General features: G+C 72.2%; 39 protein-coding genes, 6 tRNA genes and 1 riboswitch (1 of these 46 running past the window's edge). Of the genes, 24 read left to right on the top strand and 21 right to left on the bottom strand.

Annotated elements, in window-relative coordinates; translation table 11 throughout:
• The 7 genes from purL to purM all read left to right on the top strand — a co-directional run.
• Positions 1-988, top strand: the 3' end of a protein-coding gene (gene purL / locus ACIQR3_RS15245; RefSeq protein WP_403538538.1) for a phosphoribosylformylglycinamidine synthase subunit PurL. Its footprint begins 1,271 nt before the window's first position; the window shows 988 of its 2,259 coding nt (coding positions 1,272-2,259); the start codon falls outside the window, past its left edge; it ends in the stop codon at positions 986-988.
• 162 nt (positions 989-1,150) lie between these two features.
• Positions 1,151-1,513 (top strand): hypothetical protein, encoded by a 363-nt coding sequence (locus tag ACIQR3_RS15240; protein ID WP_403538536.1) that lies wholly within the window; start codon positions 1,151-1,153, stop codon positions 1,511-1,513.
• Complete coding sequence (locus ACIQR3_RS15235; RefSeq protein ID WP_403538533.1) at positions 1,510-3,531, top strand: esterase-like activity of phytase family protein; 2,022 nt, start codon at positions 1,510-1,512, stop codon at positions 3,529-3,531. The genes ACIQR3_RS15240 and ACIQR3_RS15235 overlap by 4 nt, the downstream gene beginning before the upstream one ends.
• Positions 3,532-3,587: 56 nt before the next feature.
• Positions 3,588-4,388, top strand: coding sequence for a sterol carrier family protein (locus ACIQR3_RS15230; RefSeq protein WP_403538530.1), 801 nt, complete (start codon positions 3,588-3,590; stop codon positions 4,386-4,388).
• A 36-nt stretch (positions 4,389-4,424) separates the two neighbouring features.
• Positions 4,425-5,216, top strand: a complete 792-nt coding sequence (locus ACIQR3_RS15225) for an META domain-containing protein (RefSeq protein WP_403538528.1) — start codon at positions 4,425-4,427, stop codon at positions 5,214-5,216.
• A 62-nt stretch (positions 5,217-5,278) separates the two neighbouring features.
• Entirely contained in the window at positions 5,279-6,805 is a 1,527-nt protein-coding gene (purF, locus tag ACIQR3_RS15220) for an amidophosphoribosyltransferase (protein ID WP_403538526.1), read from the top strand.
• A gap of 54 nt (positions 6,806-6,859) precedes the next feature.
• Positions 6,860-7,927, top strand: coding sequence for a phosphoribosylformylglycinamidine cyclo-ligase (gene purM / locus ACIQR3_RS15215; protein ID WP_403538524.1), 1,068 nt, complete (start codon positions 6,860-6,862; stop codon positions 7,925-7,927).
• A gap of 113 nt (positions 7,928-8,040) precedes the next feature.
• Here purM and ACIQR3_RS15210 read toward each other — a convergent pair whose 3' ends face one another.
• Together ACIQR3_RS15210 and ACIQR3_RS15205 are read right to left on the bottom strand one after the other, a co-directional pair.
• Complete coding sequence (locus tag ACIQR3_RS15210; RefSeq protein ID WP_215172349.1) at positions 8,041-8,298, bottom strand: DUF3073 domain-containing protein; 258 nt, start codon at positions 8,296-8,298, stop codon at positions 8,041-8,043.
• Between the two features lie 320 nt (positions 8,299-8,618).
• Complete coding sequence (locus tag ACIQR3_RS15205) at positions 8,619-9,713, bottom strand: Leu/Phe/Val dehydrogenase (RefSeq protein ID WP_403538521.1); 1,095 nt, start codon at positions 9,711-9,713, stop codon at positions 8,619-8,621.
• Positions 9,714-9,931: 218 nt separating this feature from the next.
• Between ACIQR3_RS15205 and ACIQR3_RS15200 the strand changes: the two genes are divergently transcribed.
• Positions 9,932-10,783, top strand: coding sequence for a hypothetical protein (locus ACIQR3_RS15200; protein WP_215172344.1), 852 nt, complete (start codon positions 9,932-9,934; stop codon positions 10,781-10,783).
• Positions 10,784-11,317: 534 nt separating this feature from the next.
• Positions 11,318-11,524 (top strand): developmental transcriptional regulator BldC, encoded by a 207-nt coding sequence (gene bldC, locus ACIQR3_RS15195; RefSeq protein WP_003949541.1) that lies wholly within the window; start codon positions 11,318-11,320, stop codon positions 11,522-11,524.
• A gap of 441 nt (positions 11,525-11,965) precedes the next feature.
• Here the strand turns inward: bldC and ACIQR3_RS15190 are convergent, their stop codons facing one another.
• The 5 genes from ACIQR3_RS15190 to ACIQR3_RS15170 all read right to left on the bottom strand — a co-directional run bounded on the left by ACIQR3_RS15190 (position 11,966) and on the right by ACIQR3_RS15170 (position 17,995).
• Entirely contained in the window at positions 11,966-12,160 is a 195-nt protein-coding gene (locus tag ACIQR3_RS15190) for a DUF6274 family protein (RefSeq protein WP_251075976.1), read from the bottom strand.
• A gap of 144 nt (positions 12,161-12,304) precedes the next feature.
• Positions 12,305-12,379 (bottom strand) — tRNA-Asp (locus ACIQR3_RS15185).
• A 104-nt stretch (positions 12,380-12,483) separates the two neighbouring features.
• Positions 12,484-16,428 (bottom strand): ATP-dependent RNA helicase HrpA, encoded by a 3,945-nt coding sequence (gene hrpA, locus ACIQR3_RS15180; RefSeq protein ID WP_403538518.1) that lies wholly within the window; start codon positions 16,426-16,428, stop codon positions 12,484-12,486.
• 53 nt (positions 16,429-16,481) lie between these two features.
• On the bottom strand, positions 16,482-17,159 hold the full coding sequence (locus ACIQR3_RS15175) for a histone deacetylase (RefSeq protein WP_403538516.1): 678 nt from the start codon (positions 17,157-17,159) through the stop codon (positions 16,482-16,484).
• A 38-nt stretch (positions 17,160-17,197) separates the two neighbouring features.
• Entirely contained in the window at positions 17,198-17,995 is a 798-nt protein-coding gene (locus ACIQR3_RS15170) for an SDR family NAD(P)-dependent oxidoreductase (protein ID WP_403538514.1), read from the bottom strand.
• Positions 17,996-18,081: 86 nt separating this feature from the next.
• On the opposite strand from ACIQR3_RS15170, the gene ACIQR3_RS15165 reads away from it, so the two are divergent.
• Positions 18,082-18,933 carry a helix-turn-helix transcriptional regulator gene (locus ACIQR3_RS15165; protein ID WP_403538512.1) on the top strand — a complete coding sequence of 284 codons (852 nt, stop codon included), beginning with the start codon at positions 18,082-18,084 and terminating at the stop codon, positions 18,931-18,933.
• A 1,045-nt stretch (positions 18,934-19,978) separates the two neighbouring features.
• On the opposite strand, the gene ACIQR3_RS15160 is transcribed toward ACIQR3_RS15165, so the two are convergent.
• From ACIQR3_RS15160 to ACIQR3_RS15145, 4 genes are all read right to left on the bottom strand, one after another.
• A tRNA-Phe gene (locus ACIQR3_RS15160) sits at positions 19,979-20,052 on the bottom strand.
• Between the two features lie 36 nt (positions 20,053-20,088).
• A tRNA-Asp gene (locus ACIQR3_RS15155) sits at positions 20,089-20,163 on the bottom strand.
• Between the two features lie 36 nt (positions 20,164-20,199).
• A tRNA-Glu gene (locus ACIQR3_RS15150) sits at positions 20,200-20,272 on the bottom strand.
• An 80-nt stretch (positions 20,273-20,352) separates the two neighbouring features.
• Entirely contained in the window at positions 20,353-21,903 is a 1,551-nt protein-coding gene (locus tag ACIQR3_RS15145; RefSeq protein ID WP_403538509.1) for a metallophosphoesterase, read from the bottom strand.
• Between the two features lie 97 nt (positions 21,904-22,000).
• Here ACIQR3_RS15145 and ACIQR3_RS15140 point away from each other — a divergent pair, with 97 nt between their 5' ends.
• From ACIQR3_RS15140 to ACIQR3_RS15120, 5 genes are all read left to right on the top strand, one after another.
• Positions 22,001-22,351 (top strand): metallopeptidase family protein, encoded by a 351-nt coding sequence (locus ACIQR3_RS15140; protein ID WP_110629035.1) that lies wholly within the window; start codon positions 22,001-22,003, stop codon positions 22,349-22,351.
• 225 nt (positions 22,352-22,576) lie between these two features.
• Entirely contained in the window at positions 22,577-23,125 is a 549-nt protein-coding gene (locus ACIQR3_RS15135; protein ID WP_403538507.1) for a hypothetical protein, read from the top strand.
• Between the two features lie 252 nt (positions 23,126-23,377).
• Entirely contained in the window at positions 23,378-25,711 is a 2,334-nt protein-coding gene (locus tag ACIQR3_RS15130) for a DEAD/DEAH box helicase (protein ID WP_403538504.1), read from the top strand.
• Between the two features lie 111 nt (positions 25,712-25,822).
• Positions 25,823-27,358, top strand: a complete 1,536-nt coding sequence (locus ACIQR3_RS15125; protein ID WP_403538502.1) for an amino acid permease — start codon at positions 25,823-25,825, stop codon at positions 27,356-27,358.
• 98 nt (positions 27,359-27,456) lie between these two features.
• A tRNA-Lys gene (locus ACIQR3_RS15120) sits at positions 27,457-27,529 on the top strand.
• 373 nt (positions 27,530-27,902) lie between these two features.
• On the opposite strand, the gene ACIQR3_RS15115 is transcribed toward ACIQR3_RS15120, so the two are convergent.
• The 4 genes from ACIQR3_RS15115 to ACIQR3_RS15100 all read right to left on the bottom strand — a co-directional run bounded on the left by ACIQR3_RS15115 (position 27,903) and on the right by ACIQR3_RS15100 (position 35,895).
• Positions 27,903-28,436, bottom strand: coding sequence for an SMI1/KNR4 family protein (locus ACIQR3_RS15115; RefSeq protein WP_403538500.1), 534 nt, complete (start codon positions 28,434-28,436; stop codon positions 27,903-27,905).
• 66 nt (positions 28,437-28,502) lie between these two features.
• Positions 28,503-33,242 (bottom strand): DUF6531 domain-containing protein, encoded by a 4,740-nt coding sequence (locus tag ACIQR3_RS15110; protein WP_403538497.1) that lies wholly within the window; start codon positions 33,240-33,242, stop codon positions 28,503-28,505.
• A gap of 1,152 nt (positions 33,243-34,394) precedes the next feature.
• Positions 34,395-34,658 (bottom strand): GntR family transcriptional regulator, encoded by a 264-nt coding sequence (locus ACIQR3_RS15105; protein ID WP_403539262.1) that lies wholly within the window; start codon positions 34,656-34,658, stop codon positions 34,395-34,397.
• A 709-nt stretch (positions 34,659-35,367) separates the two neighbouring features.
• Positions 35,368-35,895, bottom strand: a complete 528-nt coding sequence (locus tag ACIQR3_RS15100; protein ID WP_403538494.1) for a hypothetical protein — start codon at positions 35,893-35,895, stop codon at positions 35,368-35,370.
• A 365-nt stretch (positions 35,896-36,260) separates the two neighbouring features.
• Between ACIQR3_RS15100 and ACIQR3_RS15095 the strand changes: the two genes are divergently transcribed.
• The 5 genes from ACIQR3_RS15095 (at position 36,261) to ACIQR3_RS15075 (ending at position 41,743) form a co-directional block, all read left to right on the top strand.
• The gene (locus ACIQR3_RS15095; protein ID WP_403538492.1) at positions 36,261-37,391 is read left to right on the top strand and encodes a dihydrofolate reductase family protein; all 1,131 of its coding nucleotides are present in this window, start codon (positions 36,261-36,263) and stop codon (positions 37,389-37,391) included.
• Positions 37,392-37,475: 84 nt separating this feature from the next.
• Positions 37,476-38,696: an alginate lyase family protein gene (locus tag ACIQR3_RS15090; RefSeq protein WP_403538490.1), complete on the top strand. Its 1,221-nt coding sequence runs from the start codon at positions 37,476-37,478 to the stop codon at positions 38,694-38,696.
• 51 nt (positions 38,697-38,747) lie between these two features.
• Positions 38,748-38,821, top strand: a tRNA-Met gene (locus ACIQR3_RS15085).
• A gap of 198 nt (positions 38,822-39,019) precedes the next feature.
• Positions 39,020-40,291: a PP2C family protein-serine/threonine phosphatase gene (locus tag ACIQR3_RS15080; protein WP_403538487.1), complete on the top strand. Its 1,272-nt coding sequence runs from the start codon at positions 39,020-39,022 to the stop codon at positions 40,289-40,291.
• A 235-nt stretch (positions 40,292-40,526) separates the two neighbouring features.
• Positions 40,527-40,684, top strand: a riboswitch (cyclic di-AMP (ydaO/yuaA leader).
• 12 nt (positions 40,685-40,696) lie between these two features.
• Positions 40,697-41,743 carry a M23 family metallopeptidase gene (locus ACIQR3_RS15075; RefSeq protein ID WP_403538486.1) on the top strand — a complete coding sequence of 349 codons (1,047 nt, stop codon included), beginning with the start codon at positions 40,697-40,699 and terminating at the stop codon, positions 41,741-41,743.
• Positions 41,744-41,815: 72 nt separating this feature from the next.
• Here ACIQR3_RS15075 and ACIQR3_RS15070 read toward each other — a convergent pair whose 3' ends face one another.
• The 4 genes from ACIQR3_RS15070 to ACIQR3_RS15055 all read right to left on the bottom strand — a co-directional run bounded on the left by ACIQR3_RS15070 (position 41,816) and on the right by ACIQR3_RS15055 (position 46,895).
• Positions 41,816-43,144, bottom strand: coding sequence for a PrsW family intramembrane metalloprotease (locus ACIQR3_RS15070; protein ID WP_403538484.1), 1,329 nt, complete (start codon positions 43,142-43,144; stop codon positions 41,816-41,818).
• Between the two features lie 37 nt (positions 43,145-43,181).
• Positions 43,182-43,988: a tRNA (guanosine(46)-N7)-methyltransferase TrmB gene (gene trmB, locus ACIQR3_RS15065; protein WP_403538481.1), complete on the bottom strand. Its 807-nt coding sequence runs from the start codon at positions 43,986-43,988 to the stop codon at positions 43,182-43,184.
• 189 nt (positions 43,989-44,177) lie between these two features.
• Positions 44,178-45,404 (bottom strand): L-2-hydroxyglutarate oxidase, encoded by a 1,227-nt coding sequence (gene lhgO / locus ACIQR3_RS15060; RefSeq protein WP_403539259.1) that lies wholly within the window; start codon positions 45,402-45,404, stop codon positions 44,178-44,180.
• A gap of 66 nt (positions 45,405-45,470) precedes the next feature.
• Positions 45,471-46,895, bottom strand: coding sequence for an MFS transporter (locus ACIQR3_RS15055; RefSeq protein WP_403538478.1), 1,425 nt, complete (start codon positions 46,893-46,895; stop codon positions 45,471-45,473).
• A gap of 760 nt (positions 46,896-47,655) precedes the next feature.
• Between ACIQR3_RS15055 and ACIQR3_RS15050 the strand changes: the two genes are divergently transcribed.
• On the top strand, positions 47,656-49,800 hold the full coding sequence (locus ACIQR3_RS15050) for an asparagine synthase-related protein (RefSeq protein WP_403538477.1): 2,145 nt from the start codon (positions 47,656-47,658) through the stop codon (positions 49,798-49,800).
• A gap of 1,078 nt (positions 49,801-50,878) precedes the next feature.
• Here ACIQR3_RS15050 and ACIQR3_RS15045 read toward each other — a convergent pair.
• On the bottom strand, positions 50,879-51,685 hold the full coding sequence (locus ACIQR3_RS15045; protein WP_403538475.1) for a TetR/AcrR family transcriptional regulator: 807 nt from the start codon (positions 51,683-51,685) through the stop codon (positions 50,879-50,881).
• A 376-nt stretch (positions 51,686-52,061) separates the two neighbouring features.
• Between ACIQR3_RS15045 and ACIQR3_RS15040 the strand changes: the two genes are divergently transcribed.
• Together ACIQR3_RS15040 and ACIQR3_RS15035 are read left to right on the top strand one after the other, a co-directional pair.
• Complete coding sequence (locus ACIQR3_RS15040; protein ID WP_403538473.1) at positions 52,062-53,432, top strand: NAD(P)/FAD-dependent oxidoreductase; 1,371 nt, start codon at positions 52,062-52,064, stop codon at positions 53,430-53,432.
• Positions 53,433-53,611: 179 nt separating this feature from the next.
• Positions 53,612-55,264 carry a SpoIIE family protein phosphatase gene (locus tag ACIQR3_RS15035; RefSeq protein ID WP_403538471.1) on the top strand — a complete coding sequence of 551 codons (1,653 nt, stop codon included), beginning with the start codon at positions 53,612-53,614 and terminating at the stop codon, positions 55,262-55,264.
• A gap of 3 nt (positions 55,265-55,267) precedes the next feature.
• Here the strand turns inward: ACIQR3_RS15035 and ACIQR3_RS15030 are convergent, their stop codons facing one another.
• Entirely contained in the window at positions 55,268-56,533 is a 1,266-nt protein-coding gene (locus ACIQR3_RS15030) for an MFS transporter (RefSeq protein ID WP_403538469.1), read from the bottom strand.
• Positions 56,534-56,668: 135 nt separating this feature from the next.
• On the opposite strand from ACIQR3_RS15030, the gene ACIQR3_RS15025 reads away from it, so the two are divergent.
• Positions 56,669-57,217, top strand: coding sequence for a MarR family winged helix-turn-helix transcriptional regulator (locus ACIQR3_RS15025; protein WP_215174112.1), 549 nt, complete (start codon positions 56,669-56,671; stop codon positions 57,215-57,217).
• Positions 57,218-57,671 lie beyond the last annotated feature (454 nt).

Here is a 57,671-nt window from a genome sequence, read left to right as displayed (position 1 = left end):
CAAGCTGGTCTCCTCCCCGAACCAGGCAAGCAAGAAGTGGATCACCCAGCAGTACGACCACTTCGTGCAGGGCAACACCGTCCTCGCCCAGCCCGAGGACTCCGGCATGATCCGGATCGACGAGGAGACCGGCCTCGGCGTCGCCATCGCCACCGACGGCAACGGCCGCTACGCCAAGCTGGATCCGTACCACGGCGCCCAGCTCGCCCTGGCGGAGGCGTACCGCAACGTCGCCACCACCGGCGCCAAGCCGCTCGCCGTCTCCGACTGCCTGAACTTCGGCTCGCCCGAGGACCCGGCGGTGATGTGGCAGTTCGCGGAGGCCGTGCGCGGCCTGGCCGACGGCTGCCTCCAGCTCGGCACCCCGGTGACCGGCGGCAACGTCTCGCTCTACAACCAGACCGGCGAGGCCGCCATCCACCCGACGCCGGTCGTCGCCGTCCTCGGCGTCATCGACGACGTCGCCCGCCGCACCCCGGTCGCCTTCCAGGAGGAGGGCCAGCTGCTCTACCTCCTCGGCGACACGGCGGAGGAGTTCGGCGGCTCGGCCTGGTCCCAGGTCATCCACGACCACCTCGGCGGCCTGCCCCCGAAGGTCGACCTGGAGCGCGAGCGGCTGCTCGCCGAGATCCTGATCTCCGCCTCCCGCGACGGCATGATCGACTCCGCGCACGACCTGTCCGACGGCGGTCTGGTCCAGGCGGTCGTCGAGTCGGCGCTGCTGGGGGAGAAGGGCGCGCGGCTGGTCGTACCGGACGGGCTGGACGCCTTCACCTTCCTGTTCTCGGAGTCGGCGGGCCGCGCGGTCGTCGCCGTCCCGCGCTCGGAGGAGATCCGCTTCACCGACATGTGCGGCGCGCGCGGCCTGCCCGCCACCCGTATCGGTGTCGTGGACGGGGACACGGTCGAGGTGCAGGGCGAGTTCACGCTCACCCTGACCGAGCTGCGCGAGGCGCACGAGGGCACGATCCCGGCGCTGCTGGCGTAACGGCCCCGGCCGTCCGGGCCGTCGCCGCGGGCACCCACGCGTGCCCGGGGCGACGGCCCGCTGTCGTCTGTGCCGCCCGGGTTTCCTGAACCGTCCTGACGGGCACGGTGGTTGTGCCAACCTGAAGGCGTACGTGCGACGGGGACACCTGGGTGGGGACCGATGGGTGAGCAGTTGCGGATCAGGTTCGAGGCGGACGGGCCGGGGCGGGAAGAGGAACTCCGTTCGCTGCTCGGCTGGCTCACGGACGACAGGGCACTGCGCGGGCACGTAGAACTGGAACCGGTCGTCGCCGACCGCCCCGGACGGATGAGCCCGGAACTCGAGGTGATCCTCGCGGCGGTCTCCACCGCGGCCGGCGTCCTGCAACTGCCCCTGTCGTACCTGGCCTGGCGGCAGAGCCGGCGCGGCCGGACGCCCCAGGTCACGGTCCAGGTCGTCGGCGCGGACCCCGCCGAGGCCGAGGAACTGCTGCGCAGGCTGCGCGGCGAGACCCCGGACGACGCGGGGGAGACGCCGGCATGACCGTGCACGGCGGCACCGAGGCCACCGTCGCCTCCCCGGCCCGGATCGACCCCGCCCGTTCCGCCTGCGTGCTGATCGGCGTGGACGACTACACCCACCTCGACCCCCTGCGCAGCGTCCGCCACAACCTCGTCGAACTGCGGGCCGCGCTCGCCGACCCCGAGATCTGGGGCATCCCCGAGGAGCGGATCTTCACGGTCGCCAACCCGACGACGCCGGCCGGCCTGGTCGGCCCGATCCGCGAGGCGGCGGACCTCACCGAGGACACGCTGATCGTGTACTACGCGGGCCACGGCCTGCTCGACCGGCACGACGGGCAGCAGCTCCTGCTCACCCTGCCCGGGTCGCTGGAGGACTGGCCGGACACCTGCGTGCGCTCCGGCGACGTACGCCGGGCCATCCACGGCACCGGGCCCGCGCGGCGCCGCGTACTGATCCTCGACTGCTGCTTCAGCGGCCGGGTGCTCACCGAGATGGCCGGCACCGACCGCGGCGAACAGGGCGGCGAGATGGCGCTGCGGACGCTGCGCGGCGTCGAGGGCTCGTACGTCATGACCTCGGCCGCCAAGGACCGCCCCTCGCACGCCCCCGACCCCAAGCGCTGCACGGTCTTCACCGGCGCGCTCGTGGACGTCCTGCGGAAGGGACTGCCGGACGGCCCCGAGATGCTGGGCCTGCACGCGCTCTTCGAGGCGGTCAGGCAGCGCATCGCGGACATGAAGCCCGTGGTCCCGCAGGAACCGCAGGACGAGGACCGCAACGGCGTCGGCGGGCTGGCCTTCGTCCGCAACGTGGCGGTGCTGCCGCCCCTGACCCCGCCGCCCGGCCCCGCCGCCGCGCCGCCCCGCAGCCGCACCGGCATCACCGTCCTGGCGCTGGCCGCCGCGGCGGCCGGTCTGGCCGCCGGCCTCGCCCTGCCCGGTGCCGTCGACTGGTGGCACGCCGCGCACCCCGCGCCCGCGACCGGCGTCTGCGGCGGCCACCCCGCCGACGCCGAGGCGCCCCGCGCGGTCCTCCTGGACCACTCCGACGCACTGGACAAGAAGAACGTCGACTACGAGGAGATCAAGGGCCTCTCCGCCCTCTCCCTCGTCTCCGAGGGGGAGAACGGCGTCGAGGCGCTCGCGCTCGCCGACAACATGCCCGGCCTGCTCTTCCCGCTCCGCCTCGGCACCCCCTTCGACCTGAACCCCGTCGCCGACACCGCGCGCACCCTGCGCCACGCGGACGGCACGGAGTTCCCCGGCTGGTACGACGGCGAGGGCCTCGTCATCGAAGAGGGCGGCCGGACGGTGCTGATCGCCGCCGAGACCGGCCCGGCGATCCGCCGCTTCGACATCGCCACCGGACGACAGCTCGGCGAGGACTTCCCCATCCCCGGGCACCTGCGGTACTGGCCCAAGGGCAGCGCCCAGACCGGCCGCAGCATCGAGTCCCTCGCCCTCTCCCCGGACGGCCGCCACCTCTACGCCGGCTGGGAGGCACCCCTGGCCGCCGACGGCGACCAGCGCGGCCGGCCCCTGATCCGCATCCAGCGCTACACGGGCGAACCCGGCGGCAGCTACGAGCCGGACGAGCAGTACGTCTACCTCGCCGGCGACGGCATGAACCTGGTGGAGCTGGTGGCCCTCGACAACGAGGGCGGACTCCTCGCCCTGGAACGCGAGTACACCTCCGGCCTCGGCACCTCCATCCGCGTCGTCCAGGTCTCCCTCGACGGCGCCCGCGACGTCAGCGAGACGGACTCCCTCTACGACGTCCCTGCGGACGTCTTCGCCGAGGAGACCCCGGTCCTGTCCCTGGCCGCCTGCCCGGCCGGCGGCCCCGGAGCGGTCGCCACCCCCGGCTCCAACACCGCCAATCCGCTGGTCGACAACGTCGAGGGCATGGCCGTGGGCAAGGAGTGGTCCAGCGGCGAGTACAAGGGCTGGCGCCCGCTGTACCTGGTCTCCGACGACAACGGCAGCGGCGACCAGATCACCCGCCTCTACTCGCTCGCCCTGCGCCTGAAGCCCTAGGACCCCGTACGGACGCGCACAGGCCACCCCGTACGGGCGCGCATAGGCTCACCCCCATGCCGACGCCCCCCAGGAAACGCCCCCGCGCCTACGACCCCGCCAAGACCCGCGACGCCGTCCTCGCCCAGCTGGGCCATGTACGGGAAGCCGTCCACGCCCTCACCCCCGAGCAGCTCGCCCTGCCGACCCGGCTCGGGGACTGGACCGTACGGGAGCTGGTCGCGCACATCGGCATGGCGGTCACCGCCGTGCACCGCGCCCTGGACCGCCCGGCCCCGCCCCGGCAGGACGTCCAGGTGACCCAGTGGGCGTTCGCCACCGGCGGCAACGCGGCCGCGATCGCCGACTTCACCCGGAAGCTCGCCGCCGACCACCCCGACCTCGACGCCTACCTCGCCGGCGTCGAGGGCAGCCTGCGCACCCTGCTCGCGGAGCACCCCGGCGGCCGGCTCCTGGAGACCAACGCGGGCGCCCTGCCGCTCGACGACTACCTGGTCACCCGCACCGTCGAACTGGTCGTCCACACCGACGACCTCAACGCCGCCGTGCCCGGCCTCGACGTCCCCCGCGACCGGCAGGCGCTGGCCGCCGCCACCCGGCTGCTGGTCGACGCGCTCGCCGTGAAGGCGCCCGGCGGCGCCACCGAGGTGCGGATCCCGCCGTACGCCGTCGTGCAGTGCGTCGAGGGGCCCCGGCACACCCGCGGCACCCCGCCCAACGTCGTCGAGACCGACCCGCTCACCTGGCTCCGGCTCGCCACCGGGCGGCTGAGCTGGGCGGACGCGGTCGCCGGTGCCAAGGTCAGCGCCAGCGGGGAGCGGGCCGACCTCGGCGGTCTGCTGCCGATCCTCAGCTGACGGGAACCGGTTCCTCCGCACGCCCGTCGAATCGGCATGTACAGGCAGAAGCGCACGATCATGACGGTGGCCGCCGCCGCGCTCGTCCCGCTCGCGGCGGCCTGCGGCACCGAACGGACCGACGGCGGCGACAGCGGCTCGGCGGCCGGTGACGCCCGGCCCGTGACCGGCGTCCACTGGAGCGTCGACAGCGTCACCGCCGACGGCGAGGAACACACCGTCCCGGACGGCGCCCACCTGACCATCACCGCCGACGGCACGGCGGAGGGCAGCTACGGCTGCAACGACTTCCACGCCAAGGCGTCCGTCGACGGCGACCGGGTCCGGCTCAGCGACGCCCGGTCGACCGAGATCGCCTGCGTGGACCGGCCCGTGGACGTGGAGAAGTCCCTCGCCCGCACCCTCACCGCCGGTCCCCTCACCACCGAGGTCGACGGCGACCGGCTGACCCTCACCACCGCCGACGGCGACACCGTCCGGCTCACCGAGGAGCAGGACGCCGCGCTGTACGGCACCACGTGGAAGGTCACCGACCCCGACACGGACGGCCGCGCGCACCTCACCTTCGACCGGAAGTCCGAGGACGCCCTCACCGTCGCCGGCAGCCTCGGCTGCAACCGCGTCCAGGCGCGGGCCACGGTCCGCGACGGACATATCACCGTGGGCGCGCCCACGACCACCCGAATGATGTGCGAAGACTCACTCATGGACACCGAGAAGCGCCTGACGCGCTTTCTCGACCAGCGGATCGACTATCGCATCGAACAGCAGACCCTCACGCTGACCAGCGCAAACGGCACGACCGTCCGGGCCGTCGCCGACCGGTGACCCGGTGAGTGGGCCACATCCCCCATTCGGATCAGCCGCCGACCTCGCCTACACTCGGAGACGTGCCACGTGGTGACGGTCGACTCAATCACGATCTGCTTCCCGGCGAGAAGGGCCCCCAGGACGCATGCGGCGTCTTCGGGGTCTGGGCCCCCGGTGAAGAGGTCGCCAAGCTCACGTACTTCGGGCTCTACGCCCTCCAGCATCGGGGCCAGGAATCCGCGGGAATCGCGGTCAGCAACGGCTCCCAGATTCTCGTATTCAAGGACATGGGCCTGGTCTCCCAGGTCTTCGACGAGACCTCGCTCGGTTCGCTCCAGGGTCACATCGCGGTCGGACACGCCCGCTACTCGACCACCGGCGCCTCCGTGTGGGAGAACGCCCAGCCGACGTTCCGGGCCACGGCCCACGGCTCGATCGCGCTCGGCCACAACGGCAACCTGGTCAACACCGCCCAGCTCGCCGAGATGGTCGCCGACCTGCCCAAGCAGGAGGGCCGCACCCCGCGCGTCGCGGCGACCAACGACACCGACCTGCTCACCGCGCTCCTCGCGGCCCAGGCCGACGAGGACGGCAAGCCCCTGACCATCGAGGAGGCCGCCCACGCGATCCTCCCCCAGGTCCGCGGCGCCTTCTCCCTCGTCTTCATGGACGAGCACACCCTCTACGCCGCCCGCGACCCGCAGGGCATCCGCCCGCTGGTCCTCGGCCGCCTGGAGCGCGGCTGGGTCGTCGCCTCCGAGTCCGCCGCCCTGGACATCTGCGGCGCCTCCTACGTCCGCGAGATCGAGCCCGGCGAGTTCGTCGCCATCGACGAGAAGGGCCTGCGCTCCTCGCGATTCGCGGAAGCGAAGCCCAAGGGCTGTGTCTTCGAGTACGTCTACCTGGCCCGCCCGGACACCGACATCGCCGGCCGGAACGTGTACCTCTCCCGTGTGGAGATGGGCCGCAAGCTGGCCGAGGAAGCCCCGGCCGACGCCGACCTGGTCATAGCGACCCCGGAATCCGGCACCCCGGCCGCGATCGGCTACGCCGAGGCATCCGGCATCCCCTTCGGCGCCGGTCTGGTGAAGAACGCCTACGTCGGCCGTACGTTCATCCAGCCCTCCCAGACCATCCGCCAGCTCGGCATCCGGCTGAAGCTGAACCCCCTGAAGGAAGTCATCAAGGGCAAGCGGCTGGTCGTCGTCGACGACTCCATCGTCCGCGGCAACACCCAGCGGGCCCTGGTCCGCATGCTCCGCGAGGCCGGCGCCGCCGAGGTCCACGTCCGGATCTCCTCCCCGCCGGTGAAGTGGCCCTGCTTCTTCGGCATCGACTTCGCCACCCGCGCCGAGCTGATCGCCAACGGCATGACCATCGAGGAGATCGGCACCTCCATGGGCGCCGACTCCCTGGCGTACATCTCCATCGACGGCATGATCGAGGCGACCACCATCGCCAAGCCGAACCTGTGCCGCGCCTGCTTCGACGGCGAGTACCCGATGGAGCTGCCCGACCCCGAGCTGCTCGGCAAGCAGCTCCTGGAGACCGAGCTGGCCGCCGGGCCCGCCGGTACGGCCGCCACCGACGCCATCCGTCGCCCGTAGCCGTCCGTCCGCACTACCTGCCGTACGACACAAAGGTCAGAGGTTCTCATCGTCATGTCTGACACAACCGGTGCCAGCTACGCGGCCGCGGGCGTAGACATCGAGGCGGGCGACCGCGCCGTCGAACTCATGAAGGAGTGGGTGAAGAAGACCCAGCGCCCCGAGGTCCTCGGCGGCCTCGGCGGTTTCGCCGGCCTCTTCGACGCCTCCGCCCTCAAGAAGTACGAGCGCCCCCTGCTCGCCTCCGCCACCGACGGCGTCGGCACCAAGGTCGACATCGCCCGCCGGCTGGGCGTCTACGACACCATCGGCCACGACCTGGTCGCCATGGTCATGGACGACATCGTGGTCTGCGGCGCCGAGCCGCTGTTCATGACCGACTACATCTGCGTCGGCAAGGTCCACCCCGAGCGGGTCGCCGCGATCGTCAAGGGCATCGCCGAGGGCTGTGTGCTGGCCGGCTGCGCCCTGGTCGGCGGCGAGACCGCCGAGCACCCCGGCCTGCTGGGCGCGGACGACTTCGACGTCGCCGGCGCCGGTACGGGCGTCGTGGAGGCCGACCGGCTGCTCGGTCCGGACCGTATCCGCACGGGTGACGCGGTCGTCGCCCTCGCGGCCTCCGGGCTTCACTCGAACGGGTACTCCCTCGTCCGGCACGTCCTGCTGAACGAGGCCGGTCTCGCGCTCGACGCGCACCACGACGACCTCGGCCGCACCCTCGGCGAGGAACTCCTGGAGCCGACCAAGATCTACTCGCTGGACTGCCTGGCCCTCACCCGCACCACCGAGGTGCACGCCTTCAGCCACATCACCGGCGGCGGACTCGCCGCCAACCTGGCCCGCGTGATCCCCGACGGCCTGCACGCCACCGTCGACCGCGCCACCTGGACCCCGGCCCCGATCTTCGACCTGGTCGGCCGGACCGGCCGGGTCGAGCGGCTGGAGCTGGAGAAGACGCTGAACATGGGCGTCGGCATGATGGCGATCGTGCCCCAGGAGTCCGTGGACGTGGCCCTGGCGACCCTGGCCGACCGCGGCGTGGAGGCCTGGGTGGCCGGCGAGATCACCGAGCGCGGCGACCACGACAGCGGCGCCGCCCTGGTGGGCGACTACGCCGTCTGAGACGGCCCGCGGTCCCGGTGACTCCGCGTCCCCGGGACCGCGAGAACCGTACGGACAGCACAGAAGCCGGTCGGTGACACAGGTCACCGACCGGGCAAATGTTCAGTACAACGTCAAGCGCCGCGACGCTGCGGTGAGGACTGTCCGTCCTCGTCTCCCTCGTCGTCGTCCTCATAGAGGTCGGCGTACTTGGAGTACAGATCGTCGTCGTCCTGCTCATCGTCCTCGAACCGCTCGCCGTTAGGCGGTTGCGGACTCGACGTCGATGCGCCCAGCTCCTCGGCCAGGCGGGAGAGATCAGTCCCACCGCTGTTGTACTTCAGCTGGCGGGCGACCTTCGTCTGCTTGGCCTTGGCCCGGCCGCGCCCCATGGCTCGACCCCCTCAACGACGGGGCTCGACGGCCCCAGAGTCTTGACACGCGTTCATGGTCCGGAACGGGCTCTCCGCAGAGAGACCGGTCCGTAGGGCTTCCACGGTACCTGAGCCCACGCCCATACGGTACGTCGCCCGCAGGACGTGCCCATGCCCGCCACCGTCGAGGCGCCCCGTCCTCGCTGGTCAACGGCGATTTTAACCACTTCCGCGCGGTCGACCCGCCGGAAGAAGTGAGAGTTCTCTCCAACCGGCCCTCCGGCGGTACCGCGCGGCTCTCCCGACCGGCCCCGCCGGCCCGGCCCGGCCGGTCCCGGTCAGTCCCGGCCGCGGGCCCGGGCCATCCGCTGCTCGGCGATCCGGTCGGCCGCCGCGGCCGGCGGAATCCCGTCCTCCTTCGCACGTGCGAATATGGCGAGCGTGGTGTCGTAGATCCCCGCGGCCTTCGCCTTGCACCGGTCGAAGTCGAAGCCGTGCAGCTCGTCGGCGACCTGGATGACCCCGCCGGCGTTCACCACGTAGTCCGGCGCGTAGAGGATGCCGCGGTCCGCGAGGTCCTTCTCCACGCCCGGGTGGGCGAGCTGGTTGTTGGCTGCCCCGCAGACCACCTTGGCGGTGAGCACCGGCACGGACGTGTCGCTCAGCGCGCCGCCGAGCGCGCAGGGGGCGTAGACGTCCAGGTCCTCGACCCGGATCAGCGCGTCGGTGTTGGCGACCACACGGACCGAGGGGTGCTCGTCGGTGACCCGCGCCACGGCCTCCCGCCGCACGTCCGTGATCACGACCCGGGCGCCCTCGGCCAGCAGGTGGCCCACCAGGTGGCGGCCCACCTTGCCCACGCCCGCGATGCCGACCGTCCGGTCGCGCAGCGAGGGGTCGCCCCACAGGTGCTGGGCCGAGGCCCGCATGCCCTGGTAGACGCCGAAGGCGGTGAGGACCGAGGAGTCGCCGGCGCCGCCGTGCTCGGGGGAGCGCCCGGTCGTCCAGCGGCACTCGCGCGCGACGACGTCCATGTCCGCCACGTACGTACCGACGTCGCAGGCGGTGACGTAGCGCCCGCCGAGCGAGGCCACGAACCGGCCGTAGGCGAGCAGCAGTTCCTCGCTCTTGACCCGCTCCGGGTCCCCGATGATCACGGCCTTGCCGCCGCCGTGGTCGAGCCCGGCCATGGCGTTCTTGTACGACATCCCGCGGGCGAGGTTCAGCGCGTCGGCGACCGCCTCCGCCTCGGTCGCGTACGGATGGAAGCGGGTGCCGCCGAGCGCGGGGCCCAGCGCGGTGGAGTGGATGGCGACGACGGCCTTGAGACCGGTGGCGCGGTCCTGGCAGAGCACGACTTGCTCATGACCGCCCTGGTCCGAGTGGAACAGGGTGTGCAGTACATCAGCAGGCGCGCCGGTCACATCGGTCACGGTGGTGACTCCTGAGTAAGTAGCGGCTGGTGGAGGCGGTCCCGTACGGGTGGCGGGACTGTGGCACGAGATTAGGCCCTGCCGCGGCCCGCCCGCCGCACAGTGCCGAGGATCACCTCCGCACGGAGTACCGCCGTGGGACGGTGCGCCGGGGGTCCCGCGCCCACCTGCCCGGGCCCGGCAGGTTTTCCCGGCGGTGCGCGGGGGAGGGAGCAGGCGTGCCCAAGGTGTCCTCGCTGATCGTCCCGTACGCCGCGTATCTGCGCGTGTACGAGCCGTTGGCGGCCTTCCCCGAGCCGGAGCGCGGCCACTGGACGCGTTACGCCCGCCGCACCGACCTGCCCTCCTACCAGGACGAACTGCGCCGCTCCCTGGCCGACCTGCTGCCCACCCCGCCGGTGCCGGTGGCGGTGCACGAGAGCGCCGACGCGTTCGTGCTGGAGTCCGACGGCGTGGTCTGCGTCTGCCCCTGGCGCACCCGGCTGCGCGGCTGGCAGGCCCTGGAGGAACTGCCCGAGGACTTCCCGGAGCCGGTCCTGGACGCCCTGCTCCCCCCGGTCCTGCGCCGCCAGGCGGCCCAGGACTACGACCGCTGGCTGGAGGGCAACCCCGACGCCCGCCCCTGGATCCGCACGGCGACCTGGCAGGTGCCGATCAACTGGTTCGTCCTCGTCGCCGACGAGGAGCGGGAGTACGACAAGGGCGGCGGCGACCCGCACGAGGCGGCGCCGGTGCTGCGCTACCGCACGCCGATGGCGCAGGCCCGGCGCCGGGTGGCCCGGGGGCTGCGGGCCCTGCGGGAGGCCATGGACGAGGGGCCGCTGATCGACGGCCTGATGGACGTGGGGCGCTGGCTGGAGGAGTTCCACCCGCGCTCCGTGGTGGAGCTGGACTACGGGGGCCTGGTGCACGCCGTCCCGGCCGACGCGTTGGCCGACGACCACTCCGCGGCGGACGTGGCCGAGGGCATCGACGCCCTGCGGCACGGGGACGGGGCGGCCGCGGGGGCGGCGTACGGGCGGCTGGTGGAGCGCTGGCGGGCGGTCCGCGACCGGCGGTCGGCGAACTGACGTTTGACGTGACGCCCGTTTTGGGGTTTCGTCACTCACTCCGGGTGATCCCCGGTTCTTCCTGATGTCACCTCGGCGTGGGACGTAATTCCCGATCCGGGCGTATGACTCAAGCGTGACGGACCGCACGTATCCCCGCCCTTGCGTCGCTTGCCCCTCCTCGTGCCAAAATAGGACAAGGAGTCCGGGGAGGGCTCCTTCCGTCCTGCTGTGGTGCACTGTGGGCGGATTCTCGGCAATGCGTGCTTTGGGGGGTCTGATGACTCCTGATCGCCGGTGTGACTGATCGTCACACCGGCGTGACTGTCCGCTATGGCATGGTCCATCGGCATCCGTCGCTGATGAACACCTGGGAGGGCAATTCCATCGGTTTGGCCGACGCGGCTGGACAGATGGTGTAGTTGTAGTGCCGAGGACAAGCCGTTCGTCCTATAACCGACTCGACTCGCGTCCGCCATTTCGGGCAACGCGGGTCAAGGTGCAGAATTTAGAGGAAAGAACCGAGAAGGTTCGGTTCTCCCGAGGAGGCCGCTCATGACCGCTCGCACCCCTGATGCCGAGCCGCTGCTGACCCCCGCCGAGGTCGCCACCATGTTCCGCGTCGACCCGAAGACGGTCACGCGCTGGGCCAAGGCCGGCAAGCTCACGTCGATCCGTACGCTCGGCGGGCACCGCCGTTACCGCGAGGCCGAGGTGCGCGCACTGCTCGCGGGCATCCCGCAGCAGCGCAGCGAGGCCTGAACAACCGCATAAACGGACGAAACGGCTGGTCCCCCAACCGGCCGCGGCGTCCGGAACCAACAGCTCCACACGACGCGGGATCTGCCCCAACAGGCCCCACGCCACCTGCTTCATCGATCGCGCTGGACTCCGCCGGGTCCAGCGCGATCTTTTTTGTGCCTGATGACGGGCGGGGTAGAGGCCACCGGGGGGTTCTGTGAGCGGCCTTGTCGGAGTCTGGGCGGGGCTGTCGGATCGTCTGTGAAGGTCTCCTCAGGTCAGTACAATTGCACATATTAAATTGACCAGTTGTAGGAGAGGTGTAAGCGTCACCGTTTCAAAAATGAGTACGGTGACACCCGTCACATGCCAGGTGGGTTGTTGGCGGTGGCATATGTGCGCTAGAGGAAGGGCTGATTCCCATCGGCCCCCGGGCGCACGGGTGTTGACGCCGGCGGCCGGTCATGCGCCGGGGGCGTGCTCGCCGCCCTCCACGCCTTTCTGACGGCCTGTCGGGGACTGCGGGGCGGAATCCATCGCCAGCCGCAGCAGACGGTGGCAGACCGGGCAGTGGCGGGTCCGATGGCCGTAGGACGACGCGGCCGCCAGGTGCGCCCGGAGCAACGCCCGGGTCTCGTGCCTCACCGATGCCGCCATACGCCACCTCCGGCGGGCCACGCGGGGAAGGCGGCCCTGCTTCCGGGGTACCCAGTGAATGTGACGGCGTCAAGGGCGGGCGCCCGGCCGTGGGCCGAGGAACGCCAAGAGGCCCGCACCAACTGGTGCGGGCCTCTTCATGTGCGGTCCTGACGGGATTTGAACCCGCGGCCTCCACCTTGACAGGGTGGCGAGCACTCCAAACTGCTCCACAGGACCAGGCTTTGCGGCGCCTCACTCGTTCTCGCTCTGCGTTGCGCTGCGAGAAGGACTGTACAGGAGGGTGAGCGTCCTGGTCGAACTCACCCTCCGTCAGCGGTCCGTCACGGTGCCGCCGCGTCGATCGCCTTCACGATCCGCTTGTCGGAGACCGGGTAGGCCGTGCCCAGCGCGTGCGCGAAGTAGCTGACCCGCAGCTCCTCGATCATCCACCGGATCTCCAGCACCGCCTGCGGAACGGGCCGCCCCCGCGGCAACTGCTCCAGCAGCCACGCGTACTCGTCCCGCATCTCGTGGACCTTCTCCATCCGCGCCGTGTCCCGCTGGGCACCCGTCGGCATCTGCTGGAGCCGCCGGTCCGCGGCGATCAGGTACCGCATCAGGTCCGGCAGCCGCCGGATCCCCGCCTCCGTCACGAAGCCGGGCTTCACCAGGGCGTCCAGCTGCCCCCGCACGTCCTGGAGGTTGGCCAGCAGCGCGGGACTGCGTACGGCCTTCAGCCGGCGCTCGGCGGCCTGCCAGGCGGCGAGGACCTGCTGCACCTGCCCGACCGTGCGGACGGTGGTGTCGACGATCTCGGCGCGGACCTTGTCGTACAGCTTCCGGTAGGACTCCTCGTCCCAGGCCGGTCCGCCGAAGTCGGCCATCAGCTTGTCGGCGGCGGCCATCGCGCAGTCGTCGAACAGGGCCTGGATCGAACCGTGCGGGTTCGCCGACAGCGCCAGCTTCTGCTGGTTGGTGAGCTTTTCGGATGCGAACTTCGCGGGGTTGACCGGAATGTTGCGCAGGATCAGCCGGCGCGTGCCCTTCCACATCGCCTGCGCCTGCTCGGCCTCGGTGTCGAAGAGGCGGACGGAGACGGTGTCCCCGTCGTCGACCAGCGCGGGGTACGCCTTCACCGGCTGACCGGCCCGGCGGGTCTCGAAGACGCGGTTGAGCGTGCCGATGGTCCAGTCGGTCAGGCCGGCGCGCTCCAGGGACTCGCCGCCCTGCCGCTCGGCCGTGGCGGCGGCGGCCTGCGAGAGGGCCTTGCGCGCCTTGGGTCGGAGCTGGAGCTTCAGCGCCTCCAGGTCCTTGTCCTCGGCCAGCTTCCGGCGGCGTTCGTCGACGATCCGGAAGGTGATCTTCAAGTGGTCGGGGACCTTGGACCAGTCGAAGTCCTCCGGTTCGAAGGGCACTCCGACCATCCGCTTCAGCTCCCGCGCCATGGTCGTGGTCAGCGGCTCCTGCAACGGCACCGCCCGCTCCAGGAACGTGCGGGCGTAGTCGGGGGCGGGCACGTAGTTGCGGCGGATCGGCTTCGGCAGGGACCGGATCAGCTCGGTCACGACCTGGTCCCTGAGGCCCGGGATCTGCCAGTCGAAGCCCTCGTCGGTGACCTGGTTGAGCACCTGGAGCGGGATGTGCACGGTCACGCCGTCCGCGTCCGCGCCCGGCTCGAACTGGTACGTCACCCGGAACTTCAGCGGCCCCTGCCGCCAGGCGTCCGGATAGTCGTCCTTGGTGACCGCGCCCGCCTTCTCGTTGATGAGCATCTCGCGCTCGAAGTCGAGGAAGTCGGGCTGCTCGCGGTGCTTGCGCTTCCACCAGGAGTCGAAGTGCGCGCCGGACACGACGTGTTCGGGCACCCGCTGGTCGTAGAAGTCGAAGAGGGTCTCGTCGTCGACCAGGATGTCCCGGCGCCGGGCGCGGTGCTCCAGCTCCTCGACCTCGGTCAGCAGCTTGCGGTTGTCGGCGAAGAACTTGTGGTGTGTGCGCCAGTCGCCCTCGACCAGCGCGTTGCGGATGAACAGCTCGCGGCTGACCTCGGGGTCGATCCGGCCGTAGTTCACCTTCCGCTGGGCGACGATCGGTACGCCGTACAGCGTGACCTTCTCGTACGCCATCACGGCCGCCTGGTCCTTCTCCCAGTGCGGCTCGCTGTACGTCCGCTTGAGCAGGTGGCCGGCGAGGGGCTCGACCCACTCGGGCTCGATCCTGGCGTTGACGCGGGCCCACAGGCGGCTGGTCTCCACCAGCTCCGCCGACATCACGAAGCGGGGCGGCTTCTTGAACAGCGCCGACCCCGGGAAGATCGCGAACTTGGCGTTGCGGGCACCGACGTACTCGTTCTTGGCGCCGTCCTTCACGTCCTTCATGCCGACGTGGGAGAGGAGCCCGGCGAGGAGCGACTGGTGGACGCGGTCGCCGGGGGCGTCGTCCTCGTTGAGGTGGATGCCCATCTGCTTGGCGACCGTGCGCAGCTGCGTGTAGATGTCCTGCCACTCGCGGATGCGCAGGAAGTTGAGGAACTCCTGCTTGCACATCCGGCGGAAGGACGACGAACCGCGTTCCCTCTGCTGCTCGCGCAGATAGCGCCAGAGGTTGAGGAAGGCGAGGAAGTCGCTGGTCTCGTCCTTGAAGCGGGCGTGCTGCTGGTCGGCCTGGGCCTGCTTGTCGGACGGGCGTTCGCGCGGGTCCTGGATGGAGAGCGCGGCGGCTATGACCATGACCTCGCGGGCACAGCCGTTCTTGTCGGCCTCCAGCACCATGCGGGCCAGCCGCGGGTCGACGGGGAGCTGCGCCAGCTTGCGGCCGGTGTCGGTGAGCCGCTTGCGCGGGTCCTTCTGTGCCGGGTCGAGGGCGCCCAGTTCCTGGAGGAGCTGCACACCGTCGCGGATGTTGCGGTGGTCCGGCGGGTCGATGAAGGGGAACTTCTCGATGTCGCCGAGGCCCGCCGCGGTCATCTGGAGGATGACGGAGGCGAGGTTGGTACGGAGGATCTCCGCGTCGGTGAACTCCGGCCGGGCGAGGAAGTCGTCCTCGGAGTAGAGGCGAATGCAGATGCCGTCGCTGGTCCGCCCGCAGCGGCCCTTGCGCTGGTTGGCGCTGGCCTGCGAGATCGCCTCGATCGGCAGCCGCTGGACCTTGGTGCGGTGGCTGTAGCGGGAGATGCGGGCGAAGCCGGGGTCGATGACGTACTTGATGCCGGGGACGGTCAGCGACGTCTCGGCGACGTTGGTGGCCAGCACGATGCGGCGGCCGGTGTGCGGCTGGAAGACGCGGTGCTGCTCGGCGTGCGAGAGGCGGGCGTAGAGGGGGAGTACCTCGGTGAACCGGTACTTCTTCTTTTCCAGGGCGTCGGCCGTGTCCCGGATCTCCCGCTCCCCGGAGAGGAAGACGAGGATGTCGCCCTTCCCCTCGCCCATCAGCTCCTCGACGGCGTCGGTGATCGCGGTGATCTGGTCCCGGTCGGCGTCCTCGGAGTCCTCCTCCAGGAGCGGCCGGTAACGCACCTCCACCGGATACGTCCGCCCGCTGACCTCGATGATCGGGGCGTCGCCGAAGTGCCGGGAGAAGCGCTCGGGGTCGATGGTCGCCGAGGTGATGACGACCTTGAGGTCGGGGCGCTTCGGCAGCAGCTGGGCCAGGTAGCCGAGCAGGAAGTCGATGTTCAGGGACCGCTCGTGGGCCTCGTCGATGATGATCGTGTCGTAGGCGCGCAGCTCGCGGTCGGTCTGGATCTCGGCGAGCAGGATGCCGTCCGTCATCAGCTTCACGAAGGTGGCGTCCGGGTTCACCTGGTCGGTGAAGCGGACCTTCCAGCCGACGGCCTCGCCGAGCGGCGTGTCCAGCTCGTCGGCGACCCGCTCGGCGACCGTGCGGGCGGCGATCCGGCGGGGCTGGGTGTGCCCGATCATGCCCTTGACCCCGCGCCCGAGGTCGAGGCAGATCTTCGGGATCTGGGTGGTCTTTCCGGACCCGGTCTCACCGGCGACGATGACGACCTGGTGGTCCCGGATGGCGTCCGCGATCGCGTCCCGTTTCTGGCTGACGGGCAGCTGCTCGGGATAGGTGACGGCGGGCATGCGGGAACGGCGCGTGGCGATGCGTTCCTCGGCCCGGTCGACCTCCGCCTCGATCTCGGCGAGGACGGCGGCGCGGGCCTCCGGCTTGCGGATCTTCCGTGCGCCTTCGAGCCTGCGGCCGAGCCGGTGCGCGTCGCGCAGCGACAGCTCGGTCAGACGGGGGGCGAGGTCGCCGAGGGCGGGGGCAGGGTGCGTAGACATACGGGATCCAGGATCTCATCCCGGCGAAAAGAGTGGCGAACGCTTTTCCCGCCTCACCGTTCCGGGGCCAGCAGCGCGGTGATTTCCGCCGCCGACCAGCGGCCTTCCGCGCCGGGGCAGGCGGCGACGTACTCGGCGACCGCCGGGAGGTCCCACGCCCCGGCGGAGAGCAGGCCGGAGGCGAGGAACCGTACGTAGGGGAGGGAGGGCGCGAGCCAGGGGACGTCGTGCATGCCCCACGGGGCGGTGAAGGTGAGGGCGGGCAGGCCGTCGATCTGGCCGGCGCAGACCAGCGTCTCGTACCGCCCGTCCCCGAGCACGGCCCGCCCCCGGGTCAGTACGCCGGTCAGGTCCAGGTCGCCGTCCGCGCCGGGCTCCCGGTACATCTCCTGGGCGGCGATGTCGGAGAACTGCTCCACCGTCACGAGATGGGCCCGCGCCAGGACCCGGCCGTCCGCGCCGGGGTCGTAGAAGGCCCGGCCGCCCTGCCAGACGGGGGAGCGGGTGGCGAAGTACATCGCCCCGTTGAGTTCGACGGGGAGGGAGCGGGCGGGAGGCGCGGGGTCGCGGCAGCCCGGGTAGGTCCGGCCGGCGCCGGGCGGGCGCCCGCCCCGGAGGTAGGCGGAGAGCCGGCCGAGGTGGGTGTTGGACCCGTACGACGTGTACCAGACCAGCTCGGGGCGCCGGTCGCGCGGCAGGGCCGGGTCGATGCTCCGCAGGGCTTTCGTCATGCCGGGTCCCTACCCGGGGCGGGCCGGCCGGCCCCGCGTCAGGCCGCCTGCATGCCGCCGTCCACCGGGAGGACCGTGCCGGTGACGTAGGAGGCGCGGTCGCTGAGCAGCCAGGCGGCGGCCTGGGCGACCTCGTCGGGGGCGGCCGCGCGGCCCAGCGGGGTGCGGGCGTTGAGGTGGCCGATGACGCCGGGGCTGCGCTCGTCCCACTCCCGCATCATCTCGGTCAGCGTGGTGCCGGGGGCGATGGCGTTGACGCGGATGCCCTCCGGGCCGTACGTGACGGCGGCGGACTCGGTGAGGCTGTTGACCGCCCGCTTCATCGCGCCGTAGGAGGGCAGCGCGGGGTTGCCGCGCAGGCTGCCGACGGAGGAGGTGTTGACGATGGCGCCGCTGCCGGCGGTGGCCCGGACGGCGGCGACCTGGGCGGCCATGGCGAGCCAGACGCCCTTGAGGTTGACGGCGTAGACTTGGTCGAAGTCGGCCTCGGTGGTCTGGTCCAGCGGGCCGGGCGGCACGCCGGTCGCGCCGTTGTTGAAGGCCACGTCGAGCCGGCCGTACAGGTCCACGGCACGGTCGACGGCGGCCCGTACGGAGGCCGGGTCGGCCAGGTCGCACACCGCGTACCCGGCGGTGCCGCCGGCCGTCCGTATCTCCTCGGTCACCTCCTTGAGCTGCCGCTCTGTGCGGGCCGCGAGCAGGACGCGGGCGCCCTCCCGGGCGAACAGCCGCGCCGCGGCGGCCCCGATGCCGCGTCCGGCACCGCTGACGAAGGCGACCTTGCCGGCCAGCAGGCCCCGGTCGCCGGTGATCACATGGCTGGGTGAGTTGTCCATGAGGACGAGCCTGCGCGGGCCGGCGGAGCCCAGCCAGGCACCGGCGGTACCTGGCTGGGCCGCCCGCACCCGCGCACACTGACCGCATGGACCGACGAGAGCTGGCCGACTTCCTGCGCGGCCGACGCGAGCGGATCACCCCCGCCGACGTGGGGCTGCCCGCCGGGCCGCGTCGCCGCACCCCGGGGCTGCGCCGCGAGGAGGTGGCGCAGCTGGCGTACATCTCGACCGAGTACTACACCCGGCTGGAACAGGCCCGCGGTCCGCGCCCGTCGCACGAGGTGCTGGCCGGTCTGGCCCGGGCCCTGCGGCTGTCGGACGCCGAGCGCGAGCACCTGCACCACCTCGCCGGCGCCCCGCCCGGCCCTCCGCCCGGACCCTCGCGCGAGGTGCCGCTGAGCATCCTCGACCTCATCCGGCGGCTGCCGCGGACGGCGGCGCTGGTGCTGTCCGCGACCTACGAGGTGATCGCCTGGAACGACCTGGCGGCCGCCCTCCTGGAGGACTTCTCGGCCGTGCCCCGGCAGCAGCGCAACCTCGTCCGCCGGGCCTTCCTCGGTCCCCCGGCGACGGGCCGGGAGCGCTACGGCCTGGCCGATCCGGAGGCGTTCTCCCACGCCGCCGCCCGCCGGCTGCGCGCCGTGGCCGCCCGCTACCCGGACGATCCCGAGGTGGCCGCGCTGGTGGACGACCTGGTCTCCGGCAGCCCGGAGTTCGCCCGTCTCTGGGCCGACCACGACGTACGTGCCGTGCCCACCCTGCGCAAGATCATCAACCATCCGATGGTCGGCCCCGTCTCCGTCAACTGCGACGTCCTCGACATCACCGACCGGGACCAGCACCTCGTCCTCTACACGGCCGAGCCCGGCTCCTCGGCGGAGGAGGCGCTGCGGCTGCTGTCGGTGATCGGAACCCAGCGGATGGATGTGCCGCACTGAGCGCGGCCGACCCCGTTCGCCAGGTTTCGCCACCCCCCGCACGGCGCTGACCAGCCGGTTTCAGATGATCTACGCGAGAATGCGCGCGCGCCACCCTCCACCGCCATCGTTCGCCACGTGGTCCGCCACCCGTAGTGATCATGGAATTGGCGCGGGATCTTGATGCTCCTGGTGACTTGCGGTTTCCTCGTCGTGGAGCCGAGGAGCCGCGAGGCTCCCGCCCGACGCGTGGGACCTGGCTCCGGGCGACCTCCCGGAGCCAGGCGCACACGCGGGATCACAGGCGGGTCCGGCCGAGTAGACAGCGGCCGGGCTCGCTTGCCGCCCAACCGTCCGTCCGGACTGCCCCCGGTGCGTCACACAAAGCGCTCGACGCACCCCGCGATGGCAGTGACCGCCGTGAGGATCAGCGCAGCGAACTGCACCCAGTCCGGTAACTGGCTCGCCCTGCGGCGCCGTCCTCGTCGTGTCGATCTCTGCATCCGGCCCGACCTCCCATCTCTCAACGACCCCAACCGGGTGGGGACCCGCCCGGTGCCGGGCGGGCGCACGGGAGAGAGATGCGCCGGACCTCTCGCAAGGTAACCGGTAGCGCAGTGGCGCAAGCTCGGGTTCGAGGGTGGCGAATGCTGGCGAACGGGGGAGACGTCGCCGCCTGTCAGTGGCGCAGGCCGGGGTTCGGGGGTGGCGAAGCCTGGCGAACCGGAAGACGCGACCGCCGCCCCGGCCCGCCGCGGGCTGCGGTCCGGTTCCGGCGGGAGGCTCCGGCCCGACGCCGTCGCATGCGCCGTGCGGAGACCGTCGGTCCAGGTCTGATCCCGGCGCTTGCTGTGCCGGCACCTTCACCGGGCCGGAGCAGCCTGCAACGATGTCTGATCGAAGCTCTCCTCAGCACCCCTGTTCTCCTCCGGCTGGTAGCGCCCGAGCGTACTGACTGGTCAGAGCTCAGTGACGATCTCCACGAGAGCGGAGCACAGCAGAGGCGTGAAAGAGCCCCTCTCCCGTAGTGCGAGGAGAGGGGCTCATGCCCTGGTCAGGGCTGCGGTGGCTGGGGCCGGGGTCGAACCGGCGACCTTCCGCTTTTCAGGCGGACGCTCGTACCAACTGAGCTACCCAGCCACGAGGTTTCACGTGAAACATCCACATGTACCTCGGCGGTCCTGACGGGATTTGAACCCGCGGCCTCCACCTTGACAGGGTGGCGAGCACTCCAAACTGCTCCACAGGACCAAGCGTGTGTACGACAGTGTCGCACACGATCTTGCGTGCCCCCAACGGGATTCGAACCCGTGCTACCGCCTTGAAAGGGCGGCGTCCTAGGCCGCTAGACGATGAGGGCTATCGGCCCGCCTGGGCGCTTCTCAGCGCGTCGGGGACGTGAGAAGCATATGGGATGGCGGGAGGTATCGCCAAAACGGTTTACGGGGAGGGGGGCGCGCCCGTGGGTGGGTGCGTGGGTGAGCCGGTGGGGGAGGGGGAGGCGCCCGGCTGGTTCTCCTTCGGGAGGTGGCGGCTGACCTCGGCCGTGGTGAGGCCCAGCCCGCCGAGCTCGATCTCGTCCCACGCCTGGAGGCGGCGGCTGTCCCGGTCGAAGTAGAGGATCGACGCCTGGATCGGGTCGGGGTGCTCGCCCTCGACCGCGCGCAGGCCGCTGCCGCCGGTCGAGCCCTCGATCCGCAGCCGGGTGCCGTACTTCATGACCTCCATCTCCTCGTGGTGCACGTGCCCCGCCAGGACCAGCGGCACCTCGCCGTCCACCTCGCGGGCGGCGGACGGTTCGTGGGCGACGGCGATGTCCACCGGGGTGCCCGCCGCGCTCTGGTCGCGCAGGGCCGAGGCCAGCCGGGCGCCGGCCAGTTCCTGGGACGCCTGGGCGCCGGGGCGCGTCGAGCGGTCCGGGGTGAACTGGGGGTCGCCGATGCCCGCGAAGCGCAGCCCGGCCACGGTGCGGGCCCGGCCGTCGTCCAGGACGTGGACGTTCTCCAGGCCCTCCAGATAGCGCTGGGTCTCCATCGAGTCGTGGTTGCCGCGGACCCAGACGTAGGGGGCGCCGAGGTCCTCGATCGGGTCCAGGAAGCCGTTCTCCGCGGCCGTGCCGTGGTCCATCGTGTCGCCCGAGTCGACGATCACGTTCACCTGGTACTGCTCCACCAGCGAGGCGATGATCTTCCAGCTCGCCGGGTTGAGGTGGATGTCCGACACGTGCAGCACGCGGAGCGTGGTCGGGTCCGGCCGGTAGGCGGGGAGCGTGGAGGTGACGTCGTAGAGCTTGGTCACGTTCGTCACCAGGCGGGCCAGTTCCTTCTGGTAGACGTCGAACTCGGTGACGATCGAGCGGGCGTCGCCGACGAGGGACGGCGCGGAGGAGAGCAGGCCGGAGAACTTCGGTTCCAGGACCGAGTCCGGTTTCCAGGTCGCGTACGCCGTTCCGCCGGAGGCCAGCAGCAGGGCGAGGGCCAGGCCGCCGGCGGTCAGGGCGCGGCGGGGACGGCGGTAGACGGCGAGGCCGAGCGCCGTGGCGCCCGTGACGACGGCGACGCCGGAGCGTACGGCCAGGTCGAGGGTGCCGTGCGCGACGTCGTCGGCCACCTCGTCCTGGAGGCCGGAGAGGCGTTCGGGGTGGTCGACCAGGGCCTGGGCGCGCTCCGGGTCGAGCTGGTCGACGTTGACGTCCAGGCGGACGGGGGCGATGTGGCTGTCGAGTTCCAGGGCGCCCAGCGGAGAGACGTTGATCTTCGTGCCGCCGGTGAGGGAGGGGCGCAGGGTCATCGTCGTGTTCATGGGGCCGACGGGGGTGCGGACGTCGCCGACGACCAGCAGACCGAGCCAGGCGCCGAGCAGCACGACCGCGACCAGGCCCAGGGCGCGGGTCCAGGGACGCGGGCGGGGCGTCAGCCCGGTGGCGGTGGTTCTCGGGCGGGCGGGGGCGCGGTGGACGGCGTGCAGGACAGCGGCGGGGACGCGGGCCATTGGTCGCGTATGCCCACGTCCCCCGGGGGATATGCGAGCACCGTGCGGCTCCCGCGCGGCTGTGTCGTACGCGACAGCCGTACCGGACAATGGGGCTGTGCTGGAGATGACGCGCGAGGAGTTCGAGGAACTGGTCGCCGAGGCGCTGGACCGGATCCCGCCGGAGCTGACGCGGCTGATGGACAACGTCGCGGTGTTCGTGGAGGACGAGCCGCCGGCGGACGATCCCGAGCTGCTCGGGCTCTACGAGGGGACGCCGCTGACCGAGCGGGGGGAGTGGTACGCGGGGGTGCTGCCGGACCGGATCACGATCTACCGGGGGCCGACGCTGCGGATGTGCGAGACGCGGGAGGACGTGGTCGCGGAGACCGAGGTGACCGTCGTGCACGAGATCGCACACCACTTCGGCATCGACGACGCGCGGCTGCACGCGCTGGGGTACGGGTGACGGTTCCCCGGCGGCTGCGGGTGACGGTCCCCTGGTGGATGCGGGTGCGGGTGGTGGTCCCCCGGCGGATGCGGTGACGGTCCCGGACGGGTACGGGCGTACGGGGGGGGCGGGCGGGCGGATGTTCGGGTGTGTCGTCCGGGCCGGGCGCGCGGGGCGCGTGTCTTCTTGCGCGCGGCGGGAGTTGGGCACGGAGACCCCCTGACACCCCGGAGGTGGCTGCCCGTGCGCCCCTTGTACGTACCCGTCCGTCTGGCGGCCACGGCCGTGGCCGTCGCCGCCGCCGCAGGCTGCATGAGCGTGGGCGGGGACGAGCCGGACGGGAGCGGCAGGCCCTCGCGCTCCGTGGGAGAACGGGGCGCCGAGGCTCCCGACGGCGGCTCGCGGGCGCCGGGCGGTGGCGCCGGCGCCGGTGCCGCGGCGGGCGACGACCGGCCCGGCCACGGCAAGGAGAAGGGCAAGGGCGGGAAGAAGGACGGCAAGAAGGACGGGAAGGGCAAGGGCGAGAAGGGCGAGGGCGCCTCCGCCGAGCCGCGGGAGCCGGCCGACGGGTCCGCCCCGGCGCGCGACGAGCAGGACGGGCCGACGCCGCCCCGGCCCGCCGACCCGGAGCCCACCCGCAGCGCCGAGCCCGATCCGACGCCGCCCGGCGAACCGCCCGCCTCCCCGACGCCGGAACCGACGGTGGCCGAGCCGTCGTCGTCGGCACACGAGCCGCCGGGGCCCCAGCTGGAGCAGCGGGAACCGGCGCCCCAGGCCGGGGCACCGGCCTGACCGGGTGCGAGGGCCGGTGCGAAGGTGCTGGTCAGGGCAGTGTGCGGGGGTCGGTTTGCCTTCAGGGGGGTGGGGTGCGTATGGTGGTAGATCGTTTGATCCCATTTGCCCGGCGCCAACGCAGAGCGCGCCGTGTGGCGCGTACTCTCTCCCTTGCCGTGGTGGACCGCATTGAGGCGGTCGTATTGCGAATCGCGAATCACGGAGTTGACGGGCGCGTGCCGACGAGACTCCGGAAGGTTTCGCATTCGCATGTCCATCACCAGTACTGATCACGTCGTCGTGCCCGAGAACACCGAAGGCACCGAGGACACCCACCCCGCCGTGGAGACCGCTGAGACCGTCGAGGTCACGGAGGCCCCTGAGGCTGAGGCCGCCGAGGCCCCCGAGGCCCCCGAGTCCTCGGAGCCCACCCAGCCCGCCGGGCCCACCTTCGCGGACCTCGGTCTGCCCGAGGGCGTCGTGCGCAAGCTCGCGCAGAACGGCGTGACCAGCCCCTTCCCGATCCAGGCCGCGACCATCCCGGACGCCCTGGCCGGCAAGGACATCCTCGGCCGCGGCCGCACCGGCTCCGGCAAGACCCTCTCCTTCGGTCTGCCGACCCTGGCCACGCTGGCCGGCGGCCGCACCGAGAAGCACAAGCCGCGGGCCGTCATCCTGACGCCCACCCGTGAGCTGGCCATGCAGGTCGCCGACGCGCTCCAGCCGTACGGCGACGTCCTCGGCCTGAAGATGAAGGTCGTCTGCGGCGGCACCTCCATGGGCAACCAGATCTACGCCTTGGAGCGCGGCGTCGACGTCCTCGTCGCCACCCCGGGCCGCCTGCGGGACATCATCAACCGCGGCGCCTGCTCCCTGGAGAACGTCCAGATCACCGTCCTCGACGAGGCCGACCAGATGTCCGACCTGGGCTTCCTGCCCGAGGTCACCGAGCTGCTCGACCAGGTCCCGGCCGGCGGTCAGCGGATGCTCTTCTCCGCCACCATGGAGAACGAGATCAAGACCCTGGTCGACCGGTACCTGAAGAACCCGGCGACCCACGAGGTCGACGCGGCGCAGGGCGCGGTGACGACCATGTCGCACCACATCCTGGTCGTGAAGCCCAAGGACAAGGCGCCGGTCACCGCGGCCATCGCCTCCCGCAAGGGCCGCACCATCATCTTCGTCCGCACCCAGCTCGGCGCCGACCGCGTCGCCGAGCAGCTGCGGGACGCCGGTGTGAAGGCCGACGCGCTGCACGGCGGCATGACCCAGGGCGCCCGTACCCGGACGCTGGCCGACTTCAAGGACGGCTACGTCAACGTCCTCGTCGCCACCGACGTCGCCGCGCGCGGCATCCACGTCGACGGCATCGACCTGGTCCTCAACGTGGACCCGGCCGGTGACCACAAGGACTACCTGCACCGGGCCGGCCGTACCGCCCGCGCGGGCCGCACTGGCACGGTCGTCTCCCTCTCCCTGCCGCACCAGCGCCGGCAGATCTTCCGGCTGATGGAGGACGCGGGCGTCGACGCCGGGCGTCACATCATCCAGGGCGGCGCGGCCTTCGACCCCGAGGTCGCCGAGATCACCGGCGCCCGTTCGATGACCGAGGTGCAGGCGGAGTCGGCGGGCAACGCCGCTCAGCAGGCCGAGCGCGAGGTCGCCCAGCTCACCAAGGAGCTGGAGCGGGCGCAGCGGCGCGCGAACGAGCTGCGCGAGGAGGCCGACCGCCTCGTCGCCCGGGTCGCCCGCGAGCGCGGCGAGGACCCCGCGGCGGCGGTCGCCGAGGCGGCGGCCACGGCCGGGACCGGCGAGTCCGCCGAGAACGCCGGGAACGCCGGGATCTCGCTGCCGGAGCAGCCGGTGGCGCGTGACGTCGAGCGGATCGACCGGGCCGAGTCCGGCCCGGCGCCGTACGAGCGGCGTGAGCGGCGCGACGACCGTGGCGGCTTCCGCCGTGACGACCGTGGTGACCGCACCGACCGTCGGGACGACCGTCGGGACGACCGTGGTGGGCGTTCGTTCGAGCGCCGTGACGACCGTGGTGGTTTCCGTCGCGATGACCGTCGTGACGGCGACCGTGGCGGCTTCCGCCGCGACGACCGCAACGACCGCACCGACCGTCGGGACGACCGTCGGGACGACCGTGGTGGGCGTTCGTTCGAGCGCCGTGACGACCGTGGCGGCTTCCGTCGCGATGACCGTCGTGACGGCGACCGTGGCGGCTTCCGCCGCGACGACCGTGGTGACCGCACCGACCGCCGTGACGACCGTCGGGACGACCGTGGTGGGCGTTCGTTCGAGCGCCGTGACGACCGTGGCGGCTTCCGCCGTGACGACCGTCGCGACGACCGCACCGACCGCCGTGACGGCGACCGCGGCGGACGTTCCTTCGACCGTCGTGACGGCGACCGTGGCGGCTTCCGCCGCGACGACCGTGGCGGCCACCGCGGCAGCGACCGTCCGTTCAACCGTGACCGCCAGGGCGACCGCCCCGGCTTCCGCTCGGGCGGCAACGACCGTCCCTTCGGCCGCCGTGACGACCACCGGGGTTCGTCCTTCGGCCGCCGTGACGACAAGCCGCGCTGGAAGCGCAACGGCTGACGCACACCCGCACTGAGCGCCGTGGCCCCCACCGACACCGGTGGGGGCCACGGCGTTTTCGTACGCCCTTGTGGCGCATGTCACCCTCGCCGGTTGGGAATCGCTGGGGTCATGACAGATGACGCCCGGGCGAACGGTCCGTCGGACGAGGAACGGCTGGCCCAGCTCGGCTACACCCAGGTCCTGGCCCGCCGCATGTCGGCGTTCTCCAACTACGCGGTCTCCTTCACGATCATCTCGGTCCTGTCCGGCTGCCTGACCCTCTACCTCTTCGGCATGAACACCGGCGGCCCCGCCGTCATCACCTGGGGCTGGGTCGCCGTAGGCCTGATGACCCTCCTCGTGGGCCTGGCGATGGCCGAGATCTGCTCGGCGTACCCGACCTCGGCCGGCCTGTACTTCTGGGCCCACCGCCTCGCGCCACCGCGTACGGCCGCGGCCTGGGCGTGGTTCACGGGCTGGTTCAACGTGCTCGGCCAGGTGGCGGTGACGGCCGGCATCGACTTCGGCGCGGCGTCCTTCCTGGGCGCCTACCTGAACCTCCAGTTCGGCTTCGAGGTGACGCCGGGCCGCACGATCCTCCTCTTCGCCGCGATCCTGATCCTGCACGGCCTGCTGAACACCTTCGGCGTCCGCATCGTCGGCCTGCTCAACAGCGTCAGCGTGTGGTGGCACGTGGCCGGCGTGGCGGTGATCGTCGGCGCGCTGACCTTCGCCCCCGACCACCACCAGCCGGCGTCCTTCGTCTTCGGCGAGTTCGTCAACAACACGGGCTGGGGCAGCGGCCCGTACGTCGTCCTCCTGGGCCTCCTGATGGCCCAGTACACCTTCACCGGCTACGACGCCTCCGCCCACATGACGGAGGAGACCCGGGACGCGGCGACGGCCGGTCCGAAGGGCATCGTCCGCTCCATCTGGACCTCCTGGATCGCCGGCTTCGTCCTCCTCCTCGGCTTCACCTTCGCCATCCAGTCCTACGAGGGGGCCCTGACCTCCCCGACCGGCGCCCCGCCCGCCCAGATCCTCCTGGACGCGCTGGGCGCGACCGCCGGGAAACTGCTCCTCCTCGTCGTGATCGGCGCGCAGCTCTTCTGCGGCATGGCGTCCGTGACCGCCAACAGCCGCATGATCTACGCCTTCTCCCGCGACGGCGCGCTGCCCTTCTCGCACGTCTGGCACACCGTCAGCCCCCGCACCCGCACCCCGGTGGCGGCGGTGTGGCTCGCCGCCCTGGCCGCGCTGGCGCTCGGCCTGCCGTACCTGATCAACGTCACCGCCTACGCCGCGGTGACCTCCATCGCCGTCATCGGCCTCTACATCGCCTACGTCGTCCCGACCCTGCTGCGCGTCCGCAAGGGCGCCGCTTTCGAACGCGGCCCGTGGCACCTGGGCCGCTGGTCCCAGCCGATCGGTATGGCCGCGGTGACGTGGGTTGCCGTCATCACGATCCTCTTCATGCTGCCCCAGGTCTCCCCGGTCACCTGGGAGACCTTCAACTACGCCCCGGTCGCCGTCCTGGTCGTCCTGGGCTCCTCGGCGACCTGGTGGTTCGCCTCGGCCCGGCACTGGTTCCTCAACCCGGACCACGAACGCACCCGGTCCCGCGCGGCCGCTCGCGCGAACGCCCCCGAGCCGGTAGATCCCTGACAACTCCCCCCTCGGCGCGCCCCCGACGTGGCCGTGTCCCCGATACCCGATCGGCTCGGCGGCCACGTGGGGCTATGCTCGGGGAGGCGACATCGCCTGGGCCCTTAGCTCAATTGGCAGAGCAGTGGACTTTTAATCCATTGGTTGTGGGTTCGAGTCCCACAGGGCCTACCGGTGGTGGTCGGGGGATATGGCCTCTGACCTGCTGCGCAGCGTCCGGGTCGGCTTCGGCTGGCTCGGGCGCTGGCTCGTTTTCGGGCCCGTGCGTGAGCGGATGTGCTCGTGGTCTGGGGACCGGGAGCGGCTGGAGAGAAGGATTCGGTGGCTGCCGGACGAGCGCGACACAGCGGCGACCGCGCCAGTGGACACGGCCCCTGGTGCCTCATGCACACCGAGCTGTCCGGCCCGGCAGCCGCGATGCATGGCACTCCAGGGCCGTCACATGTCACCTCGGCACGGCGGCCCCGGCAGGTCTTGCCTGCAGCCCTGTGGCAAGGACGCCGTGAGATACGGAGTCTGATCGCGTTTGCGCCGCAAGAACCGCTCAGACAGCCACCAGTTGCCGGAATTCGTGCTCGGCGAGCGGGAATCGCGAGGAGAGCACGGAGGACTGAACGTCTCCTTCGAGCACGGCGACGAGGAACTCGGTGCAGTTCATCGAGTAGTGCTCCCAGCGGTCGCCGCGGGCCTCGTTCACCATGACCGTCCACTGGTCGGGATCCTGGTCTGCCCGGACGAGCCAGTAGAGGCACTCACCGTTGTCGGTGGTGGCCCAGGGAATGACCCGGCTCCCGGCATCCGCCAGTTCGTCCGGCTTCTTCTCGAACTCCCAGAGCCCTTCCAGCGCCTCGGTCTGCTGGTCCTCCCACTCGATGAGGTCGTAGTTGTCGTTCGGGCAGCCCGGCTGAAGGAGGTAGAGGTAGTCGTCCCAGTTGCTTCCGCCGTAGGTGCTGATCAGGTCCTTGTAGTCCGTGGGTAGGACGACACCGAGCTGCCCCTGTGCCGCGTCCCAGTCCGTGTTCCCGGGCTCGGACGGCGGCGCGATGATCTGCGTGAGGCGGGCGAGTGCGGCGTTCATGGAATCTCCCTCCGGGGATCTGTTGGTCCTGCTCTATCACGCGTGAGGTCATGCCCGTGCCGCAGGTCAGGTGCCGCGCTTCTTGTTGGGGATGAAGGACGAGTTCGTGGCTTCGGTGTTGCCCGTGCTCCGGTGCTCGGTGAACTGGAAGCCGTTGTTGCCGTAGGCGTCGACCCGCACCCCGAGAGGAATCTTGTTCGCGCCGTCGTAGACGGGGGTCACGCTGTACTGGATGATCTCCCCCTTCTCCACGGCGGCTCGCACCTGGTTCTCGATGTGCCGCATGACCGGCGAGTTCGCGTACGCGTGCATCGTGACGAAGTTCCGGGCATCGAAGTTCGACCCGCCGAGCTGCGCGCCGAGCAGGTGCGCGCGGTTGTACCCCTTGTCCTTCTCCCAACCCGGCGGATCCCCGTGCGGGTCGGTGGGGTTGGCGCCCATCATGTCCTTGCCGAGCGTGGCGTGCATGGCTCCCGGGCGGCCGTTGTCGCGGCTGTAGACGACCCGGCCGCCCCAGCTGGGGTCGTTCGGTTCGTTCTTGCGGCACGACTGCGGAGCGAGCCCCAGCGGGTCGATCCACGTGAGCGGGTTGGCCACGTACGCGAACGGGTTGGGTGCCGGCGCCAGACCCAGGGGGTCCGGAGTGACGTAGCGGGCGACTTCCGGGTCGTAGTGACGGAAGTAGTTGTAGTGGAGTTGTGTCTCGGGATCGAAGTACTGGCCGGGGAAGCGCAGCGGTGTGTAGGCGGTCGCCCCGCTGTCCCAGCCGGTGATCCCCCACAGGGTGCTGCGGGCTCGCCAGGCTGTGCGGCCCTCGTCGTCGACGAGTTCGGTCGGGGTGCCGACGACGTCGCTGATGATCGCGAAGAAGCGCTGGTCGACGACGTGCTGCGGGGCGTTCGCGTGGATCCTGCGCTCGGCCTGGGAGACCGGAGTCACCCCGTCGTGCTCCCACGTGAGGCAGATCGCCTCAGGGGCGTCGGGGATGTTGCTGGTCTGCTCGACGAGGGTGGTGCCGTCCCAGGTGAACCGTGTTTCCTCGACGACGGTGGTCTGGTCGGCGGCCATGCGCTGCTTGGCCAGGCGTCTGCCGAGCGGGTCGTAGAGGTAGCGCCACAGGGTGCCGTCGGGGGTGGTGACGGAGGTGAGGCGGTCCTCCGCGTCCCAGGTGTAGCGCCAGGTGTCCGGCTTGCGCGACAGCCGGGTCTTCTGGCGCAGGACGACGCGGCCCGAGGAGTCGTACTCGTAACGGATGGCGCCGGCGCGGGTGATGCGCGTGCCCTGGTACTCGCGGTCGCCGTCTGCTTCCTGGCGGTGGCCGGTGCCCTGCCACTGTGCGGCGGTCTGGTTGCCGGCCTCGTCGTAGGCGTAGGTCTCGCTCCAGTTGCCCGCCTGTACGGAGGTGACGCGGCCGACGGTGTCGAGGTCCAGGCGGCGCCGTCCCTCGCGGGCGTCGTCGATCGCTGTGACGTGCCCGTCGGGGCGGTAGCTGTAGGCGCGCTGCCAGATCTGCTCACCGCCGCTTCGCTGCAGTGACTGCGTGCTGATGCGGCCGAGCTCGTCGTACGCGATGCCGAGGGCGACGCGGGAGCCGAGGTGGCGTGTGATCTCCCGACCAGCGGTGTCGTGCGAGGACGCGAGGGTCCTGCCGAAAGTGGAGAGCTCGCTGCGGTTGCCCGCCGCGTCGTAGCGGTAGTGGCTGACGGCGCCGGTGGGCGTGGTGCGCCGGGTTCGTCTGCCGAGAGCGTCGTACTCCGAGGCGAGTGTGCGGCCGTCGACCGACTCGGCGATGACGCGGCCCGCGGCATCGCGCTGGAAGGTGACGGTGCAGTCGGTGGTGGCTGCCTGGGCGAGTTCTCCCAAGGTGTCATAAGCGTAGGTGACGCTGTGGCCGTCGATCTCCTTGCGGACCGTGCGGCCCAGGATGTCCCGTTCGTAGCGGACGATGCTGCCGGAGGGCAGGGTGCGGGCGGTGAGCTGCCCCGCGGCGTCCAGGGTGTAGGCAAGCGTGTGACCGTCGAAGTCCGTCTCGGCGGTGAGGCGTCCTGCCGCGTCGAACTGGTAGGTCCAGGTCAGGCCCTGGGGGTTTGTGACCTTCCGCAGTCGTAGCTCTGTGTCGTACTCGAAGTCGTAGCGCACTCCGTCCGGTCCGGTGCGCGCCGACATGACGTCGAAGTGCGTGTACTCGTAGCGCGATGTGCCGCCGTTGGGGTCGGTGTGGCTGGTGCAGTTGCCCTCGCCGTCGTACGACCAGGACTCCGTACTGCCGTCCGGGTTGGTGCGGCTGAGCAGCTTGCCCTCGGGGTTCCACTCCAGGCGTGTCGTCTGCCCGTCGGGCCCCACGATCGCGGCGGGTCGGCCGAAGAGATCCCGTTCGTAACGCGTGGGGACGCCCAGCGGGTCGATGAGCTCGATGGGGAGCCCGGCGCGGTCGCAGCGCACCGTGACCGTCTCGCCGAGGGAGTTCGTCACCGACGCGATGCCGCCGGACTCGTCGTACGACTGGCGTGTCCCGAGGCCGGCGGGGTTGGTGACGGCGGTGCGGTTGCCGCGCGCGTCGTAGGCGTACGCCAGGCGCGCTCCGCCGGGTTCCACGATGGTGACCGGCTGGTGGAGGTCGTTGTAGGCGACGTGCGTCCGCCGGCCGTCGCAGTGCTCGACCGTGACGAGGTTGCCGTGCTCGTCCCACTCGAAGCCGGTCGTACGGCCGAGGGGGTCGGTGCGCGAGAGCAACTGGTCGCGGCCGTCGAACCGCTGGACCGTGGTGTGCCCGAGCGGGTCCGTCTCGCCGATGATCTGACCGCGCTCGTTGAGCCGGAACTCGGTGACCGCCCCAAGGGCGTTGGTCCAGCGAGTCGTCCGGTTGTCGAGGTCGTAGGCGAAGGTACTGGACTGGAAGCCGTCCGGGCCGACGGTCTGCACGACGCGACCGGCCGTGTCGTACATGTAGCGGTACGTGGACTCGTTCCGGTCGGTCCACGAGGTGATGTGGCCCTGCTCGTCGTAGGTGAAGCGCAGGGGCGACCCGGAGGAGTTGATGACCTCGGTGAGGTCGCCCCGGCCGTCGTAGCCGAACTCGACGACGGGGAGGGCGGCTTCGCCGCCGTCACGGGCACGGAGCGCGAGAGCGGTGACGCGTCCCCGGGCACGGTCACCGGAGACCTTGACGTCGTAGCCGCCGCTGTGGCTGACGGCGATCGGTTGCCCGGTGCCGTCGCGGTGGATGTCGATCTGGTTCCCGTTGCGGTCTTCCATGGCTGTCAGCCAGAGCTGCCAGCCGTTGCCGCCCGGCTTGGTGAAGTAGCGTGTCCAGCCCGTCCGTGGGTCGGTCGCCGCGCACTCTATGTGCCGGGCGCCCATCTCGGATATTCGGCGCAGCGGGATGCGCGGGCCTTCCAGAGGTAGGATCTCGGGTTCCTGCGGGGTGGGCAGCCGGTCGTAGACGAGGACGGTGCCGTCCTCGCGCGCCCATGTGGCCTGGTTGCGGATGTCGACCTCGATGCGCTCGTCCAGGGTCGAGGCCCACGAGCGGCCGAACCACGTGCCGTAGGTGTAGTCGGACAGATGGGTGCGCCTGAGCACCAGAGGCAGCACACCCGGAAGGTCCAGGTCCGTCTGTTCCAGCAGCATCTGACCGCTGGCCACGTCGACCGGGTCGGTGCGGCAGACCCGCTTGTCCGGTTCGACACCGTGGTGGCGCGGGTCGTTGCGTGCACCGTTCAGCGGGTCCGGACTCTTGCCTTTCCCGCCGCCTTTCCCGCCGGCGCCCGGCACCCGGGGTCCGTCCGACTCGCCCTTGGTGAGCGCCTTGAGCCTGTCGGAGACGTCGCTGTCGTTCTGGCGGTGGTTGCGGGAGGTGGTGCGCAGTCCACCGGGCACGTTCTCCGTGAGGTGCTTGCCGACCTTCTTCATGGCCTTCTCGGCGCCGTTGAGGGCGCCGTCCAGGACGGAGTCGAAGGCCTGGGTGAAGGGATCGCGGCCCCGGGTGCGGCCGAAGGCATCCTTGGCCCGGCCCAGCGAGCCGAGCGACTCGGTGCTTATGCCCTCGCCGTGGCGGGACAGTTTGCCCGCGCCGTTCTCGTACTCGTCGTGGTCGATGAAGACGCGGCCACCGCCTCCACCACCGCCTCCGGAACCCGAAGAGCTGCCTGCGGAGGCGAGGTTCATGCCGGTGTGGCGCCCTCCGTCGTTCCCACCGCCGTCCCCTGAACCCCCGGTGCCGGGCGGCAGTTTGAGGATGTCGTCAGTGAGATCGAGGACGACGTCCTCGGCCATCTGCTCGAGTTTGCCGGTGATCGGCTCGGTGACCCGGGCGAGGAGTTCCTCGACGATACGGTCGGCCGCCTCGTCGATGATGCGTTTGATCAGCTGTCGCATCGCGGTGACTTCCGCGGCGCCGATGAGCGCGGACAGTCCGCCGGTCACGACCGCGAGGCCCAGGCTGATGCCGATGGAGGCGGCCATGACGCCGAGTTCGATCTCGGCCTTGGTCTTCATCCCGTAGATGATGTCGGCGACGACATCGCAGGCATCCGCGAAGAGGCGGGCGATCTCGGGCACCTTCTCCAGGTGCCCGGACCTCACCATGCCCCAGTGTTCTTGTAGAGCGTCGACCGCGGCGCCCTCGCTGGAAGCCAGGACTCGGCTGACCGCCGCGTGCGCCTCCGCGCCGTGCCCCTCGAAGTTGTCGGCGAACTCCCGCATGGCATCGGCCATCTCGCGGTAGTCGTCCTCGTCGACATTCGGCCAGTTGATCCCGATGAAGTCCAGGATCTCGTCCATCCAGCCTGGCAGGACGTAGCCCATCCCCCGCGAACTCCCTTGAACTCAGCGCCAATTCGCGAGCACCAGTTCGATGCCCGTGTCGTCGTCACCCTAGCTTCAGGGAGCACATGCCAGTCATGTCTCCGTGACGCGGAGGGCGAGCCCTGGGCGCCGCGGACCTACGCCCTGCCTCAGGACGCGAACCAATCCGGCAGCTAGACAGCCGCAGCGAGAACGGGCGCTGTCAGAGGTATTTGGGTGGGGGGCTCACGGATTACTTGGAAGTCGCCGTTCGCTGCGGAGACACACAGCCCCTACTCGTCGGCCCGTTCCGTGGTCCCACGTCCAAGTTCGTCGTGCTGAGGGACAACGTGAGTGCGTCATCGGGCAGGGGTGGACGCGGGACACCCGACACGGGGCGGTACCTCGACGGGATCCGACTCCGAGGCCTTCAGGCTTCGGCGAACGCATCGTCCTCTTGTCGCCCGAAAACCTCTGCTCAGCCGTCTGATGTGCGTGAGCGATGCGTGAGCGGATGACGTGGCATAGGCCATCACGTCGTGGACTGAGCATAAGGCTGTACCTGCCCTGACCAGGCGGTTCCGGACGCCGGTGAAGCATCCGAAACCACTCGGCAAGATCCAGCCAGGACTTTTAATCCATTGGTTGTGGGTTCGAGTCCCACAGGGCCTACCAGGAGGACCCCAGTTCAGCGCTGACTGATCTGGGGTCCTGTCCGTTTCGGAGCGCCTCGTGATCGTCTGCCGACCCACTGCTGGCCCCCAGCTGGCCCGTTCGGCACGACGTTCCGGGCCACGGGACGAGCGCGGCGACCCGATCAACAGCGTCCCGTCCGACGTCCCTACGTGTCCGCAGGCGTCCCGGGCATCGCGATCACGAACACGCCCTTCCCTTGGACGCCCTGCACGAGGCCTTCGTCGACCAGGACCTCCAAGGCGCTCTTGATGGTCCCGCCGCGACACCACGCCCCCGGTCTCCGCCTCCAGCTCCGACTGCGAGGGCAGACGCCGGCCGACCGGGATCTCACCACGCCGGATGCGGTCCCGCAGCGCGTTGGCCAGTTGCACGTACATCGGCGTCATGGCGTCCCGGTCGAGCTCGATCATGCTGTGACCGTACAGCCCACACAGAAGGCCCCCAGCTCAGTGAGTGACCGAGTTGCTCAACCGATGCTCAACCTCCGGTGTTTCCGCCTTCGCCTTCGGGTGAGTCCGTGAACGGCCTCTCCACGACGAAGGAGCCCTTACCGCGAACGGTGACGACAAGTCCTCGTTCCCGTAGCTCCTGTGCGGCACGCCGGGCGGTGAGTCGCGCGACCCCGTAATCCTCGGCGAGGTGGTTCTCCGACGGGATGGGTCGGTCCGGCGCGAGTTCGCCGGTTTTGATCTTCTCCGCGATGACGTCGGCCAGTTGGACGTAGAGCGGTCGTGCGCTCATGGGGTCCAGGGGCGAGTGCTCTTTGTCGCTCACCTGTTCAACGTACGCATGCGGTGCTGTGCACGTTCGAGTGGATCCCTCTGTACTTGTATGTAGAGGGCTGTGTCTCGGTGTAGCTTCGGGCATGAGAAACCCCGGCGAGGTGATCAGACCTCCCGGGGCACGGCCAACGCTGTATTGGAGCGTCGACATGCATGACTTTATCCGCCGCGCCCTCCTATGGGTGCGCCTTCTCCGGCTCCCGCTCCACCGCTCCCCTCAGGGCCTCGTCACCGTTCTGGCCGGCACCGGGTTCACCCAGGTACGGCCTCTTCTCGTGGCTGTTGACCCCGGGAGCCGTGCGCGGCGAAAGGCGGCTGCCTGATGCGGTACCTCCCTCACGACGGAAACCGCGTCCAGCGGACGGCGCCCCGCCTCCTCCCCTGGCCGTCCCCTGACGGCAAACCCTGTTACCTCGTGACGGGCAGCGATGGCGGGCGATTGTCCCGGCTCGCCGATGAGCTGGAGGCTGTTCAGCTCGCCACGGCCGTCGATGTGCTCGGTCTGGCGCGGCCTCTGCTGGACGATCCCGCTTCACCCGTCACCGAAGTCCGCTACGCAGGGCTTCGACTTGCCGAGTGTCTCGTCGATGCCCTGCGTGTCGCGGAGTCCAGAGGCATGCGCCTGCCCGGGGTGGGCAGTCCCGGCCCCGGGCAGGCGACTACGGGGGTCAGCCCCCGAACGGCACCGCGTCCGCCTTGTCCGCGTGCCAGTTCGTGGCGACGGGCTGGTCGACCGTGACGGTGTGCGGGAGGGCGAGGGTCACGGCGTTCAGCTCGTCGCCCAGGAGGGACAGGTGGATCTGGTCGAACTCGATGCCCCCGTCGGTGCTCGTGGTCTTGGGGTTGATGCCGGCGTAGGCGGCCTTGGAGCCGGAGAGGACGATGTCCTCGCCGACGCTCTGCTCGGCGGGCGACACCGCGGTGTCGGCGGAGGAGCCGTAGGACGCGGAGGGGTAGAGGCCCTCCAGGGTGCAGGTCACGCCGCGCTTGGCCTTGGCGGTGACCAGGTCGTAGCCGCCCGCCTGGGTCTCGGCGGTGACCTTGAAGGTCAGGTCGCTGGTCGTGCAGACCCGCGGGGCGGCGCTGGCGCCGGTGCCGGCGACGGCGGCGGTGGCCGCGGCGCCGGTGAGGGCCACGGCGGCCGCGGCGGCGGCGAGGACGAGACGGGCGGAACGGGTGGCGAGACGCGAGCGCATCGGATTCTCCAGACTGCTGAAGTCGGTTGTTCGGTCGGCGGGTTGCTGACCTGACCGCAGCTTGCGCCGTGATCCGTCCCGGCCGCCACGGATGCCCGTCACTGAGGGACGCTGGAACGCTGGAACAGCCTCTGACCTGCCAGGACGTCGTCCCTCTGGAATGGGGTGCCGGGATGGGTGGGCAGGGGCGGTGTGCCCTCCCACTGTCGCCGGACGCTCCCGGCGTGAGCGGGGGATGGGCGAGGATGGTGCCGGAGCGGACGCCGCCGAGCCGAGCCGAGCCCAGCCACCGAGCCCAGCCCAGCCCAGCCCAGCCGAACCGAACCGAGCCCAGCCGTCCCCCAGCGCACCGAAGGACCGCCCCGATGTCCCGTCCGTACGTCCTCCTCTCCGCCGCCGTCTCCCTCGACGGCTACCTGGACGACACGGGCCCCGACCGCCTGCTGCTCTCCTCCCCGGCCGACTTCGACCGCGTCGACGGGGAACGGGCCCGCGCCGACGCGATCCTCGTCGGCGCCGGCACGATCCGCGCCGACAACCCCCGGCTGCTGGTCAACTCCGCCGAGCGCCGCGCCGCCCGCCTCGCCGCCGGGCAGCCGGAGTTCCCCCTGAAGGTCGCCGTCAGCGGCTCCGGCGAGCTGGACCCGGCCGCCGCCTTCTGGCACACCGGCGGGGAGAAGGTCCTCCTCACCACGGATCAGGGGGCCGAGCGGGCCCGCGCCCTGCGCCTCGCCGCCGGCGTCGTCCCGCTCGGGCCCGCCCTCCACTGGCCCGCCGTCCTCGCGTACCTGCACGAACGGCACGGCGTACGCCGGCTCATGGTCGAGGGCGGCGGAACCGTCCACACGCAACTCCTGCGCGCCGGCCTCGCCGACGAACTCCAGCTCGTCCTCGCCCCGCTGCTGGTCGGCGACCCGGCCGCGCCCCGCCTCTTCGGTCCCGGCGACTACCAGCGCGGACGCCTCCGCCTGGTCGAGACCCGGCGGATCGAGGACGTCGTGCTCATGCGCTACGTGCCCACCGCGCCCGGCACCGGCACCACCCCCACCGCCGCCGACCGGCACTGGCTCGCCCTCGCCTGCGAGCTGGCGGCGCTGTGCCCGCCCTCGACGACGGCGTTCAGCGTCGGCGCGGTCGTGGTCGCCGCCGACGGCACCGAGCTGGCGCGCGGACACTCACGGGAGGGGGACGACCCCGTGGCGCACGCCGAGGAGGCCGCCCTCGCCAAGATCAGCAGCGCCGATCCGAGGCTCGCCGGCGCCACCGTCTACAGCAGCCTCGAACCCTGCGCCCGCCGCGCCTCCCGGCCCGCGCCCTGCGCCCGGCTCATCCTCGACGCGGGCGTCCGCCGGGTGGTCACGGCCTGGCGGGAGCCGGACACGTTCGTCACCGGGGCGGACGGGAGCGGGGTGCTCGCGGCGGAGGGCGCCCAGGTCGTCGTACTCCCCGAGTACGAGGCCCGCGCCAAGGAGCCCAACCGTCATCTGCTGAGCTGACCGCACGGCCGATCGGCCCAACCCGCCCTGCGCCCCGCCGCCCGCACCGGCACGCTGCCAGTGACCGACGACGCGGAGGTGGGCATGAGGACAGCGGTGCGCAGGCGGGCGGCGGCGGCGCTGGTGGCGGCGGTCCTGGTCGCGGTGGCCGGCGCCGGGTGCGGTCAGGAGTCCGGCCGGGCGATGGCGCGGGCGCTGCCCGCCGACGCGGAGTTCACCCACCCCGGCGTGCTGGTCAGCCAGGCCCAGCTGGACACCGTACGGAAGAACACGACCGCCGGGCGGCAGCCGTGGCTCTCGGCGTACCTGGCCATGCGGGACAGCACGTACGGGTCCTACCGGCACCGGGCGCGGCCCTTCGCGACGGTCCACTGCCCCGCCGGGAAGAAGGCGGGCCGGGGGTGCGAGGAGGAGCGCGAGGACGCCATCGCCGCGTACACGCAGGCCCTGCTGTTCTCGGTCACCGGGAAGCGGCCCCACGCGGAGAAGGCCCGGCAGATCATGGACGCCTGGTCCGGGAAGCTCAAGGAGCACACCGGGGAGAACGCCGGGCTCCAGGCCGGGTGGACCGCGTCGACCTGGGCGCGGGCCGCCGAACTGGTCCGGCACACGCCGGGCGCCGGCTGGCCGGACGACCGGGTGCGGCGGTTCGAGGACATGCTGCGCACCGCCCACCTGCCCCGGCTCACGAAGAAGGCCCCCGACCGCGACGGCCACCAGGACCTGATCGCCACCGACGGCGCGATCTCCGCCGCCGTCTTCCTGAACGACCACCAGACCTTCGACCACGCCCTGCGCCGCTTCCGCGACCGCGTCCCCGCCTACTTCTACCTGGAGAAGGACGGCAAGCTGCCGTTCACCCCGGCGGGCAGCAGCATCGCCACCCGTGAACGGCTCGTCTCGTACTGGCACCAGCAGAAGACGTACAAGGACGGCGTCACCCAGGAGACCTGCCGCGACTTCGCGCACGTCGGCCACTCCATCGCCGCCACCGCCCACATCGCCGAGACCGCCTGGCACCAGGGCGTCGACCTCTACGCCGAGGTGAAGGACCGGCTGAAGGCCGCCCTCGCGCTGCACGCCCGCCAGCAGCGGGCGGACACCGCGCCGGCCTGGCTGTGCGGCGGCGAGGTCGAGCGGAACCTGGGGCCCGACCTGGAGGTCGCCCTCAACCACCTGGAGAACCGGCTCGACGTCCCCGTCCCCGCCGCGCACAAGCTCGCCGCCGGCACCCGCCCGGCCGGCACCGACGACCTCTTCGTCTCCTGGGAGACGCTCACCCACGCCCGCAATCCCGGGCGCTAGACACACATGTGCTGATCACCCCGAACATGGTCTACACTGGTGACACACCGACGCGGGGTGGAGCAGCTCGGTAGCTCGCTGGGCTCATAACCCAGAGGTCGCAGGTTCAAATCCTGTCCCCGCTACTCAGGCCGATGGCCGGGTCCCTTTCGAGGGGCCCGGCCATCGGTGCGTTCGGGCCCTGGCCATCGGTGCGTCCGGGCTCCGGCCATCGGTGCGTTCGGGCCCGGCCTCCCCTTCATCCGGACGGCCCCCCACCGCTCGCCGGCCGCCCCCGCTCCGGGAACCCTGGACGGGCGGGACGGCAAGCGGCGGCTACGTACATGGGTGGCGGGAGGCGAGCGGTGCGGCCTGGTGACGTGGACGAGGGACCGTACGCCAGGGCCGGCGGCCGGCTGCCCGGCGACCCGGTGCCCGACCCGGGCCTCGGCGACGCCCCGGTGCCCGTACCGCCCGCCCGGGGCCGACGGCGCCGGGTGCGGCGCGGCGCCCGGATGACCCTCGTACGCCTCCTCCCCCTCCTGCTGATCGCCGTCGGCGCCACGTACGACCTGCTCACGCCCCGGTACTTCACCGCCGGCCCCCTCTACACCGCCGCGCCCCTGACCGCCGCCCCGCTCTATTCGCGGCGCGGCACCGTGCTCACCGGGGCGGTCACCGTCGCCGTCGTCATAGCCCTCCAGATCGGCCTCGGCGTCGCCCACCAGGTCGACTCCATCACCGAGCTGGTCACCATCGCGGTGGTCGCGGTCCTCGCCGTCTTCGTCAACGCCCTGGTCCGCCGCAACGACGAGCGGCTCGCCACCGCCCGCGAGATCGCCGAGGCGGCCCAGCGCGCGGTGCTGCCCGAGCCCGCCGAACGGCTCGGCGGCTTCGAGATCGCCGCCTGCTACGAGGCCGCGCAGGCGGACGCCTTCATCGGCGGCGACCTGTACGCGGTGCAGGACAGCCCGCGCGGGGTGCGGATGATCGTCGGGGACGTGCGGGGCAAGGGGATGGGCGCGGTGGCCGCCGTCGCCGTCGTGATCGGGGCGTTCCGGGAGGCCGCCGAGCAGGAGTCGACGCTGGAGGCGGTGGCGCAGCGGCTGGAGCGGGCACTGGCCCGCGAGGGCACCCGGCGCGAGGGCCTGGACGCCTTCGAGGGGTTCACCACCGCCGTCCTCGTTGAACTCCCGCACGGCGACGGGGTGGCCCGCGTCGTCAACCGCGGGCATCCGCCACCCCTGCTGTGCCACGCCGACGGCAGCCTGCGCGCCCTGAACACCCGGGACGCGGCGCTGCCGCTCGGCATGGGGGAACTGGGCGTGTGGCCGGACCGCGCGGAGGAGACCGCCTTCCCCGCCGGGGCCACGCTGCTGCTCTACACCGACGGGGTGACCGAGGCCCGGGACGCCCGGGGCGAGTTCTACGATCCGGTGGCGCGGCTCAGCGGCCGGCGCTTCCGGCATCCCGGGGAGCTGCTGGACACGCTCGCCGAGGACGTGCGCCGGCACTCCGGGGGCGGGATGGCGGACGACATGGCGCTGCTCGCCGTACGGCGGCCCGATCCGGGCGGCCCCGACGAGTCCGGCGGCGCCTGTGGTCACGAAGGGTGATGGCGTGGGAGCCCTCCGCATAACAATTGATGCACGGTCAGTTTCGCGGGGCGGCGGCGACCGCGGTGCGGGTGTACTGAGACGGGGTCAACTCGCCCCGTTTTCGCCGGTCGTGCGGCCTTGATCCCGGCCGGAAAGCTTAATGATCAAGGAGAACAGCTTGGAAACAGCGCCCCGCTTCTATTAACGTTCGATAACGCAGCGCGGTCGTCCCAGCCGTCACAGAAGGCGGCTCCGTGCGCACGCGCCGAATCCCGTAAGGGAACCGGGGAACCACCACCTTGGGGTGAATCGGGCGTATCCGACCGTGGAAACACGGCCTGTATACGCGCGTAGGAGACCTTCCCGCTCCGAACCCGTCAGCTAACCCGGTAGGCGGAGACGGAAGGAAAGGAGCACGCCCACGTGGCGTCCAACCGGCCTGCCCCCGAGGCCCCGTTCGTGCCCAACCAGCACGACCCCGCAACCTTCGGCTACGGCGCCTTCCGCCCCGACGAGGGCCCCTTCGAAGAGTGGAACCCCACCGCCGACACCGTCCGCCCCGTGCGCGGCAAGCACCGGGTCGCCAAGCAGCGCGGCGGACTGGCCCGCAGCTCCACCGTCCTCGGCGTCGGTGTCATAGCGGCCGTGGGCGCCGGCGGCATGGCCAGCGCGCAGACCGGCAAGCCGCCGGTGTCGATCTCCATGCCCGACCTGCCGTCCGTGGGCTCGATCATCTCGGACGACGACTCCGCCGGGGACACGGCGGACCAGGGGTCGGCCACCCCGCTCAGCAGCATCGCCGCCGTCGCCTCCGACGACACCGGGGAGACCACCGCCACCGCCGGTGAGTCGCTCCGGGCCCGGATCATGGCGCAGGCCGAGCAGCAGCAGAACCAGGTCGAGACCAAGGCCGCCGAAGAGGCTGCCGCCGCCGCCGAGAAGAAGGCCGCCGCGGCCGCCGCCGAGGCCGAGAAGAAGGCCGAGGCCAAGGCCGCCGCCGCCAAGAAGAAGGCAGCGGCGGAGGCCGCGCAGAAGGCCGAGGCCGCACGGCTCGCCAAGCTGGCCGAGCAGTACGCGCTGCCGACCTCCTCGTACACCATCACCTCCACCTTCGGGCAGGCCGGCGCCTACTGGTCCTCCGGCTACCACACCGGCCTCGACTTCGCCGCCCCCACCGGCACGCTCATCAAGGCCGTGCACACCGGGACCATCACCGAGGCGGGCTGGGCCGGCTCCTACGGCTACCGCACGATCCTCACCCTCGACGACGGCACCGAGGTGTGGTTCTGCCACCAGTCCTCGATCAGCGTCAGCGTCGGCCAGAAGGTCAGCACCGGCGACGTCATCGGCCGCGTCGGCGCCACCGGCAACGTCACCGGCGCCCACCTCCACCTGGAGGTCCACCCGGACGGCTCCACCTCCGGCATCGACCCGATGGCCTGGCTGCAGAGCAAGGGCCTCAACCCCTGAGCCGTCCCGCTTCCCGGGACACCTGATCCCCGGCGGTCCTGACGGCGACCCCCCGACGTCAGGGCTGCCGGTTCACGGGCGGTACGGGTGAGGTGCGTACGGCTGGTACGGGGGCGGCTGGTACGGGTGTGGTGCCGGCGCCGGGTGCCCGTACGTGCCGTACGTGCCGAACACCGGCCAGGGCACCGGGGCCACCGGGACCGGCGGGGCCGTGGCCCGTGCCGCGTGGGCCAGCGCCGGGCGTGCGGTCTCCCGGCGGCGCCACAGCTCGTGCAGCAACGCCCGCTCCCGTACGACGAAGTCGGCGCCCGCCCGGCCGCGCCGGCCCCGGTACCGCAGGAACGCCAGCTCGGTCGCGTACGCCTCGTACTCCGCCACCGCCCGCGCCGCCTCCTTCCCGGCGTGGCGGCGGGCGTGGGCACGGGCGAGGCGCCGGGCCCGCATCGAGCCGAGCGCGTACGGCTCCGCCGGGGCCAGCCAGCCGGCCGCCGCGTAGGCGGGCAGTTCGGCGCGTACGGTGACCAGTTCGCGCTGCCGGGACCAGACCGCCAGCCAGGTCAGCAGGCCGAACACCGGCACCATGAACGTGGCGTACACGATGAAGAAGCCGTACTCCCCGAGGGCCGAGGAGCCGTTCCACAGCGCGTGCATGCCCATCGCGAGCAGCAGGCCGGCCGGCGGGAGCAGGACGTGCCGGGCCCGGCGGCGGTCGCCGCGCAGGGCGGCGAGACCGAAGCCGAGGCCGGTGAGCACCGTGAACAGCGGGTGCGCGAACGGCGACATGACGACGCGGACGAAGAACGTCGCCGCGGTGACGGAGGCGATGCCGCTGCCGCCGGTGAGCTGGTCGGTGCCGAACGCGTTGCCCAGGTAGAGGATGTTCTCGGTGAACGCGAAGCCGGTGGCGGTGAAGCCGGCCAGGACCACGCCGTCGAGGAGCCCGGTGACGTCGTGCCGGCGGAAGAGGAAGACCAGCAGGACGGCGGCGGCCTTCGCGGACTCCTCCACGACCGGCGCTATCACGGTGGCGCCCCAGGTGTCCGCGCCGGCCGGATCGGCGGTGGCCGTCGCTATCCAGCGGGTCGCGAAGCTGTTGGCCACGATGGCGGTCAGCGCCGCCGCGCAGGCGCCCCAGGCGAAGCAGAACACCAGGTTGCGCCAGGGGCCCGGCGCCACCCGGTCCAGCCAGCGGAAGGCGGCGAGCAGCAGCGGGACCGGCAGCACGGCGAGGCCGAGGCCGACCAGGAACCCCTCGGTGCCGGTCTGCTCGCGCACCAGGGCCAGGATGACCAGACCGGAGAGCGCGAGCAGCGTGGTCAGGGCGCCGCAGCGCACCCAGCGGCGCTGCCACCAGTGCCGCGGGGGTGGCGGCGGTGGCGGGGACGGGGAGCTGGTGGCCACGGCATCGATCCTGACGAGAGGGGGCGCCGCCCTGGCTTCAGGCGCCGGTGGGGGGTCGGTCCTGGTGCGGTACGCGGCGGAAGAGCAGGTCGTTCACCACATGTCCCTTGTCCAGTCCCTGGCCCTCGAAACGGGTCAGCGGGCGGTGCGCGGGACGGGGCGCGAAACCGCCGTCGGGCGCGGTGTTCTCGAAGGCGGGGTGCGCGGTGAGGACGTCGAGCATCTGCTCGGCGTACGGCTCCCAGTCCGTGGCGCAGTGCAGCAGGGCCCCCGGTCGGAGCCGGGAGGCGGCCAGGGTCAGGAACTCCGGCTGGATCAGCCGGCGCTTGTGGTGCCGCTTCTTGGGCCAGGGGTCGGGGAAGTAGACGCGCAGGCCGGACAGGGAGTCCGGGATGAGCATCTCGCCGAGCAGGATGACCGCGTCGCCGTTGCCCACCCGGACGTTGGTCAGGCCCTTCTCCTCGGCCAGCGCCAGCAGGTGGCCCTGGCCGGGGGTGTGCACGTCGACGGCGAGCACGTTGGTCCCCGGGTCGGCGGCGGCCATCTCGGCGGTGGCCTCGCCCATGCCGAAGCCGATCTCCAGGACCACGGGGCGGTCGTCGCCGAACAGTTCGGCGAGGTCGAGGACCCGCTGCCCGTCGATGTCCAGCCCCCACACCGGCCACAGCCTCCGCAGGGCGTCCGCCTGCCCGGCGGTGACCCGGCTGCGCCGGGGCTGGAAGCTGCGGATCCGCCGCTCGAAGTGGTCACCGGCGGGATCGGCCCGGGGGCCGTCCGGGAAACGGGGCTCACCCCTGCGACGGGGGTGCCGGGGAGCTGCGGGGGTGGGGTGCGAATCAGACACAGTGGGATCGATATTACGGGGCCGGGGGTCGGGGCGAGGGCGGGCGGGCCCGACGGCAGGTCGGCCCGAGGGCGGGTCGGCGCCCGAGCGCAGGTCGGCCCGACGGCGGGTCGGCCCGAGGTCCGGCCCGAGGTCCGGCCCGGGTGCCCGGCGCGCTCCGGCAGACGTTCGTCAGGGCCCGGCCGGGACTCAGGCCGGACCGAGCGCCGTCAGGGCGCGGCGGGCCACCTCGCGGCCGATGGGCAGGGCGGCGGTCGCGGCGGGGGACGGGGCGTTGAGGACGTGGACCGCGCGGGGCGTCTCCCGGATCAGGAAGTCGTCCGCCAGGGTGCCGTCCGGCAGTACCGCCTGCGCCCGTACCCCGGCCGGCGCCGGAACCAGGTCGTCCTCCGTCACCGCGGGCAGCAGCCGCCGTACCGCCGTCGTGAACGCCGCCTTCGACAGCGAGCGGCGCAGCTCGCCCGCGCCGTAGCGCCAGTGTCTGCGGGCTATGTGCCAGGAGCCCGGCCAGGCGAGGGTGGCGGCCAGCTCGCGGGGCCGGACCGTGCCCCAGCCGTACCCCTCCCGGGCGAGGGCGGGCACCGCGTTGGGGCCGAGGTGGACGCTGCCGTCGATGCCCCGGGTGAGGTGCACCCCGAGGAACGGGAACGCCGGGTCGGGCACCGGATAGACCAGGGAGCGCACCAGCTCCGGGCGGGCCAGCTCGTAGTACTCGCCGCGGAAGGGGACGATCCGCATGCCGGGGTCGTCGCCGGTGAGGCGGGCGACCTCGTCGCAGTACAGCCCCGCGCAGTTGACCAGGACCCGGCCGCGGACCACGTCCCCGGCGCGGGTGCAGACGGCGACGCCGAGGTCCGGGCGGCGGTCGACGCGCCGCACCCGCGCGCCGTAGCGGATCTCCGCGCCGGAGGCGGCCGCCAGCTGCCGGGCGACGGCGACGTAGTCGCAGACGCCGGTGGTGGCGACGTGTATCGCGGCCAGGCCCCGCACCTCGGGCTCGTGCTCCGTGATCTGGGCGGGGCCCAGCTCCCGCACCGGTATGCCGTTCTCCCGGCCGCGCTGGACGAGGGCGTGCAGCCGGGGCAGCTCGGCGCGGTCGGTGGCGACGATCAGCTTGCCGGTGACGGCGTGGGCGATGCCGTACTCCGCGCAGAACTTGACCATCTCCGCGGCGCCCCGCACCGCGAACCGGGCCTTGAGGGAGCCGGGCCGGTAGTAGACGCCGCTGTGGATCACCCCGCTGTTGCGGCCGGTCTGGTGGCGGGCCGGGCCCGGCTCCTTCTCCAGGACCGTGACCCTGGTGCCGGGCGCGGCGCGCGAGATCGCGTACGCCGTCGACAGGCCGACGATCCCGCCGCCGATCACCAGCACGTCGCAGTCGTACGTGGCTGCACTCTGTGGCCGCACCTGTTCCACCTCCCGGGTTCGATACTGCACTGCGCCACTGACAACGCCCTCAAACCCGGGGACGGAACACACGCGTCAGGCGGGGGCCATCAGCAGCGGACGGGCGCGCTCGCGCAGCTCGGCCACGCGCGGCTCGTCGCCGTAGGGCTCCAGCCGGTGCAGCAGGTCCTTGACGTACTCCGTGGTGCGGGCGGAGGAGATCCGTCCGGCCACCTCGACGGCACGTACGCCCTGCTCACAGGCGGCGTCCAGGTTCCCCGACTCCAGCTCGGCGACGGCCGACACGACCAGGCGCAGGCCGTGCGAGCGCACGTACTCCTCCGTGGGCTGGGACAGCGCCTGCTCGGTGAAGCGGCGGACCTGGCGGGGCGCCTTGAGGTCGCGGTAGCACTCGGCGGCGTCGGCGGCGAAGCGGTCGTAGGAGTAGAAGCCGAGCCAGTTCGGGTCGTTGTCGCCGGGGCGGGCGCGCTCCAGCCAGCTCTCGGCCGCCTTCAGCGCCCCGCCGGCCGCCTGGGCGTCGTTCGCGCGAGCGTGGGCCCGTGCCTCCACCAGGCGGAAGAAGCTCATGGTGCGGGCCGTCGCCAGGCCCCGGTTGCGCTCCAGGGCGGCCTGCGCGAGGTCGACGCCCTCGTCACCGAAGCCCCGGTAGGTCGCCTGGAGCGACATCGATGCCAGGACATAGCCGCCGAGCGGCACGTCGGCCGCGGCGCGGGCCAGGCGCAGCGCCTGGATGTAGTACCGCTGGGCGGCCTCCTGCTGGCCGGTGTCGAACGCCATCCACCCGGCCAGCCGGGTCAGTTCGGCCGAGGCGCCGAACAGGGCGCGGCCGACCTCGTCGGAGTAGGAGCCGAGGAGCAGCGGGGCCGCCTCGACGCGCAGGCACTCGGGGACCATCGACGAACGCCAGTCGCCGCCGCCGTACTTGGAGTCCCAGCGCCGCGCGTCCTCGGCGGCCTCCCGCAGCTTGCGGACATCACTGTGGCCGACTTTGAGCGGTGCGCCGGAGCCCTCGGCCGGGCTCGCCTCGCGCGCCACCGAACTGTCGGCCGGGGTTATCAGCCAGCGCGAGGCGGGCGTCGCGTACGCGCTCACCGCGAACGAACCGGCGAGCGACTGCCATATGCCTCCGGAACCCGCCCGGCGGCCGGCCAGGTCGAGCCGGTACAGCTCCGTCGCCGTGCGCACCGCCTGGCCGACGTCGCGGGGGAAGGCGAGGCCCACCTCCGGCGCGGGATCCGCGTCCGCCAGGCCGATCTCGTGCAGCGGCACCGGCCGGCCGAGCTTCTGGCCGATGGCGGCGGCGATGAGGTGCGGAGCCGCACCTTGCGGCACCATTCCCTTCGACACCCAGCGCGCCACCGACGTCTTGTCGTAGCGCAGGGTCAGCCCCCGCTGCGCCCCGAGGTCGTTGACGCGCCGCGCGAGTCCCGCGTTGCTGATTCCCGCGAGGGCGAGAACGGCGCCGAGTTTTTCGTTCGGCCCGCGTTGCTCCCTGGACATGCGCCACCCCTCGACACAGACGGCTGCCGCGCTGGCATAACCACGCGGCATTCGTAAACCCAGCGTAGTTCGCCGCATCCCAAGCGTTAAGGGGCATTGTTCCGGATGGCGGGATTGTGGTCCGTACTGAAGTGCGGGGTCTGTACGGACTGTTGCCGTGTGCTCCCGATGTGTGGCCGTGCGCCCGCCCGTGCGCTCTACTCCGGCCACCGGGGGAGCGGTTCCATGGCTCTTGCGTGGGTCGGCCCGCTGTACTGGATCCAGTGGGCTGGGGGACACCGCCGCCTCACATCCCCGCGGGCGGCGGACCGGTCCGGGAGGCGCGCTCCGCCTCCCGGACCGTACGCGGTCCGGTGGTACGCAGAGCCTGTACGGAGCGTGTTCGAACGCGGTCATGAATTTGTGATTTGGCTGAAAATAAGCCCCGTCGGTTTGTGCGTACTACCGCTCCCACCATGGCACTTGAGGGCGCGTTGGGTGTCGTGGGGGCGCGCAGTGGGGGCGCATTCGCGTCGCGGACACCGTCCCCGGAACGGGTGACGAGGACCTCGCGGGCCGTCCCGCGAGGGCGCGGTGAGGGCGCGGTGAGGGCCCGGCCAGGGCTTGGCCAGGACTTGGCCAGGACCTGGCCGGGGCGCCGCGAGGGCACGGTGTCGGCGGTGCGAGCTGCTCCGCCGACGCTCTGGCGCGCTCCCTTCATGGCAGCATGGGGAACCAGTTCATACGGTGCACTGGTTGTCCACAGGCTGTGGAGGCGTCGATGCGGTGGTTGGTGGGGTGGAGCAGCGCCGCCGCGGGAGTCGCGGGAGCCCTGGGGGACTTGGGGGGCACGGGGGGTACGGGGGGCGTGGGCTACGGCTCCGCCGGAGCCACCGGGTACGACGGTGAGACCGTGCAGCCCGTGGGGTCCCAACTCCTGTGGGGCGACCCCGATCCGCTGTGGGCGGTCGGCGACTGGCGGCCCGACGAGGTGCGCGTGGTCAGCGCCGATCCGCAGACCCGGATCGCCGTGCTGGGCATCTGCGGCGCGAGCGACGAGCAGCTGCGGGTCGCGCTGTTCGCGGCGCGGGGCGGGGCGCTGCGGCATCTGACCGCCTGGTCCGGGAGTTACACGGCCGTCGTCCAGGTGGGGCGGCGGATCACGGTCTGCGGCGACCTCGCGGGCGCGCGTCCCGTCTTCCACACCCCTTGGGCCGGCGGCACCGCCTACGCGACCGCCGCGCTGCCGCTCGCCGACCTCGTCGAGGCGAACCTCGACTTCCCGTACCTGGCCGCGCTGCTCGCCGCTCCCGACGTACCGGCGGCGCTGGACGACGCGACCCCGTACGACGGCGTGAAACGCGTTCCGCCGGGGCATGCGCTGGTGCTGCGCGCCGGGGCGCGGGAGATCGCCGGGTACGAACCGGTGGCCTCGCTGGCGGTGGCGGCGCCGCCCGCGGACCCGCAGAGCGCGGTGGACGGCGTACGGGACGCGCTGGTGGAGGCGGTACGGACGCGGCTCGCCGCGCCCCGGCACGTCCCCGGGGACGGGATCGACCCCGGTCCGGTGCCCGGCATGGGGCCGGCCGAGCGGCGGGCGGCGCGCGGGATGCCGGTGCCGGGGATCGGGGCGGACCTGTCCGGCGGGCCGGCGTCGGGGACGCTCGCGCTGCTGGCGGCGGGGCTGCCGGGGCGGCCGGGGACCGTGCTGGGGCACGGGACGGGGGCGGGCGAGCGGCTGCTGGCCGTCACCTTCAACGACCTGGCGGTCGGCGGGCGCGAGGCCGAGCTGGAACGGGCGGGGGCACTGGCGGCCAACCCGCGGCTGCACCACGTGGTGGTGGCGGGCGGTGCGGAGGTACTGCCGTACGCCGAACTGGACGGGCCGCTGACGGACGAACCGGCGGCGAGCCTGGTCTCGGTGGCGCGGCACCGGGCGCGGCTCGCGGCGGGCAGCGCGGACCACTTCACGGGGTACGGGGCGCGGCAGGTGCTGGACGCGCACCCGGCGCGCCTGGCCGACCTGCTGATGGACCGCCGGCGGCGGCATCTGGTGCGGCCGGTCGCGGCGCTGGCCAAGGCGGACGGGTCGGTGGGGTCGGTGATGGTGCCGGCGCGGGTGTACGGGGCGGCCCGGCGGCTGTCGCGGACGCCGTACCGGGCGGGGCTCGACGGGCTCGCGGAGCAGCTGCGGGGGCGCGTCGTCGCCGACGAGGCGGGGGAGGGGGCGGTGGGCGCGTCGCTCGCCGCGCTGAGCTGGGGGAGACCCGGGCCCGCCGCGCGGTGGCTGACCGGGGAGGCGCTGGCTGAAGTATCGGTTCGCCTTCAGGCGGCGGCGCAGCGGTCCGCGATGGGGCCGGGGATGCGGCCCGGTGACTTCCGGGCGCGGGCCGCGTTGGCGCGGCAGGCGGCGGAGGTGCGGGTGCTGGAGCAGGCGGCGGAGATCCGGTCGCAGCGGTTGCACACGCCGTTCCTCGACAACCAGGTGGTCCGGGCGTGCCGGGCGCTGCCGGAGGCGCTGCGGGTGCGGCCGGGGGCGCGGGCGGCGATCCTGCGGACGGTGCTGGAGGGGGCCGGGGTGCGGGAGTTGCCGGAGGGCTGGGGTACGCCGACGCAGGGGGTGGCGGCGGCGACCGCGCGGGCGGGGCTGCGGGGGGCGGCGGACTCGCTGATGGACGTGTTCGACCGGCCGCTGCTGGCGGAGGCGGGGCTGGTGGAGGCGAGGGTGGTGCGCAAGGCGGTGCGGTCGGCGGCGGCGGGGGAGGCGCTGCCGTTGGACGGGCTGGCGGATCTGGTGTCGCTGGAGCTGTGGCTGGGGCGGCTGCTGGCGCGGCGGGGGACGTGCTGGACGGGGACGCCGGCGCGGGCGCGGGCGGTGCCGGCGGGGATCGCGCCGTTGCGCGGAGCGTTGGCCTCCGGCGGTTGAGCGGGCGGGGTGCCTGCGGCGGCCCGCGCGGGTTCGGTGGGGGTGCGGGTAGCGCCTTCGGTGCGGTGGGTGGTCGGGGCCGGGGTGGGGGGTGTCCGTCCTCGGAACGGCGCGGAATCGGTCTTCTACGGGGCTTACCCGGGTCGACGCGCCAACCGCTGCGGGCGGACACCCCCCACCCCGTCCCCTTCTCGCCGTACGCGGGCGCGGGTGCGGCCTCATGCCGCGTACGGAACGCGGCCCCCCCCCGCATTCGCGCGGGATGCGTTCCTCGCCCACTCGCACGGGACGCGGCACCCGCTCATCACACGCGGCAGGTGATTTTCGCTCCCGGCAGGTGATTTTCGCTCCCGGCAGGTGGCTTTCGCTCCCGGCAGGTGGCTTTCGCTTCTTCGCGCGGGAGGCGACTCTCGCTTCTCCACGCGGGACGCGGGGCTCGGTTCGCCACGCGGGACGCGGGGCTCGCTCACTCGCGCGGGAGTCGGCTTTCGCTCACTCGCGCGGGAGTCGGCTTTCGCTCACTCGCGTGGGACGCGGAGTCCGATCACTTACGCGGGCGTCGAAGGCTGCGTCACCGCGGGGGCCTTCATTCGCGGGGCGGTGCAGGCCGCGTATCCGCAGGCGGCGCGAGTCGCGTCACCGCGGGCGGCGCTGGCCGTGTAATCCGCGGGCGGCGAAGGCCGCGTCAACGCGGGGGCCTTCATGCGCGGGGCGGTGCAGGCCGCGTATTCGCAGGCGGCGCGAGTCGCGTCACCGCGGGCGGCGCAGGCCGCGTAATCCGCGGGCAGTCGTGCCGCCTGGGGCGGCACGGGTGGGCGCGGCGGCACCCCGTCGGCGCCGGGGCGCGCCACCCACCCCCGCGTCAACCACCACGCCGGGCCCCGCACAGGGCGCGGCCGCGTGCCCGCCCCGGCAACCGGCCGGCGCCGCCCCGCGCCCCCACGCCAGAAACAGGCGGTACGGCGCAGAAACCGACGGATACGGCCGGACTCCGATCGGCGTCGGCAGGCACCCCCGGCAGCTCAAGCCACCCGAAAGTACCCGCCGACACCCGCCGGCACCCGCCAGCCCCCGCCCGCTACGCCGGCCGCGACCGCAGCCCCTCCAGCAGGATGTCCAGCAACCGCGCCGACGCCGCCGCCTGCTGTGCCGCGTCCGGCAGTGAGGGTGCCGCCGTGGCGATGACCAGCAGGACGTCGGACACCGACACGTCCGGCCGCAGCTCACCGGCCGCGCGGGCGCGGTCCACGAGCCGGCCGACGACCTCCAGCAGCGCCGCGGCGCCCGCGTCGTCGTCCAGGGACAAGCCCCCCGCGTCCACGGACTGCTCCTGCACCAGCCGCAGCTCGCCGGAGCCCGGCTGGACCCGCTGCTGCGGCACCCGGGGTTCACCGGCCGGACCGGCCGGACCGTCGTCGGGATGCTCGTCCGCCACGCCCACCCGCAGCACCTGCGGCGGCAGCAGCCGGCCCGCGCCGGACGCCACCGACGTCCGCAGGAACCGGGAGAGCGCCGACCACGGCTCGTCCTCCTGCCCCAGCGCCGTCCGGGCCTGGTCGGTCAGCCGGGTCGTCTCCTCCTCGGCTATCCGGCGCACCAGCACGTCCTTGCTGGGGAACCGCCGGTACACCGTGCCGACCCCGACCCGCGCGCGCCGGGCCACGTCCTCCATCGGCGCGCCGTACCCCAGCTCGCCGAACACCTCACGTGCCGCGCGCAGCACGTGCTCCAGATTGCGCTGAGCGTCCACGCGCAGCGGCGCCGACCGCGCGCCGTCCCCGCGTCCGCCGCCCGCCGCACCCGTCGTCACACCCGTCGTCGCGCTCATCGTGCCGCCGGCGGCGACAGCGGAGCCGGACGGCCAATGAGAGTTCTGAACATGCATAGACAATCCCCCGGTAATGACGTCTCCCCCCGGAGACACTCCCCGTCATCGGAAGCCGGAGCGCGTGCGGAACAGGCCGCTGTCCGGGCCGCCCGTCGCGGACCCGATGAGCGCATCCCCCCTACACTCCGTCAGAACGAACATAGTTGAGTGGGCGTCAATTCAGAAGGGGCAGGTTCCGCACGGACCGCACCCCGATCGGAGTACGGGCCCGACACGCCCCCCACGACCCCCTGGCACGGCCTCAACGCATACCCGCTGACCTGTGCTTTTCCCGGCCGTCGGCGAATCGGCCGACCCCGTCCACCACCGCCGGCCGGTCATACGAATTGCCGGGCCTGTGGACAAACTCAAGCGCCGGGTGCGTCATGGGAGGGTGAAGGAACGCGCGCGCATTCTCGTTGTCGGCGGCGGCTACGTCGGGATGTACACGGCCCTGCGGCTCCAGCGGAAGCTGAAGGGCGAACTGCGGCGGGGCGAGGCCGAGATCACCGTCGTCACCCCCGCTCCCTACATGACGTACCAGCCGTTCCTTCCCGAAGCCGCCGCCGGATCGATCTCCCCGCGGCACGTCGTCGTCCCCCTGCGCCGCGTCCTCGGCCGCTGCCGGGTCGTCGTCGGCGAGGCCGAGTCCGTCGACCACGCGCACCGCACCGCCGCCGTCACCACCCTCGCCACCGAGGAGGAGGGCGCGGGCGCGCGCCCCGTCGGCTACGACGAGATCGTCCTCGCCCCCGGCTCCGTCTCCCGCACCCTGCCCGTCCCCGGCCTCGCCGACCACGGCATCGGCTTCAAGACTCTCGAAGAGGCCATCGGCCTGCGCAACCACGTCATCGAGCAGATGGACATCGCCTCCTCCACCCGCGACCCCGCCCTCCGCGACGCCGCCCTCACCTTCGTCTTCGTCGGCGGCGGCTACGCGGGCGTGGAGGCCCTCGGCGAACTGGAGGACATGGCCCGCTACGCCGCGCGCTACTACCACAACGTCGACCCCGGCGACATGAAGTGGATCCTGGTGGAGGCGACCGACCGGATCCTGCCGGAGGTCGGCGACGAACTGGGCCGCCACACGGTCACCGAACTGCGCCGCCGCAACATCGACGTACGGCTCGGCACCCGCCTGGAGTCCTGCGCCGACCGCGTCGCCGTCCTCAGCGACGGCTCCCGCTTCCCCACCCGTACGGTCGTCTGGACGGCCGGCGTCAAACCCCACCCCGTGCTCGCCGCCACCGACCTGCCCCGCACCGACCGCGGACGGCTGAGATGCACCCCCCAGCTGGCGGTCGAGGGCGTCACGCACGCGTGGGCCGCCGGAGACGCCGCCGCCGTCCCCGACGTCACCGCCGGCGCACCCGGCCGGGAATGCGCCCCCAACGCGCAGCACGCGCTCCGACAGGCGAGGGTCCTCGGCGACAACATCGCCCACGCCCTGCGCGGCGAACCCCTGGAGACGTACGCCCACAGGTCCGCGGGCTCGGTCGCCTCCCTCGGCTTCCACCAGGGCGTCGCCCAGGTCCACGGGCACCGGCTGAAGGGATATCCGGCCTGGTTCCTGCACCGCGCCTACCACCTCAGCCGCGTCCCCACCGTCAACCGCAAGGCGCGCGTACTGGCCGAATGGATACTCTCCGGTCTCTTCAAGAGGGAGATCGTCTCGCTGGGTTCACTGGAACACCCGCGAGCGGAGTTCGAACTGGCTGCCGGGGGAATCCCTCCTCAAGAGCCCCCGGAGAACCCGAAGGGGTAGTCCTGACCGGACCGAGGAACTCCGCCGCCCGGCCCGGCGTCTGACGGATGTCGGCCCGGTCGGCACCCTGCCAGACTGGTCCACACCACCACGGGCGGGCCGCCGCTCACCCCCGCGCGGCCCCCGGGGCCCCGGCCGGTTCCGGCCGGCCGCCGACGACTGACACGAGGCAAGGATTCGTGAACTTCACGCGCTGGAGCGCCCGGCTCCCCGGAACGCAGCGCCGCGCGGCAGCGCGGAACGACACCACGGTCTCCCCGGACCGGCGGGGAGAGAGCCGGTCGGAGACCTCCGTGCCCGCCGCCCGCACCGAACAGCTGACCGACGAACCCCCTCCCGTACCGGCCGTCGACGACCTCCCCGTCCGCGACGTCCTCGACCGCGTCCCGGCCCTCGTCGCCCTGGTCCACGGCCCCGACCACCGCATCGCCTACGTCAACGACGCCTATACGGCGGCCTTCGGCGTACGCCCTCTGGGTGAACGGGCCAGAGAGGCCCTCCCCGAACTGGCCGAACTGGGCCTCTTCCCCCTCCTCGACCAGGTCCAGCGCAGCCACCGGCCCCGCACCCTCAAGTCCCGCAAGGCCCCCGACGGCCGCTCCTACACCTTCACCTGCACCCCCGTCACCGAGGGCGAGGACAGCGGCGTCCTGGTCTTCGCCACCGACGTCACCGACCACGCCGAGGCCGCCGAGCGCCTGCGCGCCAGCGAACGCAGCCAGCGCGAGACCGCCGTCACCCTCCAGCGCTCCCTCCTCCCGCAGGAACTGGAGCAGCCCGACGACCTCCGCATCGCCGCCACCTACCACCCCGGCGGCACCGAGGCCGCCGTCGGCGGCGACTGGTACGACGTGATCACCCTCGGCGGCGGCCGCACCGCCCTGGTCATCGGCGACGTCATGGGCCGCGGCGTCCGCGCCGCCGCCGTCATGGGCCAGCTCCGTACGGCGGTCAGGGCCTACGCCCGCCTCGACCTGCCCCCGCACGAGATCCTCCAGCTCCTCGACGGCCTCGCCGCCGAGATCGACCCCAACCAGATCGCCACCTGCGTCTACGCCATCCACGACCCCAACGAGGGCCGCCTGGTGTACGCCTCCGCCGGGCACCTCCCGATCCTGGTCCGCGACGAGAGCGGCACGGTCCACCGCGCCGACGAACCCACCGGCCCGCCGCTGGGCACCGGCGGCTGGCTGCACGCCTCGGGCTCCGTCCCCCTCGCCCCCGGCTCCACGGCCGTCCTCTACACCGACGGCCTGGTCGAGCGCCGCAACCAGGACCTCGACGAGGGCATCGCCGCCCTGGAGCGCGCCCTGGCCGGCGCCCGCGGCACCCCGCAGGTCATCTGCGACCGCCTGGTCCGCTCGGCAGGTGTGACCCCCGAGCACGACGACGACGTCGCCGTCCTGGTCCTCCAGCACCCGGCGCGCACCGGCCCCGAACACGACCTCTTCCGCAACGCCGCGCTGGAACTCCTCGGCGGCGTCGAGGCCGCCCCACGCGCGCGTGCCTTCGCCTCCGGCGTCCTGACCAGCTGGCGCTTCCCCACCGACCTGCACGACCTCGGCGTCCTGGCCGCCAGCGAACTGGTCGCCAACTCCCTCCAGCACGGCACACCCCCCATGCGGCTGCGCCTGCGCCGCACCGACCGCCGTCTGATCATCGAGGTCACCGACGGCGACGACCACCTGCCCAGACGGCGCCGCGCGGAACCGGCCGACGAGTCCGGCCGGGGCATCGCCATCGTCGCGACGATCGCCTCCGGCTGGGGCAGCCGCCGCACCCCGGGCGGCGGCAAGGCGGTCTGGTGCGAGTTCGCCCTGCCCCGCCCGTGACGGCTACGCCTCGGCCGGCGCGGCCGAGCCGGCGGGCGCCCCGCCCTGCCGGACCACCCGGGTGGCCCGCAGCAGCCACGGCCGGTCCTGCACCGGAGTGAGCGCCCGCCCCATCCGTACCGCCAGCACGCTCATCACCAGCGAGATCAGCAGGAACACCACGATGTACGGTCCGGGCAGCGCCGCCGCCAGCGGCCCGCCCACCGCCGGCCCGACCGCCAGCGCGAGCTGCTTCACCAGGGCGAACGCGGAGTTGTACTGCCCCGCCATCCCCTCCGGCGCCAGATCCGCGACCAGCGGCACCAGCGTCGGCGACAGCAGCGACTCACCCAGCCCGAACAGCGCGTACGTCGAGATGAACGCGGCCGTCGCCATGGTCTGGCTGCCGTGCCCCAGCCCGGCGTACCCGGCGATCGCCCACGCCACGGCCCAGATCAGCCCCACGGACGCGATCACCCTGGACCGCTTCCGCCGCTCCACGAACCGCAGCACCGCGAACTGCGCGACCACGATCATCAGCGTGTTCGCCGCCAGCGCCGTCCCCAGCGCGGACGTCGAGATCCCGGCCGCCTCCACGCCGTACGCGCTCAGCCCCGACTCGAACTGCCCGTAGCAGGCGAAGAACAGCACGAACCCCAGGACGAGCAACTGCACCATGGCCCGGTTGCCGAGCAACTGCCGCCAGCTCCCCTTGGCGCCCTCGGGAGCCTCCGGGACCCGCGGCGCCCGCTCCATCCGCACCGTGGCCAGCACGGCGACCAGCACCAGGAACATGGCCGCCTCGATGGCGAACAGCAGCGTGAACGACGCGGGGCTGGAGGTGTCGACGAGATGCCCGCCGATCAGCCCGCCGACACCGAGCCCGAGGTTCTGCAGGAAGAACTGCGTGGCGAACGCCCGCGACCGCGTATCGGCCGTCGAGCAGTCCACGATCATCGTCGCCAGCGCCGGCTGCATCACGGCCTGCCCGGCCCCCAGCAGCGCGGCGGACGGCAGCACGGTCGCCGCCTGCTCCGACACCCCCAGGCTCAGCGCGCCGAGGGCGGCCACGACCAGGGCGGCGAGCAGCACCGGCAGCGGGCCCCGCCGGACGATGGCCCGCCCGGCGAACGGCAGCACGATCAGCGCGGCCACGGCGAAGACGGCGAGCACCAGCCCCGCCGTCACGGAGCCGAGCCCCCGTACCTGCGCCACATAGACGTACAGGTAGGGGACGGTGAAACCGAGCCCGAACGCGCTGAGCGCGTTGCCCACATGGATCCGGCGCATCGCAGCGCCCCTCGCCCTGGTCACGTTCACCTCTCTCACGAGTTAGGAGTGAAGACTTCGAAAGTAAACTTCGAAGCTAAAGAGTATATTCCGAAGGACTTCAAGGCAAAGCTCAGCCGTGCCATACTGCGACCCATGGGCGACACAGCAGCTGCCGGCGAGCCGACACTCGAGGAACAGATCGCCGCCTACCAGCGCGAGTTCCAGGACCTCGACCCCCAGGTCGAGAAGATCGTCTCGGCGCTGTCCCGCCTGAACCGCCGCATGAACGTCGCCTACGGCCGCCAGACCGCCGACCTCGGTGTCAGCAACGCCGACTTCGAGGTCCTCAAGGCCCTCGTCCTCTCCGGCGCCCCCTACCGGATGGGCCCCGGCGACCTCGCCAAGCGGCTCGGCCTGACCCCGGCCGCGATGACCCACCGCATCGACCGCATGGTCACCGAGGGCCTCGTCACCCGGGACCGCGACGAGTCCAACCGGGTCCGCGTCATCGTCGAGCTGACGGCCGACGGCCGCGAGAAGTGGCTGGAGGCCATGCGCCTCGCCTCGGTCTTCGAGGAGGACCTCCTCCAGGACCTCTCCCCCGACGAACGCACCGCCCTCGGCGAGGTCCTCACCCGCATCCTGCGCAGGGTGGAACACGACCAGCCGGACGCCGGCGGCCGGCTCAGCGACCTCGACTAAAACGGTTGACAGGGGGCGCTTGACAGCCACCTCCCCGATCCGTAAAGTTCTTCGGGTTGCCGCAGCGCCGTAACGGTTTTGCGTCAGCACTCTCGCCGCACAAGCGGCACCTCACACCACCAGCACGACCTCCCCTCGGGAACGACTTCGGCATGCCCGAATTCAATTCCGAACTCCGATTTTGGCAACAGGGAGCGGGTCCGCTAAGGTTTGAGACGTCGGAACGGCCCAACAGCCGGGAAGGCAGCCCACTCTGACTGGGAATCAGGCCCGAAAGGATCTGATAGAGTCGGAACCGCCGGAAAGGGAAACGCGGAAGCGGGAACCTGGAAAGCACCGAGGAAATCGGGTCGGAAAAGGATCTGATAGAGTCGGAAACGCAAGACCGAAGGGAAGCGCCCGGAGGAAAGCCTGAGAGAGTCTCTCGGGTGAGTACAAAGGAAGCGTCCGTTCC

Source organism: Streptomyces sp. NPDC090994, from assembly GCF_044768905.1.
Taxonomy (GTDB): Bacteria; Actinomycetota; Actinomycetes; order Streptomycetales; family Streptomycetaceae; genus Streptomyces.
This window is presented reverse-complemented; position numbering and strand designations above follow the sequence as displayed.

What these genes read in the sequence shown, in the direction of transcription:
- ACIQR3_RS15240 (WP_403538536.1), top strand. Translation starts at nt 1,151, where the DNA reads ATGGGTGAGCAGTTGCGGATCAGGTTCGAGGCGGACGGGCCGGGGCGG.
- ACIQR3_RS15235 (WP_403538533.1), top strand. Translation starts at nt 1,510, where the DNA reads ATGACCGTGCACGGCGGCACCGAGGCCACCGTCGCCTCCCCGGCCCGG.
- ACIQR3_RS15230 (WP_403538530.1), top strand. Translation starts at nt 3,588, where the DNA reads ATGCCGACGCCCCCCAGGAAACGCCCCCGCGCCTACGACCCCGCCAAG.
- ACIQR3_RS15225 (WP_403538528.1), top strand. Translation starts at nt 4,425, where the DNA reads ATGTACAGGCAGAAGCGCACGATCATGACGGTGGCCGCCGCCGCGCTC.
- purM (WP_403538524.1), top strand. Translation starts at nt 6,860, where the DNA reads ATGTCTGACACAACCGGTGCCAGCTACGCGGCCGCGGGCGTAGACATC.
- ACIQR3_RS15210 (WP_215172349.1), bottom strand. Translation starts at nt 8,298, where the DNA reads ATGGGGCGCGGCCGGGCCAAGGCCAAGCAGACGAAGGTCGCCCGCCAG.
- bldC (WP_003949541.1), top strand. Translation starts at nt 11,318, where the DNA reads ATGACCGCTCGCACCCCTGATGCCGAGCCGCTGCTGACCCCCGCCGAG.
- ACIQR3_RS15190 (WP_251075976.1), bottom strand. Translation starts at nt 12,160, where the DNA reads ATGGCGGCATCGGTGAGGCACGAGACCCGGGCGTTGCTCCGGGCGCAC.
- hrpA (WP_403538518.1), bottom strand. Translation starts at nt 16,428, where the DNA reads ATGTCTACGCACCCTGCCCCCGCCCTCGGCGACCTCGCCCCCCGTCTG.
- ACIQR3_RS15175 (WP_403538516.1), bottom strand. Translation starts at nt 17,159, where the DNA reads ATGACGAAAGCCCTGCGGAGCATCGACCCGGCCCTGCCGCGCGACCGG.
- ACIQR3_RS15170 (WP_403538514.1), bottom strand. Translation starts at nt 17,995, where the DNA reads ATGGACAACTCACCCAGCCATGTGATCACCGGCGACCGGGGCCTGCTG.
- ACIQR3_RS15165 (WP_403538512.1), top strand. Translation starts at nt 18,082, where the DNA reads ATGGACCGACGAGAGCTGGCCGACTTCCTGCGCGGCCGACGCGAGCGG.
- ACIQR3_RS15145 (WP_403538509.1), bottom strand. Translation starts at nt 21,903, where the DNA reads ATGGCCCGCGTCCCCGCCGCTGTCCTGCACGCCGTCCACCGCGCCCCC.
- ACIQR3_RS15130 (WP_403538504.1), top strand. Translation starts at nt 23,378, where the DNA reads ATGTCCATCACCAGTACTGATCACGTCGTCGTGCCCGAGAACACCGAA.
- ACIQR3_RS15125 (WP_403538502.1), top strand. Translation starts at nt 25,823, where the DNA reads ATGACAGATGACGCCCGGGCGAACGGTCCGTCGGACGAGGAACGGCTG.
- ACIQR3_RS15115 (WP_403538500.1), bottom strand. Translation starts at nt 28,436, where the DNA reads ATGAACGCCGCACTCGCCCGCCTCACGCAGATCATCGCGCCGCCGTCC.
- ACIQR3_RS15110 (WP_403538497.1), bottom strand. Translation starts at nt 33,242, where the DNA reads ATGGGCTACGTCCTGCCAGGCTGGATGGACGAGATCCTGGACTTCATC.
- ACIQR3_RS15105 (WP_403539262.1), bottom strand. Translation starts at nt 34,658, where the DNA reads ATGAGCGCACGACCGCTCTACGTCCAACTGGCCGACGTCATCGCGGAG.
- ACIQR3_RS15100 (WP_403538494.1), bottom strand. Translation starts at nt 35,895, where the DNA reads ATGCGCTCGCGTCTCGCCACCCGTTCCGCCCGTCTCGTCCTCGCCGCC.
- ACIQR3_RS15095 (WP_403538492.1), top strand. Translation starts at nt 36,261, where the DNA reads ATGTCCCGTCCGTACGTCCTCCTCTCCGCCGCCGTCTCCCTCGACGGC.
- ACIQR3_RS15090 (WP_403538490.1), top strand. Translation starts at nt 37,476, where the DNA reads ATGAGGACAGCGGTGCGCAGGCGGGCGGCGGCGGCGCTGGTGGCGGCG.
- ACIQR3_RS15080 (WP_403538487.1), top strand. Translation starts at nt 39,020, where the DNA reads ATGGGTGGCGGGAGGCGAGCGGTGCGGCCTGGTGACGTGGACGAGGGA.
- ACIQR3_RS15055 (WP_403538478.1), bottom strand. Translation starts at nt 46,895, where the DNA reads ATGTCCAGGGAGCAACGCGGGCCGAACGAAAAACTCGGCGCCGTTCTC.
- ACIQR3_RS15050 (WP_403538477.1), top strand. Translation starts at nt 47,656, where the DNA reads ATGCGGTGGTTGGTGGGGTGGAGCAGCGCCGCCGCGGGAGTCGCGGGA.
- ACIQR3_RS15045 (WP_403538475.1), bottom strand. Translation starts at nt 51,685, where the DNA reads ATGCATGTTCAGAACTCTCATTGGCCGTCCGGCTCCGCTGTCGCCGCC.
- ACIQR3_RS15030 (WP_403538469.1), bottom strand. Translation starts at nt 56,533, where the DNA reads ATGCGCCGGATCCATGTGGGCAACGCGCTCAGCGCGTTCGGGCTCGGT.
- ACIQR3_RS15025 (WP_215174112.1), top strand. Translation starts at nt 56,669, where the DNA reads ATGGGCGACACAGCAGCTGCCGGCGAGCCGACACTCGAGGAACAGATC.